Annotated in this window: 53 protein-coding genes (1 of these 53 only partly in view); 30 read left to right on the plus strand and 23 right to left on the minus strand. The window is 70.2% G+C overall.

All coding sequences use genetic code 11. The annotated features are described in order from the left end of the window. Nucleotides 1-907, minus strand: a 907-nt coding sequence (locus tag KLK06_RS63415; protein ID WP_374197209.1) for a peptidoglycan DD-metalloendopeptidase family protein, incomplete at its 3' end; no start/stop codon positions are given. A 132-nt stretch (nt 908-1,039) separates the two neighbouring features. Here KLK06_RS63415 and KLK06_RS56040 point away from each other — a divergent pair. Next, complete coding sequence (locus KLK06_RS56040) at nt 1,040-1,513, plus strand: GNAT family N-acetyltransferase (RefSeq protein WP_374197210.1); 474 nt, start codon at nt 1,040-1,042, stop codon at nt 1,511-1,513. Between the two features lie 18 nt (nt 1,514-1,531). Here KLK06_RS56040 and KLK06_RS56045 read toward each other — a convergent pair whose 3' ends face one another. Beyond that, the gene (locus KLK06_RS56045) at nt 1,532-2,911 is read right to left on the minus strand and encodes an MFS transporter (protein WP_214644082.1); all 1,380 of its coding nucleotides are present in this window, start codon (nt 2,909-2,911) and stop codon (nt 1,532-1,534) included. A gap of 684 nt (nt 2,912-3,595) precedes the next feature. Between KLK06_RS56045 and KLK06_RS56050 the strand changes: the two genes are divergently transcribed. The 6 genes from KLK06_RS56050 (at nt 3,596) to KLK06_RS56075 (ending at nt 8,866) form a co-directional block, all read left to right on the plus strand. Then, on the plus strand, nt 3,596-4,210 hold the full coding sequence (locus KLK06_RS56050; RefSeq protein ID WP_214644083.1) for a helix-turn-helix domain-containing protein: 615 nt from the start codon (nt 3,596-3,598) through the stop codon (nt 4,208-4,210). Between the two features lie 219 nt (nt 4,211-4,429). Next, nucleotides 4,430-5,407 carry a 30S ribosomal protein S2 gene (gene rpsB, locus KLK06_RS56055; RefSeq protein WP_214644084.1) on the plus strand — a complete coding sequence of 326 codons (978 nt, stop codon included), beginning with the start codon at nt 4,430-4,432 and terminating at the stop codon, nt 5,405-5,407. Between the two features lie 292 nt (nt 5,408-5,699). After that, on the plus strand, nt 5,700-6,533 hold the full coding sequence (gene tsf, locus KLK06_RS56060; protein WP_214644085.1) for a translation elongation factor Ts: 834 nt from the start codon (nt 5,700-5,702) through the stop codon (nt 6,531-6,533). 123 nt (nt 6,534-6,656) lie between these two features. Next, a complete protein-coding gene (gene pyrH / locus KLK06_RS56065; protein ID WP_250907579.1) occupies nt 6,657-7,355 on the plus strand; it encodes a UMP kinase in 699 nt (232 codons plus the stop codon). Nucleotides 7,356-7,398: 43 nt separating this feature from the next. Then, the gene (frr, locus tag KLK06_RS56070) at nt 7,399-7,956 is read left to right on the plus strand and encodes a ribosome recycling factor (protein ID WP_214644087.1); all 558 of its coding nucleotides are present in this window, start codon (nt 7,399-7,401) and stop codon (nt 7,954-7,956) included. 70 nt (nt 7,957-8,026) lie between these two features. After that, nucleotides 8,027-8,866 (plus strand): phosphatidate cytidylyltransferase, encoded by an 840-nt coding sequence (locus tag KLK06_RS56075; RefSeq protein WP_308168974.1) that lies wholly within the window; start codon nt 8,027-8,029, stop codon nt 8,864-8,866. A 31-nt stretch (nt 8,867-8,897) separates the two neighbouring features. Here KLK06_RS56075 and KLK06_RS56080 read toward each other — a convergent pair whose 3' ends face one another. Beyond that, complete coding sequence (locus tag KLK06_RS56080) at nt 8,898-9,920, minus strand: suppressor of fused domain protein (RefSeq protein WP_214644089.1); 1,023 nt, start codon at nt 9,918-9,920, stop codon at nt 8,898-8,900. 132 nt (nt 9,921-10,052) lie between these two features. Between KLK06_RS56080 and rlmN the strand changes: the two genes are divergently transcribed. Beyond that, a complete protein-coding gene (gene rlmN, locus KLK06_RS56085; RefSeq protein ID WP_214644090.1) occupies nt 10,053-11,153 on the plus strand; it encodes a 23S rRNA (adenine(2503)-C(2))-methyltransferase RlmN in 1,101 nt (366 codons plus the stop codon). Between the two features lies 1 nt (nt 11,154). On the opposite strand, the gene KLK06_RS56090 is transcribed toward rlmN, so the two are convergent. From KLK06_RS56090 to KLK06_RS56100, 3 genes are all read right to left on the minus strand, one after another. Further along, complete coding sequence (locus KLK06_RS56090) at nt 11,155-11,856, minus strand: GDSL-type esterase/lipase family protein (RefSeq protein ID WP_214644091.1); 702 nt, start codon at nt 11,854-11,856, stop codon at nt 11,155-11,157. Between the two features lie 82 nt (nt 11,857-11,938). Beyond that, complete coding sequence (locus KLK06_RS56095; RefSeq protein WP_214644092.1) at nt 11,939-12,610, minus strand: hypothetical protein; 672 nt, start codon at nt 12,608-12,610, stop codon at nt 11,939-11,941. Next, entirely contained in the window at nt 12,607-13,269 is a 663-nt protein-coding gene (locus KLK06_RS56100; protein ID WP_250907580.1) for an ATP-binding cassette domain-containing protein, read from the minus strand. Before KLK06_RS56100 ends, KLK06_RS56095 begins: the two co-directional genes overlap by 4 nt. Nucleotides 13,270-13,409: 140 nt before the next feature. On the opposite strand from KLK06_RS56100, the gene KLK06_RS56105 reads away from it, so the two are divergent. After that, nucleotides 13,410-13,958 (plus strand): DivIVA domain-containing protein, encoded by a 549-nt coding sequence (locus tag KLK06_RS56105; RefSeq protein ID WP_214644094.1) that lies wholly within the window; start codon nt 13,410-13,412, stop codon nt 13,956-13,958. Nucleotide 13,959: 1 nt separating this feature from the next. Here KLK06_RS56105 and KLK06_RS56110 read toward each other — a convergent pair whose 3' ends face one another. The 5 genes from KLK06_RS56110 to iolC are packed head-to-tail and all read right to left on the minus strand — an operon-like array spanning nt 13,960 to nt 19,167. Continuing rightward, on the minus strand, nt 13,960-14,613 hold the full coding sequence (locus KLK06_RS56110; protein ID WP_214644095.1) for an HAD family hydrolase: 654 nt from the start codon (nt 14,611-14,613) through the stop codon (nt 13,960-13,962). Between the two features lie 39 nt (nt 14,614-14,652). After that, nucleotides 14,653-16,509, minus strand: a complete 1,857-nt coding sequence (gene iolD, locus KLK06_RS56115) for a 3D-(3,5/4)-trihydroxycyclohexane-1,2-dione acylhydrolase (decyclizing) (protein WP_214644096.1) — start codon at nt 16,507-16,509, stop codon at nt 14,653-14,655. Next, nucleotides 16,506-17,345 (minus strand): 5-deoxy-glucuronate isomerase, encoded by an 840-nt coding sequence (gene iolB, locus KLK06_RS56120; protein WP_214644097.1) that lies wholly within the window; start codon nt 17,343-17,345, stop codon nt 16,506-16,508. Before iolB ends, iolD begins: the two co-directional genes overlap by 4 nt. Then, nucleotides 17,342-18,247, minus strand: a complete 906-nt coding sequence (locus KLK06_RS56125) for a deoxyribose-phosphate aldolase (protein ID WP_214644098.1) — start codon at nt 18,245-18,247, stop codon at nt 17,342-17,344. The genes iolB and KLK06_RS56125 overlap by 4 nt, the downstream gene beginning before the upstream one ends. Beyond that, complete coding sequence (iolC, locus tag KLK06_RS56130; RefSeq protein ID WP_214644099.1) at nt 18,244-19,167, minus strand: 5-dehydro-2-deoxygluconokinase; 924 nt, start codon at nt 19,165-19,167, stop codon at nt 18,244-18,246. Before iolC ends, KLK06_RS56125 begins: the two co-directional genes overlap by 4 nt. Before the next feature lie 257 nt (nt 19,168-19,424). Here iolC and KLK06_RS56135 point away from each other — a divergent pair, with 257 nt between their 5' ends. The 10 genes from KLK06_RS56135 (at nt 19,425) to KLK06_RS56180 (ending at nt 30,634) form a co-directional block, all read left to right on the plus strand. Next, nucleotides 19,425-20,819, plus strand: coding sequence for an extracellular solute-binding protein (locus tag KLK06_RS56135; protein ID WP_250907581.1), 1,395 nt, complete (start codon nt 19,425-19,427; stop codon nt 20,817-20,819). Further along, nucleotides 20,794-21,729 (plus strand): carbohydrate ABC transporter permease, encoded by a 936-nt coding sequence (locus KLK06_RS56140; protein WP_214644100.1) that lies wholly within the window; start codon nt 20,794-20,796, stop codon nt 21,727-21,729. The genes KLK06_RS56135 and KLK06_RS56140 overlap by 26 nt, the downstream gene beginning before the upstream one ends. Then, complete coding sequence (locus tag KLK06_RS56145; protein ID WP_214644101.1) at nt 21,726-22,544, plus strand: carbohydrate ABC transporter permease; 819 nt, start codon at nt 21,726-21,728, stop codon at nt 22,542-22,544. Before KLK06_RS56140 ends, KLK06_RS56145 begins: the two co-directional genes overlap by 4 nt. Next, the gene (locus KLK06_RS56150; protein ID WP_214644102.1) at nt 22,544-23,614 is read left to right on the plus strand and encodes an ABC transporter ATP-binding protein; all 1,071 of its coding nucleotides are present in this window, start codon (nt 22,544-22,546) and stop codon (nt 23,612-23,614) included. Before KLK06_RS56145 ends, KLK06_RS56150 begins: the two co-directional genes overlap by 1 nt. Continuing rightward, entirely contained in the window at nt 23,611-24,795 is a 1,185-nt protein-coding gene (locus KLK06_RS56155; protein ID WP_250907582.1) for a CehA/McbA family metallohydrolase, read from the plus strand. Before KLK06_RS56150 ends, KLK06_RS56155 begins: the two co-directional genes overlap by 4 nt. Beyond that, the gene (locus KLK06_RS56160; protein ID WP_250907583.1) at nt 24,786-25,679 is read left to right on the plus strand and encodes a TIM barrel protein; all 894 of its coding nucleotides are present in this window, start codon (nt 24,786-24,788) and stop codon (nt 25,677-25,679) included. Before KLK06_RS56155 ends, KLK06_RS56160 begins: the two co-directional genes overlap by 10 nt. A gap of 34 nt (nt 25,680-25,713) precedes the next feature. Next, complete coding sequence (locus KLK06_RS56165) at nt 25,714-26,802, plus strand: Gfo/Idh/MocA family protein (RefSeq protein WP_214644103.1); 1,089 nt, start codon at nt 25,714-25,716, stop codon at nt 26,800-26,802. Further along, a complete protein-coding gene (locus KLK06_RS62855; RefSeq protein ID WP_214644104.1) occupies nt 26,799-29,531 on the plus strand; it encodes a glycoside hydrolase family 38 C-terminal domain-containing protein in 2,733 nt (910 codons plus the stop codon). The genes KLK06_RS56165 and KLK06_RS62855 overlap by 4 nt, the downstream gene beginning before the upstream one ends. A 103-nt stretch (nt 29,532-29,634) precedes the next feature. Continuing rightward, entirely contained in the window at nt 29,635-30,414 is a 780-nt protein-coding gene (locus KLK06_RS56175; RefSeq protein WP_214644105.1) for a hypothetical protein, read from the plus strand. Beyond that, nucleotides 30,407-30,634, plus strand: a complete 228-nt coding sequence (locus KLK06_RS56180; RefSeq protein ID WP_214644106.1) for a hypothetical protein — start codon at nt 30,407-30,409, stop codon at nt 30,632-30,634. Before KLK06_RS56175 ends, KLK06_RS56180 begins: the two co-directional genes overlap by 8 nt. Before the next feature lie 51 nt (nt 30,635-30,685). Here KLK06_RS56180 and KLK06_RS56185 read toward each other — a convergent pair whose 3' ends face one another. Further along, nucleotides 30,686-31,180 (minus strand): Lrp/AsnC family transcriptional regulator, encoded by a 495-nt coding sequence (locus tag KLK06_RS56185; RefSeq protein ID WP_214644107.1) that lies wholly within the window; start codon nt 31,178-31,180, stop codon nt 30,686-30,688. A gap of 201 nt (nt 31,181-31,381) precedes the next feature. Here KLK06_RS56185 and KLK06_RS56190 point away from each other — a divergent pair, with 201 nt between their 5' ends. The 8 genes from KLK06_RS56190 to KLK06_RS61140 all read left to right on the plus strand — a co-directional run bounded on the left by KLK06_RS56190 (nt 31,382) and on the right by KLK06_RS61140 (nt 40,077). Continuing rightward, nucleotides 31,382-32,815, plus strand: coding sequence for a gamma-aminobutyraldehyde dehydrogenase (locus KLK06_RS56190; RefSeq protein ID WP_214644108.1), 1,434 nt, complete (start codon nt 31,382-31,384; stop codon nt 32,813-32,815). 17 nt (nt 32,816-32,832) lie between these two features. Beyond that, nucleotides 32,833-33,897: an ABC transporter ATP-binding protein gene (locus KLK06_RS56195; protein WP_214644109.1), complete on the plus strand. Its 1,065-nt coding sequence runs from the start codon at nt 32,833-32,835 to the stop codon at nt 33,895-33,897. A 4-nt stretch (nt 33,898-33,901) separates the two neighbouring features. Continuing rightward, on the plus strand, nt 33,902-35,131 hold the full coding sequence (locus KLK06_RS56200; RefSeq protein ID WP_214644149.1) for a spermidine/putrescine ABC transporter substrate-binding protein: 1,230 nt from the start codon (nt 33,902-33,904) through the stop codon (nt 35,129-35,131). Between the two features lie 3 nt (nt 35,132-35,134). Further along, nucleotides 35,135-35,986 (plus strand): ABC transporter permease, encoded by an 852-nt coding sequence (locus tag KLK06_RS56205; RefSeq protein WP_214644110.1) that lies wholly within the window; start codon nt 35,135-35,137, stop codon nt 35,984-35,986. Next, the gene (locus KLK06_RS56210; RefSeq protein ID WP_214644111.1) at nt 35,983-36,768 is read left to right on the plus strand and encodes an ABC transporter permease; all 786 of its coding nucleotides are present in this window, start codon (nt 35,983-35,985) and stop codon (nt 36,766-36,768) included. Before KLK06_RS56205 ends, KLK06_RS56210 begins: the two co-directional genes overlap by 4 nt. A 36-nt stretch (nt 36,769-36,804) precedes the next feature. Continuing rightward, entirely contained in the window at nt 36,805-38,199 is a 1,395-nt protein-coding gene (locus KLK06_RS56215) for an FAD-binding oxidoreductase (protein ID WP_214644150.1), read from the plus strand. Between the two features lie 25 nt (nt 38,200-38,224). Next, complete coding sequence (locus KLK06_RS56220; RefSeq protein WP_214644112.1) at nt 38,225-39,097, plus strand: alpha/beta hydrolase; 873 nt, start codon at nt 38,225-38,227, stop codon at nt 39,095-39,097. Between the two features lie 71 nt (nt 39,098-39,168). Next, nucleotides 39,169-40,077 (plus strand): serine hydrolase, encoded by a 909-nt coding sequence (locus tag KLK06_RS61140; protein WP_214644113.1) that lies wholly within the window; start codon nt 39,169-39,171, stop codon nt 40,075-40,077. A 9-nt stretch (nt 40,078-40,086) separates the two neighbouring features. On the opposite strand, the gene KLK06_RS56230 is transcribed toward KLK06_RS61140, so the two are convergent. The 8 genes from KLK06_RS56230 to KLK06_RS56265 all read right to left on the minus strand — a co-directional run bounded on the left by KLK06_RS56230 (nt 40,087) and on the right by KLK06_RS56265 (nt 49,532). After that, a complete protein-coding gene (locus KLK06_RS56230) occupies nt 40,087-41,595 on the minus strand; it encodes an MFS transporter (protein ID WP_214644114.1) in 1,509 nt (502 codons plus the stop codon). Nucleotides 41,596-41,630: 35 nt separating this feature from the next. Then, nucleotides 41,631-44,441: a BTAD domain-containing putative transcriptional regulator gene (locus KLK06_RS56235; RefSeq protein WP_214644115.1), complete on the minus strand. Its 2,811-nt coding sequence runs from the start codon at nt 44,439-44,441 to the stop codon at nt 41,631-41,633. A gap of 52 nt (nt 44,442-44,493) precedes the next feature. Then, nucleotides 44,494-45,246, minus strand: a complete 753-nt coding sequence (locus tag KLK06_RS56240; RefSeq protein WP_214644116.1) for an isocitrate lyase/phosphoenolpyruvate mutase family protein — start codon at nt 45,244-45,246, stop codon at nt 44,494-44,496. After that, entirely contained in the window at nt 45,243-46,028 is a 786-nt protein-coding gene (locus KLK06_RS62130; protein WP_214644117.1) for a cytochrome P450, read from the minus strand. The genes KLK06_RS56240 and KLK06_RS62130 overlap by 4 nt, the downstream gene beginning before the upstream one ends. Before the next feature lie 51 nt (nt 46,029-46,079). Beyond that, a complete protein-coding gene (locus KLK06_RS56250) occupies nt 46,080-46,778 on the minus strand; it encodes a DUF998 domain-containing protein (protein ID WP_214644118.1) in 699 nt (232 codons plus the stop codon). Then, nucleotides 46,775-47,986: a glycosyltransferase gene (locus KLK06_RS56255; protein ID WP_214644119.1), complete on the minus strand. Its 1,212-nt coding sequence runs from the start codon at nt 47,984-47,986 to the stop codon at nt 46,775-46,777. The genes KLK06_RS56250 and KLK06_RS56255 overlap by 4 nt, the downstream gene beginning before the upstream one ends. An 88-nt stretch (nt 47,987-48,074) precedes the next feature. Then, nucleotides 48,075-48,878: a DMT family transporter gene (locus KLK06_RS56260; RefSeq protein ID WP_214644120.1), complete on the minus strand. Its 804-nt coding sequence runs from the start codon at nt 48,876-48,878 to the stop codon at nt 48,075-48,077. A gap of 36 nt (nt 48,879-48,914) precedes the next feature. Further along, on the minus strand, nt 48,915-49,532 hold the full coding sequence (locus KLK06_RS56265) for a DedA family protein (RefSeq protein ID WP_214644121.1): 618 nt from the start codon (nt 49,530-49,532) through the stop codon (nt 48,915-48,917). 435 nt (nt 49,533-49,967) lie between these two features. Here KLK06_RS56265 and KLK06_RS56270 point away from each other — a divergent pair, with 435 nt between their 5' ends. Beyond that, nucleotides 49,968-50,945, plus strand: coding sequence for a hypothetical protein (locus tag KLK06_RS56270; protein ID WP_214644122.1), 978 nt, complete (start codon nt 49,968-49,970; stop codon nt 50,943-50,945). On the opposite strand, the gene KLK06_RS56275 is transcribed toward KLK06_RS56270, so the two are convergent. From KLK06_RS56275 to KLK06_RS56285, 3 genes are all read right to left on the minus strand, one after another. Continuing rightward, nucleotides 50,853-51,482 (minus strand): VC0807 family protein, encoded by a 630-nt coding sequence (locus tag KLK06_RS56275; RefSeq protein ID WP_214644123.1) that lies wholly within the window; start codon nt 51,480-51,482, stop codon nt 50,853-50,855. The genes KLK06_RS56270 and KLK06_RS56275 overlap by 93 nt on opposite strands. Nucleotides 51,483-51,743: 261 nt before the next feature. Continuing rightward, nucleotides 51,744-52,412, minus strand: coding sequence for a leucine efflux protein LeuE (gene leuE / locus KLK06_RS56280; protein WP_214644124.1), 669 nt, complete (start codon nt 52,410-52,412; stop codon nt 51,744-51,746). Between the two features lie 46 nt (nt 52,413-52,458). After that, a complete protein-coding gene (locus KLK06_RS56285; RefSeq protein ID WP_214644125.1) occupies nt 52,459-53,664 on the minus strand; it encodes a serine hydrolase domain-containing protein in 1,206 nt (401 codons plus the stop codon). A 206-nt stretch (nt 53,665-53,870) separates the two neighbouring features. Here KLK06_RS56285 and KLK06_RS56290 point away from each other — a divergent pair, with 206 nt between their 5' ends. Then, nucleotides 53,871-54,965 (plus strand): YeiH family protein, encoded by a 1,095-nt coding sequence (locus KLK06_RS56290; RefSeq protein ID WP_250907584.1) that lies wholly within the window; start codon nt 53,871-53,873, stop codon nt 54,963-54,965. Between the two features lie 88 nt (nt 54,966-55,053). Next, a protein-coding gene (locus tag KLK06_RS56295; RefSeq protein WP_214644127.1) for a BTAD domain-containing putative transcriptional regulator crosses the window boundary here: on the plus strand, nt 55,054-56,535 show its 5' end (the start). Its footprint extends 1,884 nt past the window's final position; only the first 1,482 of its 3,366 coding nucleotides appear in the window; its start codon is at nt 55,054-55,056; its stop codon lies beyond the right edge, outside the window.

Below are 56,535 nucleotides of genomic sequence, written 5' to 3' on the forward strand. Positions count from 1 at the left end.
TGCCCGTGCTGCCCGTGCTGCCCGTGCTGCCCGTGCTGCCCGTGCTGCCCGTGCTGCCCGTGCCGGCCAGAGCGTCAGGGGCATCCAAGTTCCAGTACGGGAGTAGGCGGATGTGGGCTCGGCCTAGGAGGACCAGAGGGTTGAGGTAGTGGGTGCCGCGCAGGAGGCCCCAGTGGAGGCAGGATTCGCGGCAGTGGCCTGTTGGGGGTTCGATGAATCCGAGGCGGGTGCCGGGCGTTACGCGTTGGTCTTGGCGTACTGATGCGTTGACGGGCAGATACGTCGTGCGTAGGCCGTTCGCGTGTTCGACGGTGACCACACCGCGACCGGCGAGGGGGCCGGCGAAGCGGACGATGCCTGGGCCTGCGGCTACGACAGGTGTGGTGGGGGCGGCGGCGAGGTCGATGCCTCGGTGGCCTGACAGCCATGGCTCGGGTGGGGGTGTGAAGTGGCGGAGATTTCTGGGGTGTCCGTCCAGCGGCCATCGCCAGGTGGGACGGTCCGCGGTAGCGGGGCTTGCGGGTGTCAAGGGGATGGCGAAGGCGAGGAGGGTGGCCAGAAGGGCCAGCGGGCCTGAGGGCGCCACTCGCCGATGGGAGTTCGTTGGCGGGGGATGGGTCGGCGTGCTGGCGTCGGGGGGACAAGGGCGGATTGTGGAGTTTTGGTGGGGGGAGGGGAGCGGGGAGTTGGGACTGGGATGGGTGAAGGGGGATGGTGGCTGGGGCTCTGGGTGAGCACCCGGGGATGGCGGGTGGGGGTTTGAGTGAGTGCATGGGGGTGGCGGGTGAGGGTTTCGGTGAGCACACGGGGATGGCGGGTGGGGGTTTGGGTGAGTGCATGGAGATCGCGGATCGGGCTTTAGGTGGGTGAGTGGGGATGGGGAATCGGAGGTGGGGTGAGTGGGCATGCGGTGAGTTTGTGGGAGGGCGGGGGGTCGTCGGAGGGGTGAACGTAATTCTGTGGAGGAAGGGGGTGCGGGACGGTAAGGCTGTGGATAACCGCTGGCATTGGGGCCGGGCGGGGTTGGGGAGGCGGCATGATTGAGCTACGTGGATCTCGGGTGGTCCTGCGGGACGTTGTACGGGACGACGAGGCGCGGTTGCGGGAGATCGTTGGGACGCCTGAGGTGGCTCGGTGGTGGGGGCCTGTCGATGAGTTCGACGACATGCTGGCCATCACGGTCGGCGGTGAAGTGATCGGGGCGATTCAGTACGAGGAGGTGGAGGATCCGATGTATCGCAGTTCGGGGATCGACATTTTCCTCGGACCTCAGTGGCATGGATGCGGATTCGGTCAGGAAGCTGTTCGCACGTTGGCGCGATGGTTGATTGAGGGGCGGGGGCATCACCGGCTGACGATTGATCCTGCTGCGCACAACACGGTCGCCATCAACGCCTACGAGCGCGTGGGATTCAAGCGGGTGGGGATCATGAGGGCTTATGAGCGGGATCCGGCGACTGGGGAGTTTCACGACGGGCTGCTGATGGATCTGTTGGCGGGCGAGTTGATCTAGCCGAGCGAGTGGTTGTGTCTATACAAGCGAGCGGTTGCGTCTAGCTGAGCGGGCGGTCGTGCCTAGCCATGCGAAACGGGTGTAGGTCGTCGGGAAGCCGGGGGAGAGCTGGGGCGGCGTCGGACCTGTGGGATCCGACAAGCGGCGCTGACGGTGGGGGCGCAGGGGAGAGGTCCAGATCCAGATCGTGCTGAGCGCGATGCCGGCCGCGGAGATGATGATGACGGGACGCAGGCCCGCGAACTCGGCCAGCGCGCCGCCTGCGAGGCTGCCCAGGGCCATGACCCCCTGTACGGCGAAGGTCAGGGTGGCGTTGACGCGGCCGCGGAGTTCGGGGGCGGTTTCGCGTAGGACGATCGCGCCCATGCAGGTGGCGAACGCGACCACCACGCCGCCCGTGATCGTGCCGGTGAGCGTGAGCAGGGTCAGTTTCCACCAGAGGGGGCCGTTGAGCAGGCCCACGGCCAGGATTTCGATCGGGAAGAAGAGTACGGAGACGAGCAGTACGCGGTTCTCGCCGTAGCGTTTGGCGGCGCGGGTGGTGATCCAGGCGCCCAGGAGGCCGCCGACGCCGCCGAGGGCGATGAGGGCGCCGATGAGGCCCCGGGGGATGCCGAGGGTGTTCACCATGTAGAGCATGTACACGGCCGTATAGGCCATGGCGAAGAAGTTGATGGTGACGCCTGCGCCGAGGAGGGCGCGTAGGACGGGGTGGGTGATGCTGGCGTGGAGCCCTTCAATCACGTCACGCCACATGCCTCGCGAGGGGGCGGGCTCGTTCTGCTCCGGGGTGCGGATCGAGCGCAGCAGCAGTGCGGAGGCCAGGAACGACAGTGCCTCCGCGAGCACCGCCAGTGGGGCCGTCAGGAGTTGTACGAGGAGTCCGGCCAGGCCGGGGCCGCCGACTGAGGCGACCGAATAGGAGGCGTGGAAGCCTGCCATCGCCTCTGTTCGCTGTTCGGGGGAGACGACCGCGGCTACGTGGGGGAAGTTCGCGGCCTTGAAGAGTACGCCTGCTGAGCCGATGACCAGGGCGACGACGATCAGCCATAGGGCGTTGAGTACGCCGAGGAGCCAGGCGAGGGGGACCGTCAACGCGGCGGCGCAGGAGACGAGTTCGCAGGCGATCATGAGCGGGCGGTGGCGGGAGAGGCGGTCGGCGATCGCGCCTGACTGGAGGCCGAGGAGCAGGGCGGGCAGTGAGGCGGCGGCTGTGAGCAGGCCCATTTCCATGGGGGAGGCGGCGAGGAGGGTGACGGCGGTTAGTGGGACGGCCAGCTTGGACACCTCGGAGCCGGTGATGGAGATGGTGCGGGCCGTCCAGAGCAGTCGATAGTCGCGCTGACTGCGGAGTGGGGCGAGGTTTGGCGCCGACGGAGGATCCTCGGAGAAGGCCATGTCGCGGGGTGGGGGAGGGACCGCCGTGCTCTGGGGTGGAGAGGGGGCTGCCGTGCTCTGGGGTGGGGTGGGGAGTGCCGCCGTGCCAAGGGATGGAGAAGGGGCCTTCGTGTCGCAGGGCGGAGCGGGGACAGTCGTGTCATGCGGTGGGGCAGGGAGCGTGGTGTCCCGAGGTGGCGACAGGGCCGTCGTGTCATGCGGTGGTGAAGAGTCGGTCGTGCCATGGGGTGAGGTGATGGTGGCCATGTCGGGTGATGAGGCCACGTCACGGGACGAGGAAGGAGCAGGCATGTCGCGGTGCGGGGCGGGTCCCGCGGCTCTCTGACCAGATGCGGCGTGGCCAGAGTGGTCATGCGGGTGGACAGGAGAGTGCGGGTGGCCCGGGGAGCTGTTGAGCGGACGCGCGGTGCCGTCCGGAGTGGCGGTGGGCGGGACGGCGGCGGACGGAGCGGGGGTGGAGGGAGCCGCGGTGGACGGGACAGCGCCGTCCGGAGTGGCGGTGGGCAGGACGGGGGTGGACGGGACGGCGCCGTACGGAGTGGTGCTGTTCGGAGTGGGGGTGGGCGGGATGGGGGTGGGCATGGGAGGGCTCCTATTTGTGAAGGGAATGCTTCATAACTATGAAAGTAACCCTTCAGAGTTATGAAGGCAATGCTTCACGTCTCTTCCGGGTACCTTTGGGCCATGACGCGGGAGAGGGAGAGCCTCAGCGACCCCAAGGCGATGCGGGCTCTGGCGCACCCGGCCCGGCTGGCGATCCTGAATCGCCTGGGCGTCGAGGGCAGTGCCACCGCCACCGAGGTCGCCGAGGTCGCCGGCATCACCCCGAGTGCCGCCAGCTATCACCTGCGCATGCTGGCCAAGTACGGATTCGTGGAGGATGCGCCGCCGCGCGGTGATGGGCGGGAGCGGGTCTGGAAGCCGGTGGGTACGCCCCTGTCGGTCGGCGTGCAGCCCGGCGATCAGCCGGAGGTGCGGGAGGCCAAGAACCTGCTGATCCAGGCGTTCCGCAGGGAAGCGGACGAAGAGGCCCGGCGGGCGCTGGAGAACATCGACCAGGAGCCCGAGGAGTGGCGCGCGGTGACCACGTTCAGCCGCCTGATGCTGAGGCTCGACGCCGACGAGATGGCGCGGCTCAATGTGGAGGTCGAGAAGCTGTTCGAGCCGTACCTGGCGCGCAGCCGCGATGAGGGGGCGGCGCCTCCCGGTGCGAGGATCGCCGAGGCCCAGGTCAACCTTTTCCCGCATGTGAGGAGGGCGGCACCGGGGCTGCCCACGGAGGACCACGACGCGGGCTGACCCGCAACGGTCAGGCCGGGGCGGCGTGGGAGGTAGACTTTTGGGTGGCCTGCTATCACAGGCCGACTTCGCATGCCTCATCGCGGACCGCGCCCTCGGTCCGAGCCACGGCTCGGCTGGAGCGGTTTCGGGGCATCAGGGCGGCAGCCACTGGGCTGCCGCGTCACAACCGAGAACTGCGCCCACCCGCATGGGCGCACAGACCTGGAGGACCAGCACATGGCCCCCGTCGTCACCATGCGACAGCTGCTCGAGAGCGGCGTTCACTTCGGGCACCAGACGCGCCGCTGGAACCCGAAGATGAAGCGTTTCATCTTCACTGAGCGCAACGGCATCTACATCATCGACCTGCAGAAGTCGCTGTCCTTCATTGACCGTGCCTACGACTTCGTCAAGGAGACTGTCGCTCACGGCGGCACGATCCTGTTCATCGGCACCAAGAAGCAGGCGCAGGAAGCGATCTCCGAGCAGGCGGCTCGCGTCGGCATGCCGTACGTCAACCAGCGCTGGCTGGGTGGCATGCTCACCAACTTCTCCACCGTGCACAAGAGGCTTCAGCGCCTGAAGGAGCTCGAGGAGCTCGACTTCGACAACGTCGCCGCATCCGGGCTCACCAAGAAGGAGCTCCTCATGCGCCGGCGCGAGAAGGACAAGCTCGAGCGCACGCTCGGCGGCATCCGTGACATGGGCCGCGTGCCCAGCGCGGTGTGGATCGTCGACACCAAGAAGGAGCACATCGCGATCAGCGAGGCCAAGAAGCTTGGCATCCCTGTCGTCGCGATCCTCGACACCAACTGCGACCCCGACGAGGTCGACTACCCGATCCCCGGCAACGACGACGCCATCCGCGCCGTCGGCCTGCTGACCAGGGTCGTCGCCGATGGTGTCGCGGCCGGTCTGATGGCCCGTTCGGGCGCCGCCCGTGGTGACGAGAAGCCCGCTGCCGCCGAGCCGCTGGCCGAGTGGGAGCGCGAGCTCATCGAGCAGGGCACCGCTGAGCAGGCCGCCCCTGAGCCCGCTGCTGAGGCCGCTGAGGCTGCCGCTCCCGAGGCCGAGGTCGCTGCCCCTGAGGCTGAGGCCGCCACCGAGGTTGAGGCTCCGGCTGAGGTCGAGGCTGAGGTCACGGCTGAGGCTGAGGTCCCGGCTGAGGCCGCTCCGGCCGCCGCCGAGGGCGAGACCGAGCAGCAGCAGGCCTGATCGCTCACGCCTCGGGTAATGCCGAGGCGACGAGCAGCCGCGCGGCCCAGCGAGGAGACTCGCAGGGGCCGAGCGCGGCCAAGCCGAACCGCAGAGGCTGAACCCGGCGGCGGGGTGAACACCCCGCCGCCGGGCAGGGCCGGAAGAGCCGGGCAAGGCCGCGAACGGCAGGGCTGCTGCCCGGTAAGAACCCGAGCTCCTGTACGGCAGCCGCCGGCCGTACGAACCATAGGGTGGGCGCCGGATCGCCGACACCACCCGATCCACGACGAAATCCCACAAGGAAAAAGCAATGGCTTCCGTGAACATGGCCGACGTCAAGCGGCTTCGCGAGATCACCGCTGCCGGCATGATGTCCTGCAAGAAGGCGCTCGAAGAGGCTGACGGCGACATCGACCGCGCCATCGAGCTGCTGCGCCTCAAGGGCGCCAAGGACGTGGGCAAGCGCGAGGCGCGCACCGCCTCCAACGGCCTGGTCGCGCTCAAGCAGGACGGCGACTCCGCCGCGGCGCTGCTGGAGCTCAACTGCGAGACCGACTTCGTGGCCAAGGCCGAGCGCTTCCAGGAGCTGGCCGGTCAGGTCGTCGCGCACATCCTGGCCAGCAAGCCGGCCGATGTGGCGGCGCTGCTCGAGTCCTCGTTCGACGGCAAGACCGTCAAGGAGCACCTCGACGAGGCCAACGTCGCGCTGGGCGAGAAGATCGAGATCCGCCGCTTCGCGGTGCTGGAGGGCGGTTACGTCGGCGCCTACATGCACCGCACCGACCCGGCGCTGCCGCCGGCCGTCGGCGTGCTGGTCCAGCTGGACAAGCCGAACGCCGAGGTCGCCAAGGACATCGCGCAGCACGCCGCCGCGATGGCCCCGCAGTACCTCAACGCCGCGGCCGTGCCCGCTGACGTCGTCGACAAGGAGCGCAAGCTCTTCGAGGAGATGACGCGCGAGGAGGGCAAGCCCGAGGCCGCCATCGGCAAGATCGTCGAGGGCCGCGTCAACGGCTGGTACAAGGACTTCACCCTGCTCCAGCAGGCGTTCGTCAAGGACAACAAGAAGACCGTCGGCAAGTACGCCGAGGAGAACGGCACCGAGGTGCTGGCGTTCGTTCGCTTCAAGGTCGGCCAGGCTTAGGCTTGAACGAAATTCCAGCCCATCGAACCGCCTAAGAGGGAGGCCGCCGCCGTGCAGGAGAACCAGGAGCCAGCTACGTCGGCGGCTTCTTCGTATCAGAGCCCGCTCCGGTGGAAGCGGGTCATGCTGAAGCTGTCAGGTGAGGCGTTCGCCGGTGGCGAGCCACTGGGGATCGACCCGCTGGTGGTCGATCACCTCGCCGACTCGATCGCCGAGGCCGTACGCGAAGGTGTGCAGGTGGCGGTGGTGGTCGGCGGCGGCAACATGTTCCGCGGCGCGGCGCTGTCCGAGCAGGGCATCGACCGCGCTCGCGCCGATTACATGGGCATGCTGGGCACGGTCATCAACTGTCTCGCGCTGCAGGACTTCCTGGAGCGGCGGGGCGTCGAGACCCGCGTGCAGACCGCCATCACCATGCAGCAGGTCGCCGAGCCGTTCCTGCCGCGCCGCGCGATCAGGCACCTGGAGAAGCAGCGCGTGGTCATCTTCGGCGCCGGGCTCGGCTCGCCGTTCTTCTCCACCGACACCGCGGCGTCCCAGCGCGCCCTGGAGATCGGCGCCGAGGCGCTGCTCAAGGGTACGCAGGTGGACGGGGTCTACGACTCCGACCCGCGGAAGAATCCCGACGCGGTCAGGTTCGACCACCTCGACTACGGCGAGGTGCTGATCCGCGACCTCCAGGTCATGGACGCCACCGCGATCAGTCTGTGCAAGGACAACGACCTCCCGATCGTCGTCTTCGACTTGATGGGCGAGGGCAACATCCTGCGAGCGGTCCGCGGTGAGAAAATCGGCACGCTGGTGAGTCCCGCAGGCAAATGAGGGAGTGCGCCCGACATCGCCAGCTAGAAGACAGGGAGCCGCTGTGATCGACGAAACCCTCCTCGAAGCCGAGGAAAAGATGGACAAGGCCGTTACGGTCGCGAAGGAGGACTTCGCGAGCATCCGGACGGGCCGGGTCACCCCTTCGATGTTCAACAAGATCAATGCCGAGTACTACGGCACGCCGACCCCGATCCAGCAGTTGGCCTCGTTCCATGTACCCGAGGCCCGCATGATCATCATTCAGCCCTACGACAAGGGCTCGATGTCTGCGATCGAGAAGGCGATCCGTGACTCCGACCTGGGCGTCAACCCCGGCAATGACGGGGCGGTGATCCGCGTGTCGTTCCCCGAGCTGTCGGAGGACCGGCGCAAGGAGTACATCAAGGTCGCCAGGAACAAGGGCGAGCACGCCAAGGTGTCCGTGCGCAACATCCGCCGCTCCGCCAAAGAGATCCTCGACAAGATGATCAAGGACGGAGAGGCGGGCGAGGACGAGGTCCGCCGCGCGGAGAAGGAGCTTGACGACATCACCCAGAAGCATGTCGCCAAGATCGACGATCTGCTCAAGCACAAGGAAGCCGAGCTGCTCGAGGTCTGAGCGGCGCGCCGCACGGCCCTCGCCCGGTGGCGGGGGCCGTGGCACAGGGAAGGCCCAGGGAAGAGACTCTGTGGAAGAACGTACGGCTGGCTCCAGCCCGAGCGGCGGCAGCCGTACCGGACGGAACCTCCCTGCCGCGATAGCGGTGGGCGTGGGGTTGGGCGCGCTGGTCATCGGCACGCTCTACACCGTCAAGGAGCTCTTTCTCCTGGTGCTGGTGGGTGCCGTGGGCGTCGGAGTGGTGGAGCTGACCCAGGCGTTCGGCAGCCGCGGCATCAAGGTGCCGACCGTGCCCGTGCTGGGCGGCATGGTGGCGATGTTTGCCGGCGCCTACTGGGGTGGGCCCGTCTGGCTGCTCGGCGCGTTCGTGGTGGTCGTCTTCGTGCTGCTGATCTGGCGGATGTTCAGCGCCGGCACCGCCGGATACGTGCGTGACGCGACTGCCTCGGTGTTCATTCTGGTCTATCCGCCGCTGTTGGCCGGGTTCGCGGCGCTGCTGCTGGCGCCGGGCGACGGCCGGGAGCGGGTGGTCATCTTCATCGCGGTGACCGTGGCCAGCGACATCGGCGGCTACATCGCGGGCGTGCTGTTCGGTAAGCACCAGATGACCGTCATCAGCCCCAAGAAGACCTGGGAGGGGCTGGCCGGGTCCGTCATCGCGTGCGTCGTGGTGGGAGCCTGGCTGGTGAACTGGCTCATGGGCGGGCAGTTCTGGCAGGGCGCCCTGATCGGCGCGCTCGCGGCGCTGCTGGCGACCGTCGGCGACCTGATCGAGTCGATGATCAAGCGCGATCTCGGCATCAAGGACCTGGGCTCGATCCTGCCGGGCCACGGCGGCCTCATGGACCGGCTCGACTCGCTGGTGACCACGCTGGTGCCGGTCTGGCTGCTGATGACACTGTTCTTCTGACGCACCCTCACACGAACGCGTCCGCCCGACGCTAGTGGTGTTGTTCCTCCATCGCCTCAGTGGTGACCGGCTGCAGCCAGAGCCAGCGGACGGCCTCACCCCCGAAGGCGAATCCTGATAAATCAGGCATGGCGGGTGGGTTGGCCACCATCACCACCCCCGAGTACTGCGGGCCCAACGGGAACGTGGCCGGCTCGTGATACCACTTGGCCGTGTGCCCGTGCCCCAGCCACGTGACCGAGTGCCACGGATACTGCGACAGCCACACGAGCAGCAGCGCCGCCTCGCGCGGATCCTCGCGGGTCGCCACGGCCAGCTCGATCCGGGCGTACGCGCCCGGCCGGTCGATCCACTGCTCCACAGTGGGCATCCGCTGGCAGCTCATCCCGACCGTCGACAGCACCGTGAACTCCCGATGCCCGTACGGCGGCCGCTCGCTGATGCCGATGGTCGGCAACCGCTCCCCGCTCGCGTCCCAGTAGCGGCCCGCGGGCCCGAGCGTCCGCTCCAGATGCCCCATGACGAACTCCTGGAACGACGCCCAGGACCCACCCCCATAGCGCCACCGCCAGTAGGATCTGGCGTTGGAGATACGCGGCCGCAGCCCTTCGAGCGCCTCGGACAGCGCCCAGGCGAACGGCGTCTCGCCCACGGCGTCACGGGCGTAGCCGGGCATCCCCCTGCTCATGTCGGCCCACCCGGGGATGACCGCCAGCAGGTCGTCGTCCTCGTACACCGCGACCCCGTCGCCCTCCTCGAACCACAGCGCGGTGAGCTGCCCGAGCGGCCGGCGCCCGGCCGGGTGGGTGGTGTTGGCCCTGGGCATGAGCGGCGGCAGCCCGGAGTTGAGCCGGGCCAGATCGACGACCGGGGGTGCGGGACGGTGGTTGGCCAGCCACACGGCGCCGTGCACGGCGCCGTCGGGCGAGCACAGGTAAGCTACCGAGGCGTCCTCGTCCCGCTCGACCACGAGCGTTCGGCTGCCGTACGGGTTGCCGGCGGTGAGGACGACCTCGGTCTGCCCCTCGCCAGACGCCGACCGGAAAATCGCCATACGAGATGCACTCTAGATCGGCCCCCAACCTCATGCGAGGGCTACCGGCACCGGGAGCTCCCTCATGGAATGTCACTTGGGAGCCGAGCGTTCACTACCCTGGTCGGTAACCACCCAAGCAAAGGCAGAAACGTGTCCCAGCAGCCAGGTCAGCTCACCTTCGTCGCGCCGCGCAGGGCCAAGCCGGCTCGGCACCTGGCGGACCTGTCCATGGCTGACCGGCGCGCCGCGGTGGCCGAGCTCGGCGAGAAGGCGTTCCGCGCCGACCAGCTCTCCCGCCATTACTTCGAGCGCCTGAACGCCGACGTGCACGCTATGACCGACCTGCCCGCGGCGGCCCGCGACAAGCTGTCGGTGCTGCTGCCGTCGCTGCTCACCCCGGTCAAGGAGCTGACCACCGACGGCGGCACCACCCGTAAGACGCTGTGGCGGCTCTTCGACGGCGCGCTGGTCGAGTCGGTGCTCATGCGTTATCCCGACCGAGTGACGATGTGTGTGTCATCGCAGGCCGGCTGTGGCATGAACTGCCCGTTCTGCGCGACGGGCCAGGCCGGGCTGACCCGCAACATGTCCACCGCCGAGATCGTCGAGCAGGTGGTCTCCGGCGCCCGCGCGCTGGCGGCGGGCGACGTGCCCGGCGGTCCGGGCCGGGTGAACAACGTGGTCTTCATGGGCATGGGCGAGCCGCTGGCCAACTACAAGCAGGTCATCGGGGCCGTGCGCCGCATGGTGGAGCCCGCCCCGCACGGTCTCGGCATCTCGGCGCGCGGCGTCACGGTCTCCACGGTCGGCCTGGTGCCCGCCATCGCCAAGCTCGCCGACGAGGGCCTGCCGGTGACGCTCGCGCTGTCCCTGCACGCGCCCGACGACGAGCTGCGCGACACGCTGGTGCCGATCAACACGCGCTGGAAGGTGTCGGAGGTGCTCGACGCCGCCTGGGCGTACGCGGCCAAGACGAAGCGGCGGGTCTCGATCGAGTACGCGCTGATCAAGGACATCAACGACCAGGAGTGGCGGGCCGACCTGCTCGGCAAGCTCGTACGCAACAAGCTGGTGCACGTCAACCTGATCCCGCTCAACCCGACGCCCGGCTCCAAGTGGACCGCCTCCCGGCCGGAGGACGAGCGGGCGTTTGTGCGCCGCCTCGAGTTCCACGGCGTGCCGGTGACCGTCCGTGACACCCGCGGCCGCGAGATCGACGGCGCCTGCGGCCAGCTCGCCGCCGCCGAGTAGCTCAGGTAGAGCGGACGAACCCCTCGATCAGGTCCGCGATCATCCCGGCGCCCCGGCTGTTCAGGTGGACGGTGTCGGTGGTCAGCAGCAGGCCGCGGCTCTTGGAGATCGCGTCGAAGCGGCGCCCGAGAAAGAAGTGCTGCATCGCGGCGGTAGGCGCCAGCAGGCTGTCCGCCCGGTAGTGGACGCGCGGTGTGTGGTCCGCCTTCTCCAGGTACGCAACCATCTGCTCGTTGAGCGGAAGGTAGGTCACGAACTGCTCGGCCGCGACCTTGCGCACGATCTCCCCGAACTCCGAGGTCCGCCGCAGCGCCACGGAGTCGAGGTCCTCGCCGAGCACCGGCGGGGAGAGCAGCGCGATCCGCGCCCGCGTCTCGTCCTTGAGCCGGGTGGTGATGGCCGCGAGGTTCGCCGCGTACCTGTCGGAGTTCGGGTCTTCGGCGAGCTTCCACCGGTCGCGTAGCTTCTGGGCGGTCTGCTCGCCGAGCGTGGCGGTGGCGTCGTTGGTGCCGATGAGCACGGTGATCACGTCGGGGTCCTGGTCGATGACCTCGGAGAGCCGGTCGAGCACATGTGCGGAGACGTCGTAGTTGACGCCCGCGTTGATCATCGTGCTGTCCGGCAGCCTGGACTCCAGCAGCTTCACATAGTTTCCGCTGACCTGACCACGCGTGATGCTGTCGCCTACACAGATCACCTTCATAACGCCTGCTCCTCATAGGTGGGTGAGTACTCACTAACCTAGTGGCTCAAAGAGAAGCGTGTGACGTTCCCTGAGAGTCCTTTCAGGGTCTGGTACGGCGCAGCCACGCGTAGCAGGCCAGGCCGAGCAGGCACCACGTCAGCGAGATGGCCGCGAGTTCGGGCAGCCGGGCCGTCAGCTCGGCGGAGTTCGCGGACTTCATCCAGGAGACGAGCGGGATCGTGAGCCAGTACAAGGGCGAGGCGCTGAGCACCAGCATGGCCAGGAAGCCCAGCAGCAGAGCGATGATGGAGATCGCGGGGGAGCGCAGGATCACCCGGCTGGTGAGCGCGCCGAACACGACGCCGGCCAGCGCGGCGATGCCGGACAACGCCAGGATGGCGGCGAACTCCCCGGGCGCCGGGGCGGCGCTGACGCCGAGCGCCAGCCCCCAGCCCAGGGTCAGCGCGACCAGCACCAGCGACGTCACGAGCGCCGCGAGCAGGCCCGCGCCCAGCTCGCGCAGCCAGCCGCCCACGCTGATCTCCGACAGGGCCCGCTGCTGGTCGGGCTCGGTGTCGAGCAGACTCCTGCTGGACCAGGCCAGGATCGGGATCGCCAGCACCACGGCGTCCGTGAGGACGGAGGTCTCGGCGCCCTTGGGCGCGCGGCTGCCGTAGACGATCGCGACCAGCACGAGCATGAACAGCAGCGCCTGGTAGACGCGGTGAGACCGGATGTAGGCGGCGACGCGGAACACGGTCAACGCGATCATGGCTGCTCCTCGGTGACGATGTCGTGCACCCGGTAGCCCTCGTCACGCATCCTGGCGATGAACGACCGGACCTCGTCCGCCGGCAGATCCACGCGTACGGTCGCCCGCTGCCCGACCGTACCCTCCTTGACCCTGCCGTCCACCACGGTCCAGTGCCTGATGGAGGGAAGATGACGCAGGCCGCCCTGGTGGTCGCTGACCACCACGATGGCGCCGCCCTCCGAGAGTTCGGTGACGATGGACGGGAGCGCCTCGCGGGTGTCGGCGTCGAGTCCCGCGAACGGCTCGTCCAGGATGAGCAGGCCGGGGTCGCACATCAGCGCCTGGGTCAGCCCGACCTTGTGGGCACTGCCTTTCGATAACTCGCCCAACCGCAGCCCGAGCAGGTGGGCCATGCCGAGGCGCTCCGCCCAGGGCTCCCAGCGCGCGCCGCCGCGTACGCGGGACATGTGGCGCAGATAGCTGGTGACCGTGAAGGGCTGCTCCATCGGGAAGCGGTCGGGGGCGAAGCCGACCACGGCCGGGCGCTCGGTGATCGTGCCCGACGACGGCTGGGTGAGCCCGGCCAGCAGGCGGAGCAGCGTGGACTTGCCCGCACCGTTGACGCCGGCGACCTCGATCACGTCACCGGGATCGAGGTGCGCGTCCACGTCCTTCATGACGGAAGGGTCACGTCTTCGATAACGGAAAGAGACCTTTGACAATCGCATGGTGCGGTAACGGTATATCTCAATGCGTCTTGGCGGGATAAAGAGCCCCACAATATGAGTAGCCCCAGCACACCGCAGAAGGAGTGAGCTTGAATCGCTTTCCACGCGTCATGGGCATGCGTTCAGGCTATGACCCGGTCGAGGTCGACGCCCTGATCGGGCGCATCGAGGCGACGCTGGGCAGGGGACCGCGCGAATTAGAGCAGGTCACGGCCGACGATGTGCGCAGGGCGACGTTCCGGGCCAAACGCGGCGGCTATCAGGAGACCGCGGTGGACTTCGCGTTGGAGGCGTTCGTGGTGGCGCTGGAGACGCGGGCCAAGAGCCCCGTACGGCTGGCCATGACCGAGCCGACCGGCGAGATGCTGCGCGAGGAGTGGTTCGAGACGCAGGCGGCGCGGGTGGAGCGGGTGGCCTTCCGGCCCGGGCGGATGGGCACGGGCTACAACGAGGACGAGATCGACGCCTTCCTGGACCGGATCGTGGCCACGCTGCGCGGCACCACCGACTACCCGGTGACGGCCAAGAACGTCCGCGAGGCGAAGTTCTCGACCGTGCTGCTGCGGCCCGGCTACCTGATCGCGGACGTCGACTCGTTCCTGGCGGGCATCGCCGACGTCCTGGAACAGCGCTCCTGACTCAACGGGCGGCCTTCTCCACGACGGACAGCAGCCCGCCCAGGTCGGGCAGCACCTCGTGCAGGATCGACGGGTCCTTCGGCCGTTCGGCCTGCCGGTTGATCCAGACCCGGCTGATGCCCAGCCGGTGCGCCGGCTCCATGTCGTGCATGTAGCTCTGCGCCACATGCACCCACGGGTCGGGCGCGTGCACCCGCCTGAACCGGTCGAAGTGCGCGTCGGCCGGCTTGTAGGCGCCCACGTCCTCGGAGGTCACCACCGCGTCGAACGGCACCGGCAGCCGCCGCTGCGTCTCGGCGATGAGGTCCCGGTCGCAGTTGGTGAGCAGCGCCAGGTGCCAGCCGGCCACCCGCAGCGCCGACAGCTCCGCGCCCACCTCGGGGAAGACCGGCCAGTACGGGATCGTGGCGGCCAGCACCGAGACGTCCTCATCGCCCAGCGCCACGCCCTCCTGAGCGCACGCCCGGCGCAGCGACTCCGCCATCACCTGGCGGTAGCGCAGGCCGGGTGACTCCTCCTGGACCACGGCTTCGTGCCGGATGTAGGCCGCCAGCAGCCGCGCTCCCTGACCGGGAGCCACCAGGTCGGCGCTGGTGGAGATGCCGTGCCGCCAGTCGACGAGCGTGCCGAAACAGTCGAACGTTACCCATTTCATGCCTCCCATCATGGGGCATGGCGATCTCCGGCCACCTGGTCAGCCGGGCGTGATGTGCGGCTTCTGGGCGCTCTTGTCGGACTCGTACGAAGCGCGGAGCGCCCGGCCTTCCGGCACGGCGGAGACCTCGGCGACCGGGACGTCCCACCACGCCTCCGAGGACGGGCTGTCCAGCAGGGGGTCGGCACGGACGTAGACGACGGTCGTCTCCTCGGCCGCGCGGGCGGCCTCCAGCGCCTTGCGGAAGTCGGTCAGCGTGTCGGGCCGCAGCACCGTGGCGCCGAGGCTGGCCGCGTTCGCGGCGAGGTCCACCGGCAGGCCGGCGCCGTCGTAGCGGCCGGAGCCCCGGTAGGCGTACGAGGTGCCGAGCCGTTCGGCGCCCACGCTCGTAGAGAGGCGGCCGATCGAGGCGAAGCCGGAGTTGTCCACCAGCACCACGATCAGCTTGACGCCCTCGGCGACGGCCGTGACCAGCTCCTGGGCCATCATCAGGTAGGAGCCGTCACCCACCATGACGAAGACCTCACGGTCGGGGACGGCCATCTTGACGCCCAGCCCGCCGGCGATCTCGTAGCCCATGCAGGAGTAGCCGTACTCCACGTGATAACTGCCGGGACCGCTCGGCCGCCAGAGCTTGTGCAGGTCGCCGGGCATCGAACCGGCCGCGCAGACCACCACGCCGTCGTCGCCGGCCGCTGCGTTGACCGCGCCGATCACGGCCGACTGCGGGATCGGCCGGCCGTCCAGCGCGTACGCCTCGTCGACCACCGCGTCCCAGGCGGCCGACAGCTCGGCGGCGCGCGAGCGGTAGGACTCCGTGGTGCTCCAGCCCGCGCAGGCCCCGGCCAGCTCGGTCAGGCCCTCGCGGGCGTCGGCCACCACCTGGAGCCCCGAGAGCTTGGCCGCGTCGAAGCCGGTGATGTTCAGGTTGACGAACCGCGTCTCGGCCGCGAAGAGCGAGCGGGAGGCCGTGGTGAAGTCGCTGTAGCGGGTGCCGACGCCGATGATCAGGTCGGCCTCGCGGGCCAGCGCGTTGGCTGCGGTGGTGCCGGTCGTGCCGACCGCGCCCATCGCGAGCGGATGCCCGTACGGCAGCGCGCCCTTGCCCGCCTGCGTCTCGGCGACCGGGATGCCGTACGTCTCGGCGAAGGCCCGCAGCTCGGCCGTGGCCTCGCTGTAGATCACCCCGCCACCGGCGATGATCAGCGGCCGGCTCGCGGACTTGATCAGCTCGGCCGCCCGCGTCAGGGCCGCCCGCTCGGGGCGTGGTCGCGGCACGTGCCAGAGGCGGCGTTCGAACAGCTCGTCCGGCCAGTCGTACGCCTCGGCCTGGACGTCCTGGGGCAGCGCCAGCGTCACCGCGCCCGTGTCGGCCGGGTCGGTGAGCACCCGCATGGCGGCCAGCAGCGCCGAGGGGAGCTGTTCGGCCCGGTTGATCCGGTCCCAGTAGCGCGACACCGGCTTGAAGCAGTCGTTGACCGAGATGTCATAGGAGCGGGGGTCTTCGAGCTCCTGGAGCACCGGATTGGCGACCCGGGTGGAGAACACGTCGCCGGGCAGCAGCAGCACGGGCAGGCGGTTGATCGTCGCGCCGGCCGCGCCGGTGATCATGTTGGTGGCGCCGGGCCCGATCGAGGTGGTGCAGGCCAGGGTGGACAGCCGGTTGCTGGCCCGCGCGTAGGCGGCGGCCGTGTGCACCATCGCCTGCTCGTTGCGGCTCAGGCGGTAGGGCAGGTCCTCGGTCGAGGTGGCCAGCGCCTGGCCGAGCCCGGCCACGTTGCCGTGGCCGAAGATGCCGAAGCAGCCGCCGAACAGCCGGTGCTCGACCCCGTCGCGCTCGCTCCACTGCCGGGCCAGGAAACGCACCACGGCCTGCGCCACGGTCAAGCGGGTCATGAAGTCCTCCCGAAGGGCAGTCTCGGGTCGATGTCCTGGCCTTCCCAGGAGGAGCGGATCCAGGCGTGCCGGGGGTCGTCGCAGAACGCCATCGACCGCTCGTCGGCGGGACCGGCCAGGACGTTCAGGTAGTACAGGTCGTAGCCGGGCGCGGCCATCGACGGGCCGTGGTAGCCGTACGGCACCAGCACCACGTCACCGGACGAGACCTCGGCCAGCGTGTCGATCTGGCCCCGCTCGGAGCTGTAGACGCGCTGGTAACCCAGGCCGTCGCCGGCCACCTCGAAGTAGTAGATCTCCTCGAGCACGGCCTCACCCTCATGGAGGGTGTCGTGCTTGTGCGGGGGATAGGAGGACCAGTTGCCGCCCGGCGTGAGCACCTCCACGGCCACGAGCTTGTCGCACTCGAAGACGCCGGGGGCGCAGAAGTTGTTCACCTGGCGGCTGGCCTGGCCCGCGCCGCGGATCTCGACCGGCACCGCCGAGGCCGGGACGTACCGGGGAGCCAGTCGCCGGGTCGCCCGAGCGGACGGGAACGCGATCTGTCCCGATCCCTCCACCGTCACATCAGTAGAAATCGGGATATAGGCGAAATCGGAGGGGCTGGCGAACACCGACGCGCGGCCCGTCAGCTCGAACCGCTCGGCACCGCACGTCACCGTGCACGAGCCCGACAGCGGCAGGACCAGCATCTCCTCCTCGCCGGTCGAGAAGGAGACCGGGTCGCCGCCGAGGTGGGCCACGCGCAGCCCCGAGTAGGTCCAGCCGGCCAAGGAGGGCGTGATCTCCACCGACCACGGCCTGCTGGCGGCCTTGCCGTAGGGAAGGTAGGTCATGAGCGCACCTCTCGAACCAGGGCGGCCGCGCCGTCCACGGCGCCGGCGACGTCGTCGTCCGGAGGGTAGAGCAGCGCGCGGCCGATGACGAGCCCGCGCACGCCCGGCAGGCGCAGCGCGCGGTCCCAGCTTGCGTAGGCCGCGTCGATGTCGGGCGGGTCGCCGCCGAGCAGCAGCGCGGGCAGCGTGGTGGCGGCCATGACGCGTTCCATCTCGGCGACCACCGGGATCTTCAGCCAGGTGTAGGCGGAGGTGGTGCCGAGCGCCTGGGAGACGCTGATCGACCTGATGACCGCGTCGGGCGACAGGTCGTTGCGCAGGACACCCGTCTCCGTGCGCGCCGACCAGAACGGCTCGACCATCGCCAGCAGCCGCCTGCGGGCCAGGTCGCTGACCGCGTGGGCGCACGACTCCAGCGTGGCGACCGTCGCGTGGTCGGTCGGATCGATGCGGCAGAGCATCTTGCCGCCGTCGAGGCGCATGGCGTCGATGGCGGCCGCGTCGAAACCGGTGAACCGGTCGTCCAGCTCGAACACCGAGCCCTGCAGGCCGCCCCGGTTCATCGAGCCGAAGGCCAGCTTGTCCTCCAGCGCACCGAGCAGCAGCAGGTCCTCCAGCACGTCGGGGGAGGCCAGGATGCCGTCGACGCCGGGCCTGGCCAGCGCCGTCTGGAGCCGGTCGAGCAGATCGGTGCGGCTGGCCATGGCCAGCGGCCGGTCGCGGACGGCCAGCGAGCCGCGGGCCGGATGGTCGGCCGCGATGATCAGCAGGCGCTCGCCCTCGCTCGGCAGCCCGCGCCGCTGCCGCCGGGCGGCGGCGCGCTCGATCTCCTCCGGCCTGGTGGCCCGGATGTCGGTCAGATGGTCGTAGCGGGCGGCTCGGGGCAGCGTGATGTCGCTCATAGGAGTGCCAGCACCTCGTCAGTCGTGGGCATCGCGTCGGCGCAGGCCAGGCGGGCGGCCACGAAGGCGCCGGCCGCGTTGGCGAAGCGGATCGTACGCTCCAGCGGCCAGCCGCGGAGCAGCCCCAGGCACACGGCGCCGCCGAACGCGTCGCCCGCGCCGATGCCGTTCACCACGTCGATCTTGACCGGCTCCACCACGGCGTACTCGTCCTTGCCGCGGGCCAGCACCCCGTGCGGGCCCATCTTGACGATCGCGACGCGCATCCCGGCGTCGAGCAGCGCCTGCGCGGCCGCCTCCGGGTCGCGGGTGCCGACCGCGTTCTCCACCTCGTCGAGGTTGCCGACGGCCACGTTGGCGTGCGGGAGCGCCTGGCGTACCGCCTCCTGGGAGGCCTCGGGCGACTCCCAGAGCATCGGGCGGTGGTCCAGGTCGAACACGGTCCAGCCGGACGTGCGCGCGGCCAGCGCGGCGGCGTGCGCGGCACGGCTCGGCTCCTGGCTCAGACCGGTGCCGGTGAACCAGAACACCTTCGTGTCCCGGATCGCGGCCAGGTCCAGCGACTCGGCGGTCAGCTGCAGGTCCGGCGGATGCTCGCCCCGGTAGAAGTAGAGCGGGAAGTCGTCAGGCGGGAAGATCTCGCAGAACGTGACGGGCGTCGGAGGGCCGTCGACGGTGGCCACGAAGGAGTCGTCCACGCCGAACCCGCGGATCGCCTGCCGGACGAACTCTCCGAAGGGGTCGGCGCCCACCGCGGTGATCACCGCGGCGCGCAGCCCGTGGCGCGCGGCCGCGACCGCGACGTTTGTCGGGCTCCCGCCGAGGAACTTACCGAAGGTCTCGACGTGGGCCAGTCCCACGCCGGTCTGCAGCGGATAGACGTCGACGCCGGAGCGCCCGATCGTGATCAGGTCGTACAACGCACCTCCAGAGACGGAGCCTTATTGCCTACTAAGGCATATTGTCATGACATTCGGATGTCCGCTATGTCGGAGATTGTGCCCCGACCGAATCCCTTATGGCCGGGTCGCTCATCGGCGGACCGTCGCCGAGACCTCCTCGTAACAAAGATGCAGCATGTTGACACATGAGCGAAATATCGGCAGACCTTTACGTCATCTGGATGTCATGACATATTGGCCACCGTCGTGCCTTTAGGACGTGTCGGAGGGTTTGCATGGGATTGCGGAATAGGTCGGTAAGCGTGGTCGCGGTCTTCGCCGTGTCCACGCTGGGGCTCGCCGCGTGCGGCCAGTCGTCCGGCGGCGACGGCGGCGACACGATCGAGTTGACAATCGCGCAGAACGCCATCGCGGGCGGCAAGAACGCGAGGGCGGCCGACTTCATCGCCAACTGGGTCGTCCCCAAGTTCGAGGCGGCCGAGAAGGCGAAGGGGAAGGACGTCAAGGTCAAGTTCGTCCCCAGCGGTGTCGACGACGAGCAGTACAAGACCAAGCTCTCCCTCGACCTGAAGTCGGGCAAGGGCGCGGACGTGATCGACATCGACGGCATCTGGGCCGGCGAGTTCGCCGAGGCGGGCTACATCAAGCCGCTGTCCGACGTCGTCGGGGCGAGCGCCGACGGCTGGGACGGCTGGCAGCAGATCCCCGAGTCGGTTCAGGGGCTGGCCACGTTCAACGGCAAGAAGTACGCGCTGCCCGTCGGCACGGACGGCCGGGTGCTCTATTTCAACAAGACGCTCTTCCAGAAGGCGGGCCTGCCGGCCGACTGGCAGCCGAAGAGCTGGCAGGAGATCCTCGACGCCGGCGCCAAGCTGAAGTCGTCGGGCGTCCCGGTGCCGATCCAGATCAACGCGGGCACCGCGATGGGCGAGGCCACCTCGATGCAGGGCGTGCTCCCGCTGCTGGCGGGCGCGGGCGGTGAGGTCCAGAAGGACGGCAAGTGGACTGGTGCCGCCCAGCCGCTCATGGACGCGCTCGGGCTCTACCAGAAGATCTACGGCGGTAGCGGCCTCGGCGATCCCAAGCTCCAGCAGGAGGCCAAGGGCCGCGACAAGTCCTTCCAGCAGTTCGCCGGCGGCAAGATCGGCATCCTGATGGAGGGCGACTACTTCTGGCGCGGCGTCGTCAACCCCAAGGACGGCGTGGCCAAGATGGCCGACCGCGACCAGACTGTGGGCTACGCCATGATCCCGGCCATGGAGCCGGGCAAGGGCCTGCGCGGCCAGGACTTCGTCAGCATGTCGGGCGGCGCGCTGCGTACCGTCAACCCCAACAGCAAGCATCCGAAGGAGGCCTTCGACCTGCTGGCCTTCACGCTCTCGCCGGAGGGGCTGAAGGAGGAGACCAAGGACGGCAACGTGCGCATCACCCCGCGCATCGACGTCAACAAGGAGATCCTCGCCGGGGAGCCGCTGCTGACGTTCATCTCGGAGAAGGTGCTGCCGCTGACGGCCTACCGGCCGCCGGTCGCCGTCTACCCGCAGGTGTCGGCCGCGCTCCAGGAGGCCACGGCCGCCGTCGTCGGAGGCACGGCACCTGACCAGGCCGCCGCCGACTACCAGAAGAAGCTCGAAGGAATTGTCGGTGGCGCAGGCAACATCGCCTCCTGAGGCTCCTGAGGTCATCGACGAGGCGCGGGCCCGCCGCTACAGCTCGGACGCGGCGGGCCTGGGCAGGCTGAGAGCGGGCGCCTTCGTGGCGCCCGCGCTGGCGCTGATCGCGGTGTTCCTGGTCTTCCCCGCGCTCTGGGTCCTCTATCTCGGCCTCACCAACTACCGCCTGACCGGCACCGCCGCCGCCGAGCCCAAGCTCGTCGGCTTCGACAACTTCGTCAAGGCGGTCTCCGATCCCGCGTTCTGGAACTCCACCTGGCTGACCGTCCAGTTCGTGCTCGGCTCGGCCGTCATCGGCCAGGTCGTGCTCGGGTTCACGATCGCCTGGCTGATGCGTGATCGCACCGGGCCGCTCAAGCGGGCGGTCGAGGGCCTGGTCATCCTGGCCTGGATCCTGCCCAGCGCCGTGGTCTCGTTCCTGTGGGTGGCCCTGCTCGACCGCGACGGGGGCACGCTCCAAGCGCTGCTCCACCTGCCGGGCTTCGCGCCGCTGCTCGACCACCCGATGCTGTCGATCGTCGTCTTCAACACCTGGCGCGGCGCCGCGTTCTCGATGATGTTGTACGGCGCCGCGCTCGGGAACGTGCCGCCCTCGCACCTGGAGAGCGCCCGCCTGGCCGGGGCCTCCGGCTGGCAGCAGTTGCGTGACGTGGTGTTCCCCCACATCAGGGGACACATCCTGACGAACCTCCTGCTGATCAGCCTGTGGACGTTCAACGACTTCACCCCGTTCATGCTCACCGCGGGCGGACCCGACGGTCAGACCGAGGTGCTGGCCGTCCACGTCTACAAGGTCGCGCTGCTGGGCCAGGAGCTGGGCTACGGCGCCGCCGTCTCCACGGTGATCCTGCTGATCAACCTGGTCGTGGCGGTGTTCTACCTGCGCCTGCTCAGGAGTAAGAAATGACGCGGTTCGTGCTGGGCCGGATCGGCTTCTACACGCTGATCGCGGTGCTGCTGGCCTTCTTCACCATCCCCTTGCTGTGGCTGGCCGCCGCGCCGTTCACCTCGGACCCCACCTACGAGGTCCGGGTGCCCGACTTCACGCTGGACAACTTCACGGCGATCCTGGAGCACCCGTACGCGCTGCCGTCACTGCTGAACTCGCTGGTGCTGGCGGTCGGCACCGCCCTGCTCGTGGTGCTCTTCGCGGCGCTGGCCGCGTACGCGCTGAGCCGGGTGCGGCTGCCGGGGCGCGACGCGCTGCTCTACGCGCTGCTGCTGCTGTCCTCGATCATCACCGGCACGGCCGCGATGGTGCCGCTGTTCCAACTGGCCGTCGAGCTGAACCTGATCGACTCGCAGCTCGGGCTGATCCTCATCCTGAGCGGCGGCCTGCTGCCGGCGGCGATCTTCATGCTCAAGGACTTCATGGACTCGACGCCGAAGTCGTACGAGGAGTCGGCGCGCGTCTTCGGGGCCTCGCCGCTGCAGATCGTCCGTCACGTGGTCGTCCCCCTGGTACGGCCGGGACTGGCGACGATCGCGGTGTGGGCCGTGGCCAACGTGTGGGGCAACTTCCTGATGCCGTACCTGCTGCTGAGCGATGTCGAGAAGCAGCCCGCGGCAGTCATCATGTACACGCTGTACACCGAGGGCGGCCAGGCCAACCTCACCCTGCTGTCCACGTTCGGCCTGCTCTACTCGGTCCCTGTGGTGCTCATGTACCTGTTCGTCAGCAAGAAGTACGGCTTCCGCTTCCACGGAGGGATCAAGCGCTGATGGCCGCAATCGAACTGCGAGGACTGACCAAGGTCTATCCCGGGGGAGTCAAAGCGCTCGACTCGCTCGACCTGGCCATCCCCGACGGCGAGTTCTTCGCCCTGCTCGGCCCGTCCGGCTGCGGCAAGACCACGCTGCTGCGCACGATCGCCGGGCTGGAGACCGCCACGGGCGGCGCCGTCGTCATCGGCGACCGCGACGTCACCGGCGTCCAGCCGGGCGCTCGGGACATCGCGATGGTCTTCCAGGACTACGCGCTGTTCCCGCACATGGACGTCACCGACAACATCGCCTACCCGCTGCGCATCAAGAAGGTCGGCAAGGCCGACCGGCAGCGGAAGGCCCTGGAGGTCGGCACCCGGCTGGGCCTGGACCAGCTCATGGACCGGCGCCCCGGCCAGTTGTCCGGCGGCCAGCAGCAGCGGGTCGCGCTGGCCCGCGTCATGGCGACGCAGGCGAAAGCGTTCCTGTTCGACGAGCCGCTGTCGAACCTCGACGCCCGGCTCCGGCTGGAGGCCCGTACGTTCCTGAAGAAGCTCCAGCGCGAGCTCGGCGTCACCACCGTCTTCGTCACCCACGACCAGGCCGAGGCCCTGGCCATGGCCGACCGGATGGCCGTCATGGAGGCCGGTCACATCCGCCAGATCGGCACGCCGGCCGAGGTGTTCCAGCGGCCCGCCAACACCTTCGTCGCCGCTTTCATCGGCTCGACGCCGATGAACCTGCTCGACGGGACCGTCCGCGGTGACACGCTGGAGGTGGCCGGGTGCAAGGTGCCGGTCCCCGTCTCGGCCGAGGGCTTACTGGTCGACGGCGAGCGGATCGTGTACGGCGTGCGGCCCGAGTACAACACCTACTCGGCCGAGCCCGCCGAGGGCTCGCTGGGCGGAAAGGTGGCCATCGTGGAGAACCTGGGCGCGTCCCACCTGGTGACGCTGGAGGTCGGCGACGTGCTCGTCCAGGCGGTCGTGCCCGAGGGCGACGAGCCCGAGCTGGGCGTCGACGGCTTCGCGACGCCCCGCCGCGACCGGGCCCTGGTCTACCGCGATGGCGAGCTGGTGTCGGCATGACCCTGATCCACGGCCACTGGAGCCTGGACGACCGGCTGGACCGGATCCTGCGCGAGGTGCCCTTCGAGGTGCCCGGCGGCACCGCCGCGCTGACCGTGCGGCTGAGCTTCGACCGGTCGCTCGGGGTGCTCGACCTCGGGTGCGGCTCGCCGGACGGGTTCCGCGGCTGGTCGGGCGGCGCGCGCGACGAGTACACGATCACCGCCGACTGGGCGACGCCCGGCTACCTGCCCGGCGAGCTGGAGGCGGGGACGTGGCAGGTGTGGCTGCGGCTGCACCGGGTGCCGCCGCAGGGCCTCGACTTCACGCTGGAGATCCTCACCGAGCCCGCCGCGCCGCCGCGGCCGGTGGCCGAGGAGCCGCCGCACGGGGAACGGCCGCCGCGCCGCGACCTGCCGGGCGTCGACGGCCTGCGCTGGTTCGCGGGCGACTTCCACGCCCACACCGTTCACAGCGACGGCGTGCTGACCATCCCCGAGCTGGCCGAGCTGGCCAAGGGCCGCGGCCTCGACTTCCTGGTCGTCACCGACCACAACACCGTCAGCCACCACCCCTGGCTCGGGGACGACCGCGGCATCACGCTGCTGCCCGGCCAGGAGGTCACCACCGACCGGGGTCACGCCAACGTGTTCGGCGACGTCGGCTGGGTGGACTTCCGGCAGCCCGCCGACTCCTGGGTCCGGCACGCCGCGCGCGAGGGCGGGCTGATCTCGATCAACCACCCGCTCGGCGGCGACTGCGCCTGGCTCCAGCCGGTGGCCGAACGGCCGCGGATCGCCGAGGTCTGGCACTCCGGCTGGTGGGACCGGCGCTGGGGCGCGCCCCTGGCCTGGGCCGATGCCTGGCACCCCGACCTGGTCGCCATCGGCGCCAGCGACTTCCACCGCATCGGTGAAGACGGCCTGCCGGGCGCGCCCACCACCTGGGTCCTGGCCGAGGACACCAGCACGATCTTCGATGCCGTCGCCGCGGGCCGTACCGCGATCTCCGCGGGCCCCGGCGAGCCGCTGCTGCTCAGGTTGGGCGACGAACTGCTCGCGCTCGACGCCGACGGCCTCGTCCTGGTGCGCCCCGGGGGCGATCGCCAGGTCATCCGCGGTGAGCGGGTAGTGGTCCCCGTGGGAGAAGGACGGCATCGCCTGGAAACGTACGAGAACGAGGTAATCGCGCTATGCGAGTAATACGAGTCGCCAACGCCCCCGTGAGTTTCGGCGTGTTCGAGCTGGCCGACGCGCCGCCGCCGCTGACCGCCGACCAGATGGTCCACGCGCTCGCCGACGCCGGCTACGCGGGCATCGACCTGGGACCCATCGGCTACCTCGGCACCGGCGCGGATCTGGTGAAGCGGCTCGACGGGCTGCTGCTCGCCGGCGGCTGGGCCGACCTGCGCTACAGCGACCCCGCGGAGTTCGAGAAGGGGCTGGTCGCGCTGGACGCGACGCTCGACGTGTTCGCCGCCGCTCCGGCCGCGCCCGAGCACCTGGCGCCGCGGCCCACGCTCGGCTGTTCGGGCTCTCCGGCCAGGTTCGCCAGGCCGGGCGGGAACGCTCCGGGGCTGGCCGCCGCCGACTGGCCCGGCTACGCCTCCCGGGTGCAGATCGCGGCCGACCGCTGCCGGGAACGCGGGTTCGAGCCCGCCTTCCACCACCACCTCGGCACGTACGTCGAGACGCCCGAGGACGTCGAACGGCTGCTGGAGCTGACCGACGTGCAGCTCTGCCTCGACACCGGCCACCTGCTGCTGGCCGGCGGCGACCCGGTGACCGGGCTACGCGACTGGTCGGACCGGGTCGGCCATGTGCACATCAAGGACGGCGACACCGCGATACTCGGCCAGGCCCTCGCCGACGGCGTGGACCTGCGCGAGCTCATGGGCCGCGGCGGGTTCGCCCCGCTGGGCGAGGGCGAGCTGGACCTGCCGGGTGTCGTCCGCGCGCTCGACGAGATCGGCTACCAGGGCTGGGTCATCGTCGAGCAGGACACCCTGCCGGGCCGCCGGTCGGTTGAGCGGAACATCGCCGATCAGGCGGCCAATCGCGAGAAGCTGAGAGAGCTGGGACTGTGACCCCCAGGCTGACCCCACGCTGGAGGATCGGGCTTTGAAGATCGCGCTTGTCGGGTGCGGTGCCGTCACGCAGGCGGTGTACGTACCGTTGCTGTCGAGGCGCCGTGACCTGTTCGAGGTGACCGCCGTCTGCGACCTGTCACGGACCGCCGCCGACGCCGTCGGCGACCGGCTGGGGGCGCCGAAGCGCTTCACGGCCGTGGAGAGCATGCTGGCCGAGGGCGGGTTCGAGGCCGTGGTCATCCTCGCCTCCGGCTCCCACGGCGAGCCGGTACGCCAGGCGCTGGCCGCGGGCTACGCCGTGCTCTGCGAGAAGCCGCTCGCGCTGACCAGGGCCGAGGTCGAGGCGCTGCCCGAGGGGCGGCTGATGGTCGGCTACATGAAGCAGTACGACCCGGCCGTGCGCCGGGCCGAGGAGCTGCTGGCCGAACTGGGCGGTCCGGCCGCGATCCGGTCGGTCGAGGTGACCGTGCTGCACCCGAGCGCCGGGTCCCAACTGGCCTTCGCGAACCTGACGGCGGCCCATGACGTGGACCCCGAGCTGCTGGCCTCGCTGCGCGCGGCGGATGACGGGCTGGTCTCCCGGGCGCTCGGGGACTCGGCTCCCGACTCCGCACGGGCCCTCTATGGGGTGGCCCTCGGCTCGATATGCCACGATTTGTCGCTCTTGAGGCGCTTTACCGGGTCGCCTGCCGATATTTCGGCAGTTGAGACGTGGGGGCCGGGACCGGGGTCCATCGAGGTCTCCGGGACGCTGCCCGTCAGCGGGCGGTTCTCGATCCGGTGGCATTACCTGGAGGACTACCCGGCCTATCGGGAGACCGTGGCCATCCACCACGACAAGGGCTCGCTGGAGCTGGTCTTCCCCTCTCCCTACCTGCTGAACGCGCCCACGACGCTGACCGTGGTCTCGGGGGTCTCCGGGGGAGAGAGCCGGACCGAATGGCGTGACGTGATCGAGGCGTTCGAGGTGCAGCTGGCCGCCTTCCACGCCTACGTCAACGAGGGCAAGCCGCCGCTCACCGCCGCGGCCGGTGGGCTGGCGGACATCGTCACGGCCCAGAGCATCGCCGCCTGCTTCGCCGTACAGCATGACCTGCCGATCGGAGGGGAGGCCGCGTGACCGCCGAAATCGTCGTCGTCCCGCACACGCACTGGGACCGGGAGTGGTACGAGCCCTTCCAGCGGTTCCGGCTGCGGCTGGTGGCGCTGCTCGACGAGGTGCTCGACACGATGGAGCGGGAGCCCGGCTACCACTTCACCCTCGACGGTCAGCTGGCCTGCGTCGACGACTACCTGGAGGTCCGGCCGGAGAACCGCGACCGCATCGCCGCCCTGGTGGAGTCCGGGCGGCTGGCGGTCGGGCCGTGGCAGATCCTGCTCGACGAGTTCCTGTGCTCGGGCGAGAACATCGTGCGCAACCTCGAACTGGGCATGAACCGGGCCGACAAGCTCGGCGGGGCCATGGCGGTGGGCTATCTGCCCGACATGTTCGGGCACACGGCTCAGATGCCGCAGATCCTGCGACGGGCCGGGCTGCTGCACGCCTGCGTCTATCGCGGGGTGCCGTCGTCCGTGGTGACCGACGCCTTCGCCTGGGTCGCGCCTGACGGCACGGCTCTGCGGACGCAGTACCTGCCTGCCGGCGGATATGGCAACGGGGCGCACCTGTTCGAGGATCCCGCGCAACTGCCGGAGCGGGCCGCCGAGTTCATCGAGCGGATGCGGGAATGGCACGGGCCCGAGGGGGCGCTGCTGGCGATGTACGGAACCGACCATTCGGCTCCCGTACGCGGGTTGCCCGGCATGGTGGCCGACATCGGCGCCCGCATGGACACCTTGACCGGATATATCGGTGCTTATTCGGGTTCGGTGGAGGGGCTGCCCCGGGTCTCCGGCGAGCTGCGCTCACACGCCCGCGCGAACATCCTGCCCGGCGTCATCTCCGTGCGCGCCCACGTCAAGCAGGCCATGGGGCGGGCCGAGCGGATGGTCGAGCGCTACGCCGAACCGCTGGCCACACTGTGGGGCGGCGACTGGCCCGGCCGGTTCCTCGACATGGCGTGGTGGCGGCTGGTGGACGCCAGCGGGCACGACTCGGTGACCGGCTGCGGTGTCGACGACACGGCCCAGCAGGTCGCCGCGCGCATCGCCGAGGCCGAGCAGCTCGGGCAGGCCGTCCGCGACATGGTGACGGCCAGGCTGTCCGCCGCCGTACCGTCGGACGGGGTGCTCATCGTCAACCCGACGCCCGCCGCCCGGCGCGGCGTCGTGGTGGTGGACGTGGCGGGCCGGGACCCGCTGGTGGACCCGGCCGGCGCGCCGGTGCCCGCGCAGACCCTGGAGTACGCGCCCACGCTGTTGCTGGATGCCGAGATGGACCCGGCCACCGCGCTGACCTTCATCCACGGCACGGAGCTGTACGGTCAGCACATCACCGGCTGGTCGGTGGACGGCGGCACGCTGACGTTCACGGTGGCGCGGGAGTCCGCGGTGGCTTTCAACGTGGCGCAGGTACGCGGGGCGCTGGACGGGGTGACCCGGGTGCGGATCGTCGCCGAGGCCCGCCGTACCGTGGCCGCGCTCGTCGAGACACCGCCCTTGGGACACACGAGCGTCCGCCCGGCACCGTACGACTCGGCGACGGTGCACAACTCGTCGGCGCCGCATGGCTCCTCGGCGTCCGGTGGCTCCTCCGCCGTGAGTGCGCCGGTCGCCGGGGTGCGGGCCGAGGAGCGGGTGCTCGACAACGGGCTGCTGCGCGTCGAGGTGGCGGCGGACGGGACGCTGACGCTGACCGGCGCCGACGGGACCACCCTCACGGGCGCGGGCCGCATCGTGGACGGCGGCGACGTGGGCGACACCTACAACTACGCGCCCCCGGCCGACGACCGGATCGTGTCGGACCCGGAGTCGGTCGAGCTGACGCCGGTCTACTCGGGACCGCTGCTGGCCGCCTTCGACGTCCGCCGCACCTACCGCTGGCCCGCCGCGGGCCAGGGCATCGAGGGCACCCCGGAGATCCCGGCCGCCGCCAGGACCGAGACGACCGAGGAGATCGTCGTCGACACGCGGGTCGAACTGCGGGCCGGCGAGCCGTACGTCAGACTGCACGTCTCGTTCGACAACCGCTGCTCCGACCACCGGGTACGCCTGCACGTACCGCTGCCCGCGCAGGCGGCGGCCTCGTACGCGGAGGGTCAGTTCGCGGTCGTCACCCGCGGCCTGACCTCGGAGGCGGGCTGTGGCGAGGTGCCGCTGCCCACGTTCCCGGCCTCCGGGTGGGTGGCCGCCGGCGGGGTCGCGGCGCTGCTGGAGCACGTCACCGAGTACGAGCTGGCCGACGGCGGCGCGGAGCTCGCCCTGACCCTGCTCCGCTCGGTCGGCTACCTCTCACGCAACCTGCACGCCATGCGCCCCGAACCAGCAGGCCCCCAACTGCCGACCCCGGCCGCCCAGTCACGCGGCCTGCGCACGGTCAGCCTGGCGCTCATGCCGTACAGCGGCTCGTGGGAGGCGGTGCCGCCGGCGGCCGAGACGTTCCGGCACGACCTCCTCGCGGTCCCCGGCACCGGCGACCCGTCCCTTAGCCTGCCCCCGGCGGCTCCCGGCCTGTCGGTGACGGGCGACGGCGTGGTCATGACCTCGCTCAGGGTCCGCGACGGCTGGCACGAACTCCGTGTCGTGGCTCTGTCGGAAACCTCCGCGGACGCGGTCATCTCCGGCTCGTTCACCCGGGCTCGCCATGCCGACCTCCGCGGCCGTCCAGGCGACCCGCTGCCTGTCTCATCCGGAACCGTCCGCCTCGCGCTGCGCCCTTGGGAGATCGCCACCATTCAATTGGTCAACTAACAGTAATGTAACGATCGCAGAGAGTAATATCTCGACCATGACCACCCCATTGCACGAGGGGCTGGTCGGGATCACTACTCTCGACCCCGGACATACGGCGCAAATGCTGCGCGAACTGTTCGCCCTCCCGATACCCGCCGAGTTCAAGGCCGCCCGGGTCTGTAGCGACTTGTCGGAGGCTGTGCCGGCCCCCTTCCGGGCGGACGCGGCGCTGCTGTACGGCGATGAGCCCAGCACCAAGCTGGGCGTCATCGTCGAGGTCCAACTGAGCGACGACAAAGAGAAGCGCTGGTCATGGCTCTCCTACATCGCCAACCTCCGAGCCCGTGACGAGTGTCCCGTCTGCCTGGTCGTCATCTGTCCCGACCGGGCTACGGCTCGCTGGGCCTCGCGTCCCATAGAAACGGGTCACCCCGGCCTGACCCTGATCCCGCTGGTGGTCGGCCCCGACAACACCAAGGCCATCACGGATGTCGCGGAGGCCATCGGCAACATCGGCCTCGCGGCGGTCTCCGCGATCACCCAGAGTGATCATCCAGAGATAGCGGGCATCCTCGCCGCGCTTACGGAGGCTTTGGACGGCCTCGATCCGGACGTGGCGCGAGGCTACGCTGAATATGTCACCGTGGCGCTGAAAGGCAACGCGCAGAAGGAAATGGAGCGACTCATGGCCACAGAGACCTACCGCTACCAGGGGGAGTACGCCCAAAGCCTCCTCGCCAAGGGCGAGGTTAAGTCGCTGCTCATTTTCCTCGAGGCGCGAGGGATAGCGCTGTCCAACAGCGACCGTGAGCGCATCACGACCTGTGGTGACGCCGCACGCCTCGAGCTGTGGCTGGAGCGAGCAGCTCTGGTCTCCACGGTGGAGGAACTCTTTGCCTGAGAGCTACCTCTACCAGGGGGAGTACGCCCAGAGCCTGCTCGCCAGGGGGCGAGCCAAGGGAGTGGCCAACGCGGTAGTCATAGTGCTCAAGTCCCGAGGGGTCGTGCTGTCCGACGCCGACCGTGAGCGCGTCTACGGCTGCAGTGATCTGGAGCTTCTTCTCGATGTGTGGCTGATACGTGCGATCTCGGTTCACTCGGCCGAGGAGCTCTTCGCCTGACCCGAACGTGAACGATGACCGAGGCGGGACCCAACGGGACCCGCCTCATGATCAGCGTGTCCCCCACGAATAAGTCTGCTTGCGCAGCTTCAGGTACACGAACGACTCGGTGGCCCGCACGGCCGGAATGGCGCGGATCTTGCTGAGGATCTCCAGCAGATGCCCGTCACCCTCGCACACCACCTCGACGATGACGTCGAAGGACCCGGCCGTCAGGACGACGTAGTCGATCTCGTCGATGGCCGCCAGTTCGTCCGCGATCGAATCCAGATCGCCCTCGCAGTTCACCCCGATCATCGCCTGGCGCGGGAAGCCGAGCGTGAGGGGGTCCGTGACGGCGACGATCTGCATTACTCCGGCCTCCTGCAGGCGTTGCACCCGCTGCCTGACCGCCGCCTCCGAGAGGCCGACGGCCTTGCCGATCGCCGCGTACGGCATGCGCCCATCGCCCTGGAGCTGCTCGATGATCTGCTTGGAGAGATCGTCGAGCACGAACGGCGCGGGGGCGGCGTCATTGCTGCGGCGTACGCGGGGCGGCGTGGACATTGTGAGGGGGCCTCCTACCGGTCCGGCGTTGCGGGCGCGTTCCCGCTGCGTTGCCGTCCTGGTGCGACATGGTGTCAGTTATTGGGTCTCTGTCAAGCGATTTCGTAGCAATTTGATATATTCACCACGAAATCCCTTGTCGTGATGCATGCGCTCTGTAAGAGTCTCGGCATCTCAGCCACCTCACGAGGAGGTCATACCTTGACCACCCGTCTGCAGAACTTCATCAACGGTGAGTTCGTGGACGCCAAGAGCGGCCGATTCTCCGATGTCATCGACCCGTGCACGGGCGAGGCCTACTTGCAGGCCCCGATCTCGGGCACCGAGGACGTCGACACCGCCTACGCCGCCGCGGCCGCCGCGTTCGAGTCATGGGGACAGACCACCCCGGGGGAGCGGGCCAACCTGCTGCTCAAGGTCGCCGACGCCATCGACGCCCGGGCCGACGAGATCAACGAGGCGGAGTGCCTGAACACCGGCAAGCCGCGGGCCCGCATGGCCGAGGACGAGACCCCGGTCGCGTCCGACCACTTCCGCTTCTTCGCCGGCGCGGCGCGTACGCTGGAGGGTCCGACGTCGGGTGAGTTCCTCGCCGAGCACACCAGCGTCATCAGGCACGAGCCGATCGGCGTGATCGGGCAGGTCACGCCGTGGAACTACCCGATGATGATGGCGGTCTGGAAGATCGCCCCCGCGCTGGCCGCCGGCAACACGATCGTGCTCAAGCCGTCCGACACCACCCCGGCCTCCACGCTCAAGCTGGCCGAGATCATCGGTTCGGTGCTGCCCGCCGGGGTCTTCAACGTGGTGACGGGTGACCGGGAGACCGGCGCGCTCGTCGTGGGCCATCCGACCGCGGCCATGGTCGCCATCACCGGTTCCGTCGGCGCGGGCATGGCGGTGGCCAAGACCGCCGCCGAGGATGTGAAGCGGGTTCACCTGGAGCTCGGCGGCAAGGCGCCCGTCGTGGTCTTCGAGGACGTCAAGGACCTGCGCAAGGCCGCCGGCGACATCGCCACCGCGGGCCTCTACAACGCGGGCCAGGACTGTACGGCCGCGTGCCGCGTGCTGGTTCACGAGAGCGTGCACGACGAGTTCGTCGCCGCCCTCACCGAGGCCGCCGCGGGCACCGTGACCGGGGACCTGTCCAACGACGAGGCGCTGTACGGCCCGCTCAACAACGAGACCCAGCTGGCCAAGGTGCAGGGCTTCATCGAGCGCGTCCCGGCGCACGCCAAGGTGCTCACCGGCGGTAACCGCGTCGGGGAGAAGGGCTACTTCTTCGCCCCCACCATCGTCGACGGGCTCAAGCAGGACGACGAGATGGTGCAGAACGAGGTGTTCGGCCCGGTCATCACCGTCCAGACGTTCTCCGACGAGGCCGACGCGCTGTCCAAGGCCAACGACGTCAGGTACGGCCTGAGCGGCTCCGTCTGGACGTCCGACCACGGCCGCGCCATGCGCATGTCCAACAGACTCGACTTCGGCGTGGTCTGGGTGAACACGCACATCCCGTTCGTGTCGGAGATGCCGCACGGCGGCTTCAAGCACTCGGGGTACGGCAAGGACCTTTCGGTGTTCGGTCTGCATGACTACACCAGGGTCAAGCACGTCATGCACTACATCGGCGACTAAAAGGACAGTGCCTGGACATGGCCGAGCTGAACGCGATCGAACTAGATGACGTCGTCAAGGAGTACCTCTCACACGGCGAGGTCGTCCAGGCCGTCAAGGGCATCACGCTGGGCATCGCCGAGGGGGAGTTCTTCTCTCTCCTCGGCCCGTCCGGCTGCGGCAAGACCACGACCATGCGGATGATCGCCGGGTTCGAGGACCCGTCGCGCGGTGTGGTCAGGCTGCACGGCAACGACGTGACGGACGTCCCGCCGAACAAGCGTGACGTGAACATGGTTTTCCAGTCCTACGCGCTGTTCCCGCACATGAGCGTGTGGGACAACGTGGCCTTCGGGCTCAAGCAGCGCAAGGTCGCGCAGCCGGAGATCAGGCAGCGCGTGGGCGAGATGCTGGAGATCGTCGATCTCACCGGCCGGGAGAAACGCCGGCCGCGCGAGATGTCCGGCGGCCAGCAGCAGCGGGTGGCCCTGGCGCGCGCCCTGGTCAACAAGCCGCGAGCGCTCCTGCTCGACGAGCCGCTCGGCGCGCTCGACCTCAAGCTCCGCCAGGCCATGCAGATCGAGCTCAAGCGCATCCAGCGCGAGGTCGGCATCACGTTCGTGTACGTGACGCACGACCAGGGCGAGGCGCTCACCATGAGCGACCGGATCGCGGTCATGAACGACGGCCTGGTCGAGCAGTTGGGCGGGCCGCGCGAGATCTACGAGCGGCCCGCGACGACCTTCGTGGCCGGGTTCATCGGCACCTCCAACCTGCTCGCGGGCACGGCGACCGGCGGCGTGCTGTCCATCGGCGGCGGCCAGGTGCTGGTGGAACAGGACGGCCAGGTCAGCGTGACCGTCCGGCCGGAGAAGATCACCATCTCGACGGAGAAGCCCGACGGCGACGTGAGCGTCGTGCCCGGCACCGTGGCCGAGGTGGTCTACCTGGGGACTTACACGAGTTATGCCGTGAGCCTCGCGGATGGGGCGGAGATCACGGTGTTTCAGCAGAACGCGCTCGACTCGACGACCACCGCAGAGCGGGGCGATCCCGTCTGGTTGTCGTGGCGGGCGCAGCACTCTTATGCGATTGGAAGTTGACCCCATGGACCGCTCGCTCAACCCGGCCCTTCTGCGGGGCATGACTCAGGCCCGCACTCGTCGAGACGCCTTCAGGATCGCCGGTCTGTCCGCCGCCGGGCTCGCCCTCGCCGCCTGCGGCGTGCAGGGCAAGAAGGCGGAGGCGCCCAAGACCGACGCCGTCAAGGACTTCTGGGCCAAGCAGACCAAGCACGGCCGCGTGGTCTTCGCCAACTGGCCCGAGTACATGCCCGAGGACCAGGCGCCGCTGAAGAAGTTCCAGCAGGCCACCGGCATCTCGTACCAGTACAAAGAGGTCATCAACGAGAACGCCGAGTTCTTCGGCAAGCTCGACCCCGTGCTGAGGGCGGGCCAGTCGATCGGCTACGACATCGTCGTGATGACCAACGGCATCCAGCTCCAGCACATGATCGAGCTGGGCTACGCCACGCCGCTCGACCACTCGAAGATGCCGAACTTCCTGGCCAACGCCGGAGACAAGTACAAAGAACGCTCCTACGACCCCGGCAACGTCTACACGATGCCGTACACGTCGGGCGTGACCGGGATCGCGTACAACACCAAGTACGTCGAGGACGACATCAAGAGCATCGGCTCGCTGTTCGACCCGAAGTACAAGGGCCGGGTCGGCATGATGAACGATGCTCAGGAGATCGCCAACTTCGGCATGTTCGCCCTGGGCCTGGACCCGGAGAAGTCAACCGAGAACGACTGGAAGCAGGCCGGGGAGAAGCTCAAGGCCCAACGCGACGCCGGAATCGTCCGGAAATATTACGACCAGAGCTACATCGATGCCGTGTCCAAGGGCGACGTCTGGATCAGCATGGCCTGGTCGGGCGACGTCTTCCAGCGGCAGCTCGCCGGTGAGCCGGTCAAGTTCGTCGTGCCCGAGGAGGGCGGCACGATCTGGACCGACAACATGCTCATCCCCAAGAACGCCGCCAACCCGGTCGACGCGATCACCCTCATGGACTACCTCTACCAGCCGGCCGTCGCCGCCGAGCTGGACGAGTTCATCCAGTACGTCACGCCGGTGCCGGCCGTACAGGATCTGCTGCGTGAGAAGGCCACGAAGGCGACGGGCGAGGGGAAGAAGTCGCTGGAGCAGATGGTCGAGAGCCCGCTGATGTTCCCGTCGGAGGCCGAATACGCCAAGCTCCGCACCTACGTCAAGCTGAGCACGGCGCAGGAGCAGGTCTTCAACCCGATCTTCCAGTCGATCACGCAGGCGTAGGAGATGAAGCGGCTCACCCCGTACCTGCTGGCGCTGCCGAGCTGGATGTGGCTGGCGATCTTCCTGGTCGTGCCGATGGCCGCCATGGCGTCGGTGTCGTTGCAGACCGGCAACGCGATCGACGGCTTCGCCATGACGTTCAGCGTCTCCAACTACACCGACGCGATCAGCCGTTACAGCACGCAGTTCCTGCGCTCCCTCCTGTACGGCGGGCTCGCCACGGTGGCGATGCTGATCATCGGCTACCCCGTGGCCTACTGGATCGCCTTCAAGGGCGGGACGCGTAAGTCGGTGTACCTGTTCCTGCTGCTGCTGCCGTTCTTCGTGTCGTTCGTGCTGCGGACGATCTCGTGGGGCTTCCTGCTGGCCGACGACGGCGTCCTGTTCGGCCCGCTGAAGAGCTGGGGTCTGCTGGCCCCCGAGTTCCACGTGCTGGCCACCACGTTCGCGGTGGTGGGCGGACTGACCTACAACTTCCTGCCGTTCATGATCCTGCCGATCTATGTGGCGCTGGAGCGGGTCGATCCGCGGGTCATCGAGGCGGCCTACGACCTGTACGCGACGCGGCTGTCGGCCTTCCGCCGGGTGGTGCTGCCGCTGTCGCTGCCGGGAGTGTTCGCCGGGGTGCTGATGACCTTCGTGCCCGCCACGGCGGACCCGGTCAACGCGCAGATACTCGGCGGCACGGCGAACACGATGATCGGCAACATCATCCAGACCGAGTACCTGACAAACCTCAACTACCCGACGGCCTCGGCGCTGTCGTTCACGCTGATGGCCGTGCTGCTCGTGGGCATCTTCATCTATGCCAGGGCGCTCGGCACCGAGAACGTCCTCGAGGCGGTGGCGCAATGAGGGGCCGCAGGCTCGGGGACAGGCTGCTGCACGCCTACACCTGGCTGGTCATCGTCTGGCTGTCCTCGCCGATCGCCGTGATGATCCTGTTCGGGTTCAACGACAAGAAGAGCAAGTCGAACACCACCTGGCAGGGCTTCACCCTCAAGTGGTACGACCGCCTCTTCGACATCTCCGACCTGACCGTCGCGCTGCAGAACTCGCTGGTGATCGCCCTGGTCAGCACGGTCATCACGGTCGTGATCGGCACCATGCTGGGGCTGGCCGTCGGCCGCTACCGCTTCCGGGGGCAGGGGGTGACGAACTTCCTGGTCTTCGCCGCGATCTCGACGCCCGAGCTGGTCATGGGGGCGTCGTTGCTGTCGCTGTTCGTCTCGGGCAACGTGCCGCGCGACGCGACCACGATCATCATCTCGCACGTGCTGTTCTCGCTGTCGTTCGTCGTCGTCACCGTACGGGCCAGGGTGATCGTGCTGGACCCGGCCATGGAGGAGGCGGCCAGGGATCTCGGGGCGACCGGCTGGGGGACGTTCCGGCAGGTGACGCTGCCGTCGATCATGCCGGGCGTGCTGGCGGGGGCGATGCTGTCGTTCGCGCTGTCGATCGACGACTACGTGGTGACCAGCTTCGTGAACGGCGGCACCGTCACCTTCCCGCTGTGGATCGTGGGGTCCGTCAAGACCGGCATTCCGCCGCAGGTCAACGTCATGGGTACGCTGATCTTCGGCGTCGGCGTGCTGATCGCCATCGCTACCTCGGTCGCGGCACGCCGTCGTGCCTGAAAGTCATAGAACGAACACCGTGGGGAAGTGGAATGTGTGGATCCGCTGAAGGCGCTTGCTGACGCGGAGCGCAAGCCGTACTGGCTGGACAGTCCGGCCAGTCCAGAACCTCGGTCGCGGCTCATCGGCGACACCAGCGCCGACCTCGTCGTGGTCGGTGGCGGCTTCACCGGGCTGTGGACCGCCCTGCTGGCCAAGGAACGCGACCCCGACCAGGACGTCGTCCTGCTCGAAGGCCGCAGGATCGGCTGGGCGGCCTCCGGCCGCAACGGCGGCTTCTGCATGGCGACCCTCACCCATGGCCTGTCCAACGGCCTCGAACGCTGGCCCGACGAGATCGACCGGCTCGAACGCCTCGGCGTGGCTAACCTCGACGAGATCGAACGGACGCTGGAGCGCTACGGCATCGACTGCTCCTTCGAGCGCACCGGCGAGCTGAACGTCGCCACCGAGCCGTGGCAGCTCGACGCGCTGAACGAGCACCTCGACCTCATCTCCGAGCTCGGCCTCGACTATGTGCCGCTCGACCAGGACCAGGTGCGGGCCGAGGTCAACTCGCCCACCTACCTGGGCGGGCTCTGGGACCGCAGCGGCTGCGCCATGCTCGACCCCGCGCGGCTGGCCTGGGGGCTGCGCGAGGCCTGTGTCGCGCTCGGCGTCCGGGTCTACGAGCGCAGCCCGGTCCGCTCGCTCGACGACAACGGCGTCACGATCAGCCTGCGCACCCCGCACGGCGTCGCCACCGGCCGCCGCGTCGCGCTCGGCACCGGCGTGTTCCCGCCGCTGCTACGGCGGCTCAAGCACTTCGTGGTGCCGGTGTACGACTACGCGCTCATGACCGAGCCGCTGACCGCGGCACAGCTCGCCGAGGTGGGCTGGCGCAACCGGCAGGGCATCGGCGACGGAGCCAACCAGTTCCACTACTACCGCCTGACCGACGACAACCGGATCCTGTGGGGCGGCTACGACGCCGTCTACTACAACGGCGGCCTGGTCAAGCCGGAGTACGACCAGCGCGACGAGACGTTCGTCAAGCTGGCCGACCACTTCGCCACCACGTTCCCGCAGCTCGCGGAGGTGCGCTTCACGCACCGCTGGGGCGGCGTGATCGACACCTGCAGCCGGTTCAGCGCCTTCTACGGTCAGGCGCACGGCGGCCGGCTGGCCTACGCCGTCGGCTACACCGGCATGGGCGTCGGCGCCACCCGCTTCGGTGCGAATGTCATGCTCGACCTGCTCTCGGGCGAGCGCACCGAGCGGACCGATCTGCGGATGGTACGGGAGAAGCCGATGCCGTTCCCGCCGGAGCCGGTGCGGTCCGGGGTGATCCAGTTCACCCGGTGGTCGATCGCCCAGGCCGACCAGCACGAGGGCAAACGCAACCTCTGGCTGCGCGCGCTCGACCGGATGGGTCTCGGCTTCGACTCCTGACCGGCACAGGCGGGATCATGGGGACATGAGGGTTGAGTTCACCGCAGATGGGATCGTGCTGGCAGGGGACCTGCGGGTGCCCGAGGGAGAGGGGCCGAGGCCGGGTCTGGTGTTCACCGGGCCGTTCACCGGAGTGCGTGACCAGGTCGCCGGGCTCTACGCGGAGCGGCTGGCCGCGCGGGGCTATGTGACGCTGGCCTTCGACCACCGCAACTGGGGCGAGTCGGGCGGTGAGCCGCGCCGCCACGAGGACCCGCAGGCCAAGCTGGGCGACCTGCGGGCCGCGGTGTCGCTGCTGCGGTCGCGACCCGAGGTGGATCCGGCGCGGATCGGCGTGGTCGGCATCTGTCTGGGCGGGGGATACGCGCTGCGATTCGCCGCCTTCGATCCCCGGGTGAAGGTCTTCGCCGGGATCGCCGGGGCGTACAACAACCCGTACGCGATGCGGTCGGGCCTGGACTACCAGGCGGCGCTGACCTCCTTCACCGAGGTGCTGGAGCGGCAGGACCTCGGCGGGCCGGTGGAGTACCTTCCCGCCGTGGCGGAGCAGGGCGAGGCGGCCATGCCCGGCGACGAGCCGTACGCGTACTACGGCGGCGCGCGGGGTGCGTCGGAGACCTGGGCGAACGAGGTCACGCGGGCCAGTGTGCGTGAGCTGATCACCGTGGACAACATGATGGGCGCCGACTTCCTGTCCCCCAAGCCGGCGCTGATCGTGCACGGCGTGGTGGACCGGTTCTGCCCGCCTGAGGGCGCGGAGGAGGCGTTCCGGCGGCTCGACCGGCCCAAGAAGCTCGTCTGGGTCGACGCCAAGCAGCACATCGACCTCTACGACCGCGAGCCGTACGTCACGCAGGCCGTCGACGCGACCGCGGACTTCCTCAGCGAACACCTGTGATGGGTGTGGCGGGCTGATCCGCCGGGAAGAGGCCATTTTGTACCCCCGGTGATTTACTGGGGGGTTTGTAGGTGCGTGCGAGATTGTGGATGGGTGCCGCCCTGACCGCGGCCCTGATGACGAGGTGCGCGGCCGAGCCGCCGGTGCCCGTGGCGGTACGGCTGCCCTGGGTGCGGGTCGACCGGTGCCTGCTGACCATCCCAGACCCCCGGGCGGGGGCCGCGGCCAGGGCCGAGCTCGACCGCGACATCGGCCGCTACATGGCCAGGCAGCCGGGCCGCATCGTGTACGCCGCGCGCGACCGGGTCACCGGCATCACCCTCGGCCATGGGGAGCACCAGCACGACATGATCACCGCCAGCGGCGTCAAGGTCGACATCCTGACCGCGCTGCTGCTCCGCCGTACCCGGCTGGGCGCGGACGAGCGCGACCTGGCCTCACGCATGATCAGGGAGAGCGACAACTCCGCCGCCGACGCGCTGTGGTGGCGGGTCGGGGCGGGGGAGGGGATGAGCGGGTTCTACCGGAAGGTGGGGCTGCGCGAGACGGCGCCGGGGCCGAGCCGCTACTGGGGCGGCACCACCACCAGCCCCGCCGACCGCCTCCGGCTGCTGAAGGTGTTGATCAGCGGGGACAAGGGGCTGGGCGCCGCCGATCGGGACCTGGTGCTCGGCCTGATGGGAGACGTCGTGCCCGATCAGGCGTGGGGTGTCAGCGCCGCCGCCCGGCGAGGTGACCGGGTGGCGTTGAAGAACGGCTGGACGCCGCGGCCGTTCATCCACAACACCTGGGCGGTCACGAGCTACGGCCGGATCGTGGGGCCGGGGCGCGATCTGCTGCTGTCGGTCCAGACGGACCAGCAGCCGGGCGAGGGCTCGGGCATCCAGGCCATCGAAGGGCTGGCCAGGATGATCGGCACCCGTCTCGACAGCCTGTCACCGGTCCGGATCAGGCCCTGCGCGGCCGAGCCCACGGCCTGACCGGCTGGATCAGTGGACCGTGGTCAGCCGCTCCTCGGGAATGACCTTGGGCACGCCACGCAGCCCCACCAGCGCGAGCGCCGCCACCACGGCCAAGATCGCCGAGGTGGAGAGCGCCGTGATGTGCACGGCCTCGACGAACGCGACCCGGGCCGCCTCGATGACCTGCCCGGCCAGCGCCGCGGGCAGAGTCTCGGCCGTGCGCAGCGCGCCCGCGATCGACTCCCTGGCGGCCTCGCCGGGCACTCCGGCGGGCAGGCGCAGGCCGGCGCTGTAGGAGCTGTTCAGCACGGTGCCCAGGATGGCGATGCCCAGCGCCCCGCCCAGCTCGAACGCCGTCTCCGACACCGCGGCCGCCGCCCCGGCCCGTGCCCTGGGCGCGGTCGCCAGCACGTTGTCGTTGTTGACGGTGAAGGTGAACCCGACGCCGATCCCGCCGATCAGCTGCGGAGCGAGCAGCACGAGGAAGCTCGTGTCGAGCCCGATCGTGCTGTAGTAGAGGAAGGAGCCCGCGGTCATCGCCAGACCGAGCGCCACGACGCCGTTCCTGCCCAGGAGCCCGATGAGCCGGGCCGCCAGGATGCCGCCGACCGCGCCGCCGAGCCCGCCCGGCAGGGTGGCCAGCCCGGCCTGCAGCGCCGTCCAGCCGAGCACGAGCTGGAAGTACCAGGCGAGGATCAGCGACATGGCCGTCATCGCGAAGATCGCCAGCATGTTGGTGCCGATCGACGCGCTGAACGCCCGGTTTCCGAACAGCCGCATGTCGATCAGCGGCTCCGCCAGCCTGCTCTGCCGCCGGACGAACAGCCCCAGGCACGCTACGCCCAGCACCGCCGCCACCGGCACACCGGCGTGCCCGAACCCCTGGTGCGCCGCCTCCTTGACCGCATAGATGGCCGTCACGATGCCGATGAAGGAGAGCGCCACGCTCGGCAGGTCGATGCGGCCGGCGTCGGGGTTGCGCGACTCCGGCAGGACAAGGTGGCCGGCGACCAGCACCAGCGCCATGATCGGCACGTTGATCAGGAAGACCGAGCCCCACCAGAAGTGGTCGAGCAGCAGCCCGCCGATGACCGGGCCCACCGCGAACCCGACGGCGCTCATCCCGCTCCAGATGCCGATGGCGGCGGTCCGCTCGCCGGGGTCGGTGAAGACGTTACGGATGATCGACAGCGTCGACGGCATGATCGTCGCCGCGGCCACACCGAGCAGCGCCCTGGCCGCGATGAGCAGTTCCGGGCTCGGCGCGTACGCGGTCAGCACCGAGGCCGCGCCGAACGCGGCGGCACCGATGAGCAGCAGGCGTTTGCGGCCGATGCGGTCGCCGAGGTTGCCCATGGTGATGAGCAGGCCCGCGAGCGCGAAGCCGTACATGTCGCCGATCCACAGCAACTGCGTGGCGTTGGCGCCGAGGTCGCCGACCAGCCTGGGCAGGGCCAGGTGCAGGACCGTCATGTCGAGCGAGAGAAGGAGAGTGGCCAGGCACGCGACGGCCAGGCAGGACCATTTGCTCTTCATGGTGTTCAGGATGATCAGAGGCGCTGACCGACCGCCTACCGCCCGCTGACGATCTCCGCCAGGCCGGTCAGCCCGGCCTGGATGCGGGCGCGGACCTCCTCCGAGCTGTACCAGTCGCCGGAGCACTCGGCCAGGGCCTGCTCCATGAGCGCGCGGGCCTCGCCGAGGTCGCCGCGGAGCACCGCCAGCTCGCCCAGCCCGACGTGCGCCTTGGCCAGCGTGTCGCCCGAGCCGATGCGCCGGGCCATCTCGGCGGCCCGCAGATAGCCGGCCCGCGCCTCGTCGAGGTCGCCCAGGCGGGCCACGGAGTCCGCGCTCAGGCACAGGCACTCGGCCATGTCGGCCACCGCGCCCAGCTCCTGAGACGTCCGCAGGCCCTGGTCGGCCAGTGCCCGGGAGGCCGCGTAATCGCCCTGCTCGTAGGCCAGCTCGGCGAGCCCGCTCAGCGCCAGCGTGGCGCCCCAGCGCTCGCCGACCGCCCGGAACTCGACCAGCGACCGCTCGAACTCGGCCCTGGCCTCGCCGCCCCGCCCCATGATCTGCAGCATGAACGCGACACCGCAGTGCATCAGCGCCTGCGACCAGGGCGGCAGGGCGCCGGCGTATTGAGCCATCAGCTTCCGTACGCCCTCGTAGTCGTCCGGCGGGCCGGTGAACATCGGCAGCATCATCGTCAGGAACTCCAGCCGCGTCGACAGGAACTCGGCCGGCAGCATGCGGCGGAGCGTCTTCAGCCGGGCCCGCAGGTCGTCGCCAGGCTGCCTGCCCCAGGCCGCGACCAGCACGCACAGCGCGTACTCCTCTCGGAGACCCGCGGGCGGGGTCTGTCCCATGCCGGCCAGCAGCCCGTCGGCCAGGTCCGCGCTGGTGCCCCGGTGGCCGCGCATCCACCAGTAGCAGGCGGAGTAGGCGAGGATCCGCATGCCCAGCGCCTCCCGGCCGGTCTCGGCCGACCAGCGTACGGCGGCGGCCAGGTTGCCGCTCTCCTCGTCGAGGCGCGACAGCCACTCCAACTGCTCGGCCGTGCGCAGGTGGCCGTCGGCCTCGACGGCCAGCGCCAGGTAGCGGCCGGCGTGCGCCTCGCGCATCGCCTCGGTCTCGCCCGACTCCGCGAGCTGCTCGGCGCAGAACGCCCGGATCGTCTCCAGCATCCGGTAGCGGCCGTCGACGACCTCGACCAGCGACTTCTCCGCCAGCGAGAACAGCACCTCCTCCGGCAGCCCGCACACCCGCTCCGCCGACTCGGGCGTGGCGCCGCCCACGAACACGGTCAGCCGCCTGGCCATCCGCTGCTCGCGCTCGTCCAGCAGGTCCCAGCTCCACGCCACGACCGCGCGGAGCGTCTGGTGCCTGGGCAAGGCCGTACGGCTGCCGCGGGCGAGCAGCCGGAACCGGTCGTCGAGCCGGGCCGCCACGTCGCCGACCGACATCGTGCGCAGCCGCGCGGCCGCCAGCTCGATCGCGAGCGGCAGCCCGTCGAGCGCCCGGCAGATGCCGGCCACCTGGGCCAGGTTCGTCTCGTCGACCGGCTGCCGGACCGCGGCCGCCCGGTCGGCGAACAGCCGGACGGCGGGGTAGTCGAGCGGGTTCGCGGCGTCGGGCGGCGGCAGCCGCAGCGGCGCGACGGGCAGGATGGACTCGCCGGTGATGCCCAGGGCCTCGCGGCTGGTCGCCAGCACGCGCAGCGCGGGGCAGGAGGCCAGCAGCAGGTCGGCCAGCTCGGCCGCGGCGGCGATGAGATGCTCGCAGTTGTCGAGGACCAGCAGCAGCCCGCGGTCGGCGAGCGCGGCGAGCAGGTGGGCGACGGGATCGACGGCCGGCGGCCGGTCGTGGCCGGACAGCCGGGTGTCGCGGATGTCGAGCGCCGCCAGCACCGCCTTCGGCACGTCGGCGGGTTCGGTGACGGGCGCGAGCTGCACGAAGCACACGTCGCCGGCGGCCTGCTCGGCCGCCTCCAGCGCGAGCCGGGTCTTGCCCGCCCCGCCGGGGCCGATGAGCGTGACCAGCCTGGCCGCCGTGAGCTGGGCGCCGACCTGGCGGAGCTCCTCGGTCCGGCCGACGAAGCTGGTGAGCTGGGCGCGCAAGCCCTGCCTGCTGACGGGCGCTACGGTGGCGGCCAGCGACGGGTCGGCTCTGAGCACGGCCAGATGCGCCGCGGCCAGCTCGGCACCCGGCTCGACGCCCAGCTCCTCGTCGAGGATGCGCCGGGCGTCGTCGTAGGCGGTCAGCGCCTCGGCCTGCCGGCCGCTGCCGTACAGGGCCCGCATGAGCTGCGCCCGCAGCCGCTCGCGCAGCGGGTGGGCGGCCGTCAGCCGACGCAGCTCGGCGACCAGCTCGCGGTGGGCGCCCAGCTCCAGGTCGGCCTGGACGCGGTCCTCGACGGCGGCCAGGCGCAGCTCCTCCAGCCCGGCGGCGGCCGCCTCCGCGTGCGGGGCGTCGGCGAGCGGCGGGCCCTGCCACAGCGCCAGCGCCTCACGCAGCAGCGGCGCCGCTCGGCGGGGGTCGCCGGCGTCGAGAGCCTGCCGGCCCGCACCGGCCAGCCGCTCGAACCGGTGCGCGTCGACGTCCTGCGGGTCGGCCGCCAGCCGGTAGCCCGCCGGGTGGAACTCCACCTGGTCCCTGCCCAGCGCCCTGCGCAGCCTCGACACCTGCGCCTGGAGCGCGTTGGCCACGCCCTCGGGCGGCTCGGGGCCGTACAGGCCGGCGGCCAGCCGCTCCGCGCCGACGACCCGGCCCGCGTCGAGCGCCAGCAGCGTGAGCAGCCCCCGCACCCGGGGGCCGCCGAGCACGACCGGCTCGCCGTCCTCGTCCAGCACCCGGGCCGGGCCAAGGATCTCGAAGCGCATGCCTCGATTATCGCGGCCCCAGCGGCCTCGCGATGGCCTCCGCGTGCGTCGGCTATCGCGGCCCCGGCAGCATCGCGGCGATCTCGGCGTACGTCGGCGCCGGGGTCGCGGTCCTTCCCTGTACGGCCAGGAGGCTCGACAGCGCCCCGTGCAGCGAGGCCCGGTACAGCAGTGACCCGGTGCTCACCCTGGCGACGCCCGCCGCGGCGAGCTGGGCCAGCGTGGGCCCGTCAGGCAGGTACAGCACGTTGACCGGCAGCGGCGTGCTCGCCACCACCTCGGCGATCTCCCCCAGGTCGCGGAGGCCGGGGACGAAGATGCCGTCGGCGTGCCCGTAGGCGCTCACCCGCTCTCGCGTGTCGCCCGTCTTCAGCCAGTGCGTGTCGGTCCTGGCGTTGACGAACACGCCGTGACCCTTGGCCGCCTCGATGATCCGCTGGTGCAGCCCGATCGGCCGCAGCGTGCCGTCGGGCCGGCCGTCCTCCAGGTTGACGCCCGCGACGCCCAGCGTCGCGAGCGCCGCGACCAGGTCGGACACCTGCGCGGGATCGTCGCTGAAGCCGCCCTCGATGTCGACGGTGACCAGGACGCCGAGGTTCCTGAGCAGCTCGGCCAGCTCGATCGTCTCCGCCTTGGTGGCGCCCGCGGCGTCCGGCTTGCCGTGGACGGCGGACACGCCGAGGCTGGTGGTGCCGATCGCCGGGAAGCCGTGCGCGGCCAGCACGGCGGCGGACCCGTAGTCCCAGGCGTTGGGCAGCAGCAGCGGGTCGCCCGGCCGGTGCAGGTCACGGAATCGGCTGCTCATCGGGCATCCTCCGGTCGCAGGACCGCCGTCAGCACGCCGGCCGCGAGGGCGAGCGCGTGGGCGGAGGCGGGGCAGGGGCGCACACCCGAGCCGAACGTCAGGTGGGGCGCCGGACCGCGCGAGACGTCGAACCGCTCCGGCTGGGGGAACACGGCCGGGTCGCGGTTGGCGGCCACCAGGTCGATGGTGACCTCGTCGCCCGTCTGACGGTCGAGCCTGCGGCTGGCCTTGAGCGGCGGATCGTGGCGGAGCGTCTCCCGCAGCAGGCCGTCGACGTCATCGCCAGGGTCGGCGTGGGTGAGCGCGTTCGCGATGAGGCCCGCCGTGGCCGCGTGGGCCTGCAGGAGGATGGTGATGCGGGGGATCGGGTCGCCCTCGCCGGACAGGAGCTCGACCAGGTCGGCCACCGCGGCGTCGGCCTCGGGCCCCTCCTCGCCTGACAGGTAGCCCGCGGCGGCGGCGGTCACCGCCCCCACCAGCCGCTTCTCGTCGGTGATCCCGAGCGCGGCGCCGAGCACCGCCGTCGGGACGTCCGGCCAGTCGCCGCCCCGCTCCAGCGTCGCCGCCGTGGCGGCCTGTCTCAGCGCGGCCGGGTCGAGCGTGGCGAGCCGTTCGGCGACCAGGCGGCGCCGCTCCGCGTGGACCTCGCCGGTGCTGAACCGGGACACCTGGGCGCGGAGCCAGGAGAGCGTCCCGGCCGGCGCGTCCTGACGCACCGGAGGCGGGACGTACCTGGTGTCCGACAGCACCGCGACGGCTTCGGCATGGCGTGTGATGAGCATGGACCCACGCTAGGCGCGAATCCCTTCGACGCCCGGCGAAGTGTCGGCGCGTCAGGCCGCAAGGCGTTCGGGGCTCTCGGCCGGGGCGGGCACCACCGGGCGGGCCGCGGGACGCCGTTCCACGACGGTCATGGTCATGCACACGACGAGCGCGATCTCGGCCAGCACCACGCCGCGCTCCAGCAGCCCGTAGTAGGAGGCGCCGCCGATCAGCGGCGAGGTGAAGGAGGCCGGGTGCGCGGCCAGGTAGGCGGCCAGCGCCACGGCCGAGGTCACGCTGAGCGCCCTGACCCGGTTCCACTTCGGAAGGGCCACGCGGCCCCTGGCCAGGATCCAGCCGGCCACGGGCAGGGTGGTGAAGACGACGGCCGCGGACCAGCGGTGGATCTCGCCCGGCAGCGTGCCGACCGCCGCATTGCCCGGATCGGTGGGGAAGACCGCGCTCAGCATCAGCCCGGCCGCGCCGGCCAGCAGCAGCACCCGGGTGGCCGCGCTGCGGGCGGGCTCGCGGGCCGCCAGGCCGTACGCGAGGGACACGCAGGCCCAGGCCAGGGCGAGCATGCCGATCAGTACGGGCAGCATCCCGCCGGGGACCAGCGCGTAGTCGCTCAGCAGCGGCTGGCCGGGCAGCACGACCTGCGCGTAGCAGAGCGCCGCGGCGGCGGTCACCGCGCCGGCCAGCGCGCTCACCACCGGGACCGTCACTGGCGCCGGCTCCATGCCGCGACCGGGGAGTTCCTGCTGGGTCATCGCGTCACCTCGTCATAGATCTTCTCGAAGCGGGCCAGAGAGGTCTGGTGGTCGTGCGTGAGAGCGAGGTCGCGGCTCGCCTTGCCCAGGCGGGTGCACAGGTCCTCGTCGGTGAGGATGGAGCTCATGTGGCGGGCCAGCGACATGACGTCGCCCGGCTCGAACAGGTAGCCGTTGCCGTTCACCAGGTGCGGCAGCGCCATGGCGTCGGCCGCGACCACGGGCAGCCCGCTGGCCATGGCCTCCAGGGTCGCGATGCTCTGCAGTTCGGCGACGCCCGGCATGGCGAACAGGTCGGCCGCGGCGAACGCCTGCGGCATGTTCTCGTCGGGCACGAAGCCGAGGAAGAACACCCGGTCGCGGACCCCGATGCGGTCGGCCAGCCGCTCCAGCTCCGGCCGCTGGTTGCCCTGCCCGACGAGCGCGATCTGCGCGTCGGTGTCGTTGAGCACGTACGGCAGCGCGCGTACGAGCTCGTCGAGGCGCTTCTCCTCGTCCAGGCGGCCGACGAACAGGGCGGTGGGCCGGTCGGGCAGGTCGAACAGCTTGCGGGCCCATGCCTTGGGCTCGGCGTGCGGGTGGAAGCGGGTCAGGTCGATGCCGCAGGACACCGACTCCACCTCGCGGACGAAGCCCTGGTCGGCCAGCAGCTTGGCGGCCAGCGGGGTGGGCGTGGTGATGTGGTCCGCGCGGTTGAAGACGCGGCTGAAGTCGCGCCAGGCCAGCTCTCCGGCCTTCCGCCTGAGCCGGTCGGGGATGTGGCCGAACTGGAAGAGGTTGTCGGGCATGAAGTGGTTGGTGGCCACGATGGGCACCCGGCGGCGGCGGGCGGCGGCGATGGCGGCCCTGCCGACCACGAAGTGGCCCTGGGTGTGCAGCACGTCGGGCTGGATGGCGGTCAGCAGCCAGTCCAGCCGGGTGGGGACGGTGACCCGCATGCTGGGGTGGACCAGGAGCGGCGCGGAGCGCAGCCGGTGCACCACCACGTCGTCGACCACGTCGGCCGTGGCCGGGCCCTGGTCCGACTGGCAGACGACGTGCACCTCGTTGCCGCGCGCGGCCAGGCCGGTGGCCAGGCGATAGGTGAAGACGGCGGCGCCGTTGACGTCGGGTGGGTAGGTATCGGTGGAGATCAGGATGCGGCGTGGGCGCCTGGGGGCTGGCGCGAGCTCGGTGCGGTCGGGGCTGGTGCGCAGGGGCATGGCCATGACAAGGGACTCCAGTCGAAAGTGCGGACGCCGACCGGCTGGGGAAGGCCGGGGCGGGGGGTGGGTAGGGGATCCGGCGGCGGGCAGGTCAGTGGCGCGCCTCCAACGGAGTGGTGCGGGCCAGCGCCAGGGTCCCCGCCGCGGTCAGCGCCGCCGCCGCGATCGGGACCAGCCCGCTCGGCAGCGGCTCGCCCAGCAGCAGCGCGCCGAAGGCGACCGCGGTGAGCGGGTCCGCGATCTGCAGCGAGGCGAAGGAGACGCCGAAGTGGCCGACGGCGTAGGCCCGCTGGAGCATCATCAGCGCCAGCAGCGCGGGCACCGGCAGCGCCAGCAGGTACCACCAGTTCCAGGAGCCGTCGACCAGCGCCCGCATGAGCGTGGCCGTGGCGCCGTACAGCACCCCCGAACTGGTGGCCAGCAGCGCCGCCCGGCCCGCCGGAGAGGCGATCTTCGAGCCCGCCCAGAGCAGCACCGACGCGACGCCGGCGACCGCCAGCAGCGTCAGCACGCCGTTCGGGCTCAGGTACGTCGGGCCTTCCGACTCGGGCACCAGCAGGACCAGGCCGATCAGCCCGGCCGCCACCACACCCGCGGCGGACAGCTCCTTGCGGGTGGGCCTGCGACCGTGCAGCGCGGCGGCGATCGGCAGCGCGAAGAGCAAGCTGGCCACCCCCATCGGCTGCACCACGGTCAGCGGGCCCAGGCCCAGGGCGACGATGTGCAGGCCGCCGCCGGACAGGATCGACAGGCCGCCGAACAGCCAGCGCGGCCTCCGCAACAGCGTGAGCAGGGTGGGCTTGGCCGTACCTGCCGCTTCGAACTGCTGAAGCGCGGCGCCGAGCGCGAAGAACAGCGAACCGACCAGGGCGATAACAGCGGCCAGGACAGTCATGCCCACTCCTCTCAAACAGATGGTTACCGGGCGAGGTCAAACAGACGTGTCCACGGGAAGGCGCTCCGGGGAAGCCTGGGTGGCGCGTCGCTTCCGCGACCACCGGACGGCCTCGACGACACCGGTGATGGACAGCGCGATGCCCAGGCCGAGCAGCAGCCCCTTGATCGGGTCGTTCTCGAACGCCATTCCGCCGAAGAAGCCGATCAGGCCGGAGTACACGGCCCACGAGGAGGCGGCGATCGCGTCGAAGAAGGTGAAGGACCGCAGCGGATGGCGTACGGCGCCCATGGTCAATGTGGTGGCGGTGCGTCCGCCGGGGATGTAGCGGGCGACTACGAGGACCATCCCGCCGCGCTCGGCCAGCGCGTTCGCGGCCCATACGAACGCCTTGCGGTGGCGCAGCCGGCCTCCGGACTTCTGGCCGATGAAGTAGGAGACGTGGTCACCCGCGAAGGCGCCCAGCGCGGCCACCACGATCACCAGCGCCAGATTCGTCTGCCCGGACGCGGCGAACACCGCGGCGGTGATCACCGAGGTCTCCGCCGGGACGACCGGGAAGAACCCGTCGAGCAGCGCCAGCGCGAACAGCGCCAGGTACAGCCAAGGCGACGACATCATCTGCTGGACCAGGTCCAGAATGGCGTGCGACATTGCGTGTACTCCGATCGTTGGGGCGCCCTCACAGCGTGTCCTGCGAGGTGCCGTGAGACATCGGGGATCACCCCGGTCGAACGCGGGCCCCACCCCGAACGGGGTCAGGGCCCGCTCCCTTTGAAGCTAGAAACCCCGCAGGTCACGGCACATCGGTCGATCGGCACGCATGACCCCCGACTTTCGTCGGGGGCGGTCATATGACCTCCGGACGACTCTCTTCGATCAAAGCGGGCTGACCCTGCCGGCGCAGGAGTGCGTGTAGGCGACTTTGAGGTGGGGTTAGCACTACCGGGAGGGTTTAGCTCGCACCACCCTGGGTTCCTTGTCAGGGTTGTCCCTTACCTCTGTCTGGCGCGCGGTTCCCTCGCACGGGTGAGGCGGATCCCCTCGCGGCGGGAGGGATGGCGGAGCCCGGCGGCGCACGGTTGGCACATGACTCCGCAGCAGGCCGGAATCGGCCGCATCACGGCGGCGATCGTGGCGATGGCCGCCATGCTCCCGTACCTCACCCTGAAGATCTTCTGGCTGACCGGCCATCCGGTGGGCGTCTCCGACCCGGCGTTCATGAACGACCCGACGATGGTCGGGCTGAACGCGATGACGTTCGGCATGGACGCGGTCGCGCTGCTCCTGGCGCTGGCGTTCACCACGCGGCAGGGCATGCGGCTGCCCGCGTGGCTGGTGCTGCTGCCTCTGTGGCTCGGCACCGGCCTGCTGTCCGTGGTGGTCGTCACGGTGCCGGCCGGGGTGCTGCTGACGGGCGTGTCGGTCTTCTCGACGGACGGGCCCATCGCGCCCTGGGTCTACATGACGGTCTACGGCGGGTTCATCGGGCAGGGCGTGGGGCTGATGGTGGCCTTCGTCCTGTACGCCAGGGATCGGTGGCCGGCCGTCTTCTCCACCACGCTCGGGTCCGGCCAGGCGAGCCCGACCGGGCCGTTCCAGACCGTCGTCGCCCGAGGGGCGCTGCTGGTGTCGGCGGTCCTCGGCGGGACCCGCCTGTACTGGGCGGCCGGCAACCCCGTGCCCGTCCAGGCGCTACAGGACGGCTTCAAGGGCCTGCTCGCGCTCGGGGCGGGGATCGCGCTGGTCCTGCTCGTCAGGGGCCGGGGCGCCGGGCCGTTCTGGCCGCCGCTGGTGGTGGGCTGGCTCGGCACGGGCGTCATGTTCGGCTGGGGGCTCTACGCGATGATCCTCACGGTCACCGGCGGGCCGCTCGGCGCGAGGATGACCGGTGTGGTGGGGCTGGTGGAGCTGTTCGGCACGCTGACCGGGCTGGTGATGGCGATGTGCGGGACGTTCCTGCTGACCGAACGGTCAGGTGTGGGCCACCTGCAACCGGCGCAGGACCCGCTTGAAGGCGAAGATCGAGAAGACGATCGCGAGACCGCTGATCACGGCCACCGCTGACGTGCGGAGCAGCATGAACGCGCTGAGCGACTCGTGCAGCGCGAGCCAGATGCTCACCGTGGAGTTGGCCATCAGCACGAACGCCCACAGCAGCGTGATCCTGGCGAAGAACCTGCGGACCCGCTCGTGCTTGAGCACCGCCGACGGCAGGTGGATGTAGTCGAGCGTGAGCTTCTGCACGAGCGGCTTGTTGAGCCGCACCGAGGCCAGGAAGGCCATGCTGATGCAGAGCGTGCCCAGCTCCGGCTGGATGAAGTAGACGACCCAGCTCCCGGTCCAGAAGCCCACGGCGGCACGCGCGGTGATCGCGATCGCGGCCAGGATCATCGTGGCGGGCACCCGGATGCCCCTGATCAGCCGCCAGGCGACCCCGAGGTAGACCCAGGACACGGCCGCGGCCAGTGCCCCGTTGAGCCCCAGTACGGCCAGGGCGGCGTAGAAGACGGCGAGCGGTGCGACCACGCCTTCGAGCAGCCGGGGAACCGCCTGACGCAGCAGAGCTGTCAGACGCGGCAGGGTGACGGGAGGGTGATTCAAGGCTGCTCCGCAGATTGGCCGACGATCAGCGAACTACCCGAGCTTCGGGAGACCAGGCTTCCCAGATGGGCCAGTCGAGGTTACGACTTGGTCACTCCAGGTTTGCCGGTGGCTTACCGTACCCGACGGCGTGGTATGCCACTGCCTCTTTTGACACGTTCCATGGATTAGTGCCTGTCCGAGTAGCTGCGACGCGAGTGGCGCGTCGCCGCCACCCGTTACTCCACCAAAGGGTGCTTGCGTGTCACCGTCGAGGTGGTTTCAGCTCAGCGACGTGGTGGCCAACTTGGCGCCGAAGCCCAGGAACAGGGCGCCGACGCCCGAGGTCAGGCCCGCGCTGAGCTTCCTGCGGGCGCGGAACTGGGCGGCCAGGAAGGTGCCGCCGAAAATGAGCCCGGTGAGGTAGAGCAGGCTGAAGATCTGGATGATCGTGCCCAGGATGAGGAACGACAGGACGGGTGTGCCGTACCCGGGGTCCACGAACTGGATGAAGAACGAGACGAAGAAGAGAATCGCCTTGGGATTGAGCAGGCTGATCGTCAGCGCCTTGCGGAACGGGTTCGGCAGGCGGCCCGGGGCGGCCTCGGTCTTGGCGGCGGCGACGGGCTCGGCGGTGTCGGGCTGGGAGCGCCAGGCTCGCCAGGCGCCGCGCAGCATCTGGAAGCCGATCCACGCCAGGTAACCGGCGCCCGCGTACTTGACGATGGTGAACAGCAGCGGGCTGGAGCGCAGCAGCGACGCCGCGCCCGCGGCCGCGAGCGCCATCAGGACCGTGTCGCCGACGAAGACGCCCGCCGCGGCCCGGTAGCCGTGCCGCACCCCGTGCTGGGCCGCCGAACTCAGGACGTACAGGGAGTTCGGGCCCGGCAACAGGATGATGAGGAAGGCGCCGATGACGTAGGTCGACAGATCCGTGATACCGAAGAACATGCGGCTGGCTCCTGAAAGCGTGATGACATGTCACGGTACCGCGTGATTAATCCCTTGGCGCGTACCAAATCCCTCCGTGGGCTTGCCGGTAGCCCAGAGACAGATAGGTGGCATCCGTCAGGGCCTGGCCGCGTGGGTTGACGCCGAGTCCGATGCCCTGCTTGTTCATCGTGTAGCCGAAGGCCAGCCGGGCCGCCGGGTCGCAGAAGCCGAGCGAGCCGCCCATGCCCGCGTGTCCGAACGCGGTCGCGGACAGCAGCGCGCCCTCGCTGTCGGCGGGCGGCAGGTACCGGTTGTCGGCCGCCTTCATGAAGCCGGTGGAGAATCGGGTCGGCACGGCCAGCACCGCGTCGGTCCCCGCCGAGGCGGTCAGCCCCATGACGGCCACCTGCTCCTCGGTCACCAGCTCGCCGCCCCCGAGGGAGAGCGGCCGGTACATGCCGGCCAGGCCCCTGGCGTTCGTCACCGCGCCGACGGCGCCGAACTCCGCCGCGTGCGCCTCGCGGCTGTCCGACTCGCCGGGCGTCGTCATGTAGCCGCCCTGGTTGGCCAGCAGCAGCGCCGGAATGGAGCCGGGGTCGGTGAACGCCTTGACGTAGAACGTGGGCGGGTCCGGCGGCGGGTCGGCGGGGATCGTGGGCGCGACCCGGCCTTCATGCTCCTCGGGCAGGCCCAGCCAGAAGTCCAGCCCGAGCGGCTCGGCCACCTCCTCGCGGAAGAACGTGCCGAGCGAGCGCCCGCTCACCCTGCGGACGACCTCGCCGACCAGGTAGCCGAACGTCAGCGCGTGATAGCCGTGCCTGGTGCCCGGCTCCCAGAACGGCTGCTCGCCGGCCAGCCGGTCGGCCATCAGCTTCCAGTTGTAGAACGCGCCGTCCGGCAGCGGCTCGCGCAGCGCCGGCACCCCCGCCTGGTGCGAGAGCAGGTGCCTGACCAGCGTCGGACCCTTGCCGTGCGCGCCGTACTCGGGCCAGTAGCGGGTGACGGGAGCGTCGAGATCCAGCTCGCCGCGCGCGCTCAGTATGTGCGCGCAGAGCGCCGTGGCGCCCTTCGTACAGGACCAGACGTGGCCGATCGTGTCGTGCAGCCAGGGGACGCCGGGAGCGGCCTCACCGCCCCAGAGATCGACGACGACCTCGCCGTCGAGAACCACGCACACCGACGCGCCGACCTCGCCGCGCAGCGCGAGGTTGCGGTCGAACTCCTCCGCGACCAGCGAGAACCGGGGGTCGCACGTCCCTTGTACGGTCATTGCCCGAATCCATCATGAAAGGCGGACGGTGTAAACCGCTCCCGGGATCGTCGGAAAATTCGACAAGACCGCTTTACCTGGATTCCATGTAGGTTTAGTGTGAAACCCATGCGGTCGATCAACGAAGACTGGGCGGCGACCATCGTCGGCCTGGCGCTGGTCGTGCTCGTCATCACAGGCGTCATCCCAGCATGGCTGGTGCCGTGATGAGCGCCGAAGCAACCGAAGGCCGGACGACCACCGGCCTGGACGTCGCCGGAGGAGTGCTGGCGGTGCTGGTGCTCGGCGCCGCCACCAGATTCCTGGACCAGAGCGTGCCCGCGGCCACCAAAGGCGGGCCGTTCGAGCAACTGGGCGCGGCCATCGAGTATCCCGTCTACGCCATCGCCCTCGGCCTGATCGGCAACGCCGTGTTGACCGCCACCGGGCTGCGGGAGCGGCTCTCCGGTGGCTTCAGGACCGAGTTCTTCATCAAGACGGGCCTGGTGCTGCTCGGGGCGTCGATCAATCTCAAGGTGATCGTCACCGCCGCGGGCCCGGCCATCGCCCAGGCGGTCGTGCTGATCAGCTGCGTCTTCCTGTTCACCTGGTGGCTCGGCGGGCGGCTCGGGCTGGACGACAAGCTGCGGGCGCTCCTCGCGTCCGCCGTGTCGATCTGCGGCGTCAGCGCGGCCATCGCCGCCGCCGGGGCCGTACAGGCCAAGAAGGAGCAGCTCGCCTACAGCGCGAGCCTGGTGATCGCGTTCGCGCTGCCGTCCATCTTCGTGCTGCCCTGGCTGGCCGGGGTGCTGGGGCTGAGCCCCGAGGTGGCGGGCGCGTGGATCGGCGGCAACATCGACACCACGGCGGCCGTGACGGCGGCGGGCGCGATCGTCGGCGAGCAGGCGCTCCAGGTCGCCACCATCGTCAAGGTCACGCAGAACGCGCTCATGGGCGTCGTCGCCGTGGCGCTGACCGCCTACTTCGCGTTCAAGATCGAGCGTCGCCCCGACGCGCCCCGGCCGCGACTGGCCGATCTGTGGCATCGCTTCCCGAAGTTCGTGCTCGGCTTCGTGGCCGCCTCGGTGATCGCCACCTGGTATCTGGGGGTGGGCGGCGACAAGGCCGCCATCGGGGTGGTCAACGACCTTCGAGTGTGCTTCCTGATCCTGGCGTTCGTCAGTATCGGGCTGGAGTTCCGCGTCTCCTCGTTGAGGGAGGCGGGCTGGCGTCCGGTCGGCGTTTTCGCCGCCGCGACGGCGGTGAACCTGCTGCTGGCGCTGGGGCTGGCCGCGCTGTTGTTCGGCGGGTTCGCCGTTTGAGAGTGGGTACGGCTCGCGCGACTAGGGGTGGTCGCGCGAGCCGTCCCGCTTGAGCGTTCACCCGGCGGGACGCGGCAGGATGGGTCTCGTGCGGATTTCCATCCTTGGGACGCTGGAAGTGGCGACGGCCGACGCGGAGCCGGTCGCGGTCGGTGGTTTCCTGGTGCGGGCGCTCCTGGCGGTCCTCGCCCTCGAGGCCGGCCGGACCGTCACCTCGGAGCGGCTCATCGACGCGCTGTGGCCGGACGAGCCGCCGGCCAACGCCGCCAACGCGCTGCAGACGCTGGTCAGGCGGTTACGCGTGGCGCTCCGGCCGTACGAGATCGTGCGGAGCCGGCCGGGCGGCTACCTGCTGGCCATCGACCCCGCCCAGGTCGACGCGCTGCGCTTCCGCCACCTGACCCGAGCCACGAGCTCACCTCAGGACGCACGCTCCGCCCAGGACGCACGCTCTGCCCAGGACGCGCGCTCTCCGCAGGATGCGCGCTCGACCGGCGCGGCGAAGCTCGATGAGGCGCTCGCGCTCTGGCGTGGGCCGGCGCTCGCCGATCTCGGGGCCGTGCCGTACCTGGCGAATGTGGCGGCGGGGCTCGAGGAGGATCGGCTGGCCGCCGTCGAGGCTCGGGCCGAGGCGCGGCTGGCGGCCGGGCAGCCCGCCGATCTGGGCGCGGAGGTGACCGCGCACCCTCTCCGGGAGCGGCTGTGCGCGCTGGAGATGCGCGGGCTCGCCGCCGCCGGGCGCCAGGCCGACGCGCTGGCCCTGTTCGAGCGCACCCGAGGGACGCTCGCCGACGAGCTCGGCGTCGACCCGGGGCCCGAACTGCGCGCCGCGCACCTGGCCGTCGTGTCAGGCGACGTTCCCGTACGGCAGGCCGCCCCCAAGCGGCGCGACCTCCCCAAGGGCAACGTCCGGGTCCCGCTCACCACGTTCATCGGCCGGGAGGACGAGCTGGACCTGCTGACCGCCGTCCTCGGCCACGCCCGGATGGTCACGATCGTCGGCCCGGGTGGCGCGGGCAAGACCAGGCTGGCCGGCGAGGGGGCCCTGCGCATGGGCGCGCGGTTCGACGGCACGTGGATGGTCGAGCTGGCCCCCGTCACCGACCCGGCCGCCGTTACCGGCGCGGTGCTCGACGCCCTCGGCCTGCGCGACGACCGTCCCGGCTACTCACGCAAGGATCCCGTCCCCGGCACCCCTCACCAAGGGCCCGGACCGCTTCAGCAGGTGGTCGAGGCCCTGGGCGAGCGCCGGGTGCTGATCGTGCTGGACAACTGCGAGCACCTCGTCGACGCCGCCGCGCGCCTGGCCGACGACCTGCTCACCGGCTGCCCCGGCGTGCACGTGCTGGCCACCGGCCGCGAGCCGCTCGGCGTGCCGGGGGAGCGGCTGGTGCCCATCCCGCCGCTGGAGCCGCCCCCGACGGGGGTGGACGCGGCGCGGGCGGCCGAATTCCCGTCGGTACGACTGCTGCTCGACCGCGCCACCGCGGCCCGGCCCGCGTTCGCCCTCGACGAGGGGAACGTCGCCGCCGTGGTGGCCCTGTGCCGCAGGCTGGACGGCATGCCGCTG

Source organism: Nonomuraea sp. NEAU-A123, from assembly GCF_018603905.1.
GTDB lineage: Bacteria > Actinomycetota > Actinomycetes > Streptosporangiales > Streptosporangiaceae > Nonomuraea.

What these genes read in the sequence shown, in the direction of transcription:
- KLK06_RS56045 (WP_214644082.1), bottom strand. Translation starts at nt 2,911, where the DNA reads ATGGCCTTCTCCGAGGATCCTCCGTCGGCGCCAAACCTCGCCCCACTC.
- KLK06_RS56050 (WP_214644083.1), top strand. Translation starts at nt 3,596, where the DNA reads ATGACGCGGGAGAGGGAGAGCCTCAGCGACCCCAAGGCGATGCGGGCT.
- rpsB (WP_214644084.1), top strand. Translation starts at nt 4,430, where the DNA reads ATGGCCCCCGTCGTCACCATGCGACAGCTGCTCGAGAGCGGCGTTCAC.
- tsf (WP_214644085.1), top strand. Translation starts at nt 5,700, where the DNA reads ATGGCTTCCGTGAACATGGCCGACGTCAAGCGGCTTCGCGAGATCACC.
- pyrH (WP_250907579.1), top strand. Translation starts at nt 6,657, where the DNA reads ATGCTGAAGCTGTCAGGTGAGGCGTTCGCCGGTGGCGAGCCACTGGGG.
- KLK06_RS56080 (WP_214644089.1), bottom strand. Translation starts at nt 9,920, where the DNA reads ATGGCGATTTTCCGGTCGGCGTCTGGCGAGGGGCAGACCGAGGTCGTC.
- KLK06_RS56090 (WP_214644091.1), bottom strand. Translation starts at nt 11,856, where the DNA reads ATGAAGGTGATCTGTGTAGGCGACAGCATCACGCGTGGTCAGGTCAGC.
- KLK06_RS56095 (WP_214644092.1), bottom strand. Translation starts at nt 12,610, where the DNA reads ATGATCGCGTTGACCGTGTTCCGCGTCGCCGCCTACATCCGGTCTCAC.
- KLK06_RS56100 (WP_250907580.1), bottom strand. Translation starts at nt 13,269, where the DNA reads ATGAAGGACGTGGACGCGCACCTCGATCCCGGTGACGTGATCGAGGTC.
- KLK06_RS56110 (WP_214644095.1), bottom strand. Translation starts at nt 14,613, where the DNA reads ATGAAATGGGTAACGTTCGACTGTTTCGGCACGCTCGTCGACTGGCGG.
- iolD (WP_214644096.1), bottom strand. Translation starts at nt 16,509, where the DNA reads ATGACCCGCTTGACCGTGGCGCAGGCCGTGGTGCGTTTCCTGGCCCGG.
- iolB (WP_214644097.1), bottom strand. Translation starts at nt 17,345, where the DNA reads ATGACCTACCTTCCCTACGGCAAGGCCGCCAGCAGGCCGTGGTCGGTG.
- KLK06_RS56125 (WP_214644098.1), bottom strand. Translation starts at nt 18,247, where the DNA reads ATGAGCGACATCACGCTGCCCCGAGCCGCCCGCTACGACCATCTGACC.
- KLK06_RS56135 (WP_250907581.1), top strand. Translation starts at nt 19,425, where the DNA reads ATGGGATTGCGGAATAGGTCGGTAAGCGTGGTCGCGGTCTTCGCCGTG.
- KLK06_RS56145 (WP_214644101.1), top strand. Translation starts at nt 21,726, where the DNA reads ATGACGCGGTTCGTGCTGGGCCGGATCGGCTTCTACACGCTGATCGCG.
- KLK06_RS56150 (WP_214644102.1), top strand. Translation starts at nt 22,544, where the DNA reads ATGGCCGCAATCGAACTGCGAGGACTGACCAAGGTCTATCCCGGGGGA.
- KLK06_RS56155 (WP_250907582.1), top strand. Translation starts at nt 23,611, where the DNA reads ATGACCCTGATCCACGGCCACTGGAGCCTGGACGACCGGCTGGACCGG.
- KLK06_RS56160 (WP_250907583.1), top strand. Translation starts at nt 24,786, where the DNA reads ATGCGAGTAATACGAGTCGCCAACGCCCCCGTGAGTTTCGGCGTGTTC.
- KLK06_RS56175 (WP_214644105.1), top strand. Translation starts at nt 29,635, where the DNA reads ATGCTGCGCGAACTGTTCGCCCTCCCGATACCCGCCGAGTTCAAGGCC.
- KLK06_RS56185 (WP_214644107.1), bottom strand. Translation starts at nt 31,180, where the DNA reads ATGTCCACGCCGCCCCGCGTACGCCGCAGCAATGACGCCGCCCCCGCG.
- KLK06_RS56195 (WP_214644109.1), top strand. Translation starts at nt 32,833, where the DNA reads ATGGCCGAGCTGAACGCGATCGAACTAGATGACGTCGTCAAGGAGTAC.
- KLK06_RS56200 (WP_214644149.1), top strand. Translation starts at nt 33,902, where the DNA reads ATGGACCGCTCGCTCAACCCGGCCCTTCTGCGGGGCATGACTCAGGCC.
- KLK06_RS56205 (WP_214644110.1), top strand. Translation starts at nt 35,135, where the DNA reads ATGAAGCGGCTCACCCCGTACCTGCTGGCGCTGCCGAGCTGGATGTGG.
- KLK06_RS56210 (WP_214644111.1), top strand. Translation starts at nt 35,983, where the DNA reads ATGAGGGGCCGCAGGCTCGGGGACAGGCTGCTGCACGCCTACACCTGG.
- KLK06_RS56220 (WP_214644112.1), top strand. Translation starts at nt 38,225, where the DNA reads ATGAGGGTTGAGTTCACCGCAGATGGGATCGTGCTGGCAGGGGACCTG.
- KLK06_RS56230 (WP_214644114.1), bottom strand. Translation starts at nt 41,595, where the DNA reads ATGAAGAGCAAATGGTCCTGCCTGGCCGTCGCGTGCCTGGCCACTCTC.
- KLK06_RS56235 (WP_214644115.1), bottom strand. Translation starts at nt 44,441, where the DNA reads ATGCGCTTCGAGATCCTTGGCCCGGCCCGGGTGCTGGACGAGGACGGC.
- KLK06_RS56240 (WP_214644116.1), bottom strand. Translation starts at nt 45,246, where the DNA reads ATGAGCAGCCGATTCCGTGACCTGCACCGGCCGGGCGACCCGCTGCTG.
- KLK06_RS62130 (WP_214644117.1), bottom strand. Translation starts at nt 46,028, where the DNA reads ATGCTCATCACACGCCATGCCGAAGCCGTCGCGGTGCTGTCGGACACC.
- KLK06_RS56250 (WP_214644118.1), bottom strand. Translation starts at nt 46,778, where the DNA reads ATGACCCAGCAGGAACTCCCCGGTCGCGGCATGGAGCCGGCGCCAGTG.
- KLK06_RS56255 (WP_214644119.1), bottom strand. Translation starts at nt 47,986, where the DNA reads ATGGCCATGCCCCTGCGCACCAGCCCCGACCGCACCGAGCTCGCGCCA.
- KLK06_RS56260 (WP_214644120.1), bottom strand. Translation starts at nt 48,878, where the DNA reads ATGACTGTCCTGGCCGCTGTTATCGCCCTGGTCGGTTCGCTGTTCTTC.
- KLK06_RS56265 (WP_214644121.1), bottom strand. Translation starts at nt 49,532, where the DNA reads ATGTCGCACGCCATTCTGGACCTGGTCCAGCAGATGATGTCGTCGCCT.
- KLK06_RS56270 (WP_214644122.1), top strand. Translation starts at nt 49,968, where the DNA reads ATGACTCCGCAGCAGGCCGGAATCGGCCGCATCACGGCGGCGATCGTG.
- leuE (WP_214644124.1), bottom strand. Translation starts at nt 52,412, where the DNA reads ATGTTCTTCGGTATCACGGATCTGTCGACCTACGTCATCGGCGCCTTC.
- KLK06_RS56285 (WP_214644125.1), bottom strand. Translation starts at nt 53,664, where the DNA reads ATGACCGTACAAGGGACGTGCGACCCCCGGTTCTCGCTGGTCGCGGAG.
- KLK06_RS56290 (WP_250907584.1), top strand. Translation starts at nt 53,871, where the DNA reads ATGAGCGCCGAAGCAACCGAAGGCCGGACGACCACCGGCCTGGACGTC.